This is a genomic window from Paenibacillus sp. LS-5, from assembly GCF_056121505.1.
The window spans coordinates 1-57,671 of record NZ_JBWAVA010000021.1; the positions used below are offsets into that span (position 1 = coordinate 1).

At 47.1% G+C, this 57,671-nt stretch carries 53 protein-coding genes (1 of these 53 running past the window's edge); 8 read left to right on the top strand and 45 right to left on the bottom strand.

Annotated features, from left to right (window positions below):
* The 11 genes from AC0MA3_RS22970 to AC0MA3_RS23020 all read right to left on the bottom strand — a co-directional run.
* A partial coding sequence (locus AC0MA3_RS22970) for a stalk domain-containing protein (protein WP_474657945.1) occupies positions 1–1,814 on the bottom strand: 1,814 nt, incomplete at its 3' end.
* A 586-nt stretch (positions 1,815–2,400) separates the two neighbouring features.
* On the bottom strand, positions 2,401–3,522 hold the full coding sequence (locus AC0MA3_RS22975; RefSeq protein WP_474657946.1) for a PTS transporter subunit EIIC: 1,122 nt from the start codon (positions 3,520–3,522) through the stop codon (positions 2,401–2,403).
* 118 nt (positions 3,523–3,640) lie between these two features.
* Positions 3,641–5,197 carry an ABC-F family ATP-binding cassette domain-containing protein gene (locus tag AC0MA3_RS22980; RefSeq protein WP_474657947.1) on the bottom strand — a complete coding sequence of 519 codons (1,557 nt, stop codon included), beginning with the start codon at positions 5,195–5,197 and terminating at the stop codon, positions 3,641–3,643.
* Between the two features lie 97 nt (positions 5,198–5,294).
* Positions 5,295–5,765 (bottom strand): NUDIX hydrolase, encoded by a 471-nt coding sequence (locus AC0MA3_RS22985; RefSeq protein WP_474657948.1) that lies wholly within the window; start codon positions 5,763–5,765, stop codon positions 5,295–5,297.
* A 116-nt stretch (positions 5,766–5,881) separates the two neighbouring features.
* On the bottom strand, positions 5,882–7,102 hold the full coding sequence (locus tag AC0MA3_RS22990; protein WP_474657949.1) for an NAD(P)/FAD-dependent oxidoreductase: 1,221 nt from the start codon (positions 7,100–7,102) through the stop codon (positions 5,882–5,884).
* A gap of 80 nt (positions 7,103–7,182) precedes the next feature.
* Entirely contained in the window at positions 7,183–7,692 is a 510-nt protein-coding gene (locus AC0MA3_RS22995; RefSeq protein WP_474657950.1) for a DNA topology modulation protein, read from the bottom strand.
* Between the two features lie 25 nt (positions 7,693–7,717).
* On the bottom strand, positions 7,718–9,196 hold the full coding sequence (locus AC0MA3_RS23000; protein ID WP_474657951.1) for a protein adenylyltransferase SelO: 1,479 nt from the start codon (positions 9,194–9,196) through the stop codon (positions 7,718–7,720).
* A gap of 114 nt (positions 9,197–9,310) precedes the next feature.
* The gene (locus AC0MA3_RS23005) at positions 9,311–9,814 is read right to left on the bottom strand and encodes a hypothetical protein (protein WP_474657952.1); all 504 of its coding nucleotides are present in this window, start codon (positions 9,812–9,814) and stop codon (positions 9,311–9,313) included.
* Between the two features lie 105 nt (positions 9,815–9,919).
* Positions 9,920–10,846, bottom strand: a complete 927-nt coding sequence (locus AC0MA3_RS23010) for an NAD(P)-dependent alcohol dehydrogenase (RefSeq protein WP_474657953.1) — start codon at positions 10,844–10,846, stop codon at positions 9,920–9,922.
* Positions 10,847–10,956: 110 nt separating this feature from the next.
* Positions 10,957–13,689: a winged helix-turn-helix domain-containing protein gene (locus tag AC0MA3_RS23015; RefSeq protein WP_474657954.1), complete on the bottom strand. Its 2,733-nt coding sequence runs from the start codon at positions 13,687–13,689 to the stop codon at positions 10,957–10,959.
* A 30-nt stretch (positions 13,690–13,719) separates the two neighbouring features.
* Entirely contained in the window at positions 13,720–14,022 is a 303-nt protein-coding gene (locus AC0MA3_RS23020) for a Dabb family protein (protein ID WP_474657955.1), read from the bottom strand.
* A gap of 170 nt (positions 14,023–14,192) precedes the next feature.
* On the opposite strand from AC0MA3_RS23020, the gene AC0MA3_RS23025 reads away from it, so the two are divergent.
* Positions 14,193–15,041 carry a helix-turn-helix transcriptional regulator gene (locus tag AC0MA3_RS23025; protein WP_474657956.1) on the top strand — a complete coding sequence of 283 codons (849 nt, stop codon included), beginning with the start codon at positions 14,193–14,195 and terminating at the stop codon, positions 15,039–15,041.
* On the opposite strand, the gene AC0MA3_RS23030 is transcribed toward AC0MA3_RS23025, so the two are convergent.
* The 3 genes from AC0MA3_RS23030 to AC0MA3_RS23040 form a co-directional block, all read right to left on the bottom strand.
* A complete protein-coding gene (locus AC0MA3_RS23030) occupies positions 15,034–15,903 on the bottom strand; it encodes an aldo/keto reductase (protein WP_474657957.1) in 870 nt (289 codons plus the stop codon). The genes AC0MA3_RS23025 and AC0MA3_RS23030 overlap by 8 nt on opposite strands.
* 96 nt (positions 15,904–15,999) lie before the next feature.
* Positions 16,000–16,416 carry an RrF2 family transcriptional regulator gene (locus AC0MA3_RS23035; RefSeq protein ID WP_474657958.1) on the bottom strand — a complete coding sequence of 139 codons (417 nt, stop codon included), beginning with the start codon at positions 16,414–16,416 and terminating at the stop codon, positions 16,000–16,002.
* 97 nt (positions 16,417–16,513) lie between these two features.
* Positions 16,514–17,071 carry an isochorismatase family protein gene (locus tag AC0MA3_RS23040; RefSeq protein WP_474657959.1) on the bottom strand — a complete coding sequence of 186 codons (558 nt, stop codon included), beginning with the start codon at positions 17,069–17,071 and terminating at the stop codon, positions 16,514–16,516.
* Positions 17,072–17,200: 129 nt separating this feature from the next.
* On the opposite strand from AC0MA3_RS23040, the gene AC0MA3_RS23045 reads away from it, so the two are divergent.
* Positions 17,201–17,641, top strand: coding sequence for a DUF6376 family protein (locus AC0MA3_RS23045; protein WP_474657960.1), 441 nt, complete (start codon positions 17,201–17,203; stop codon positions 17,639–17,641).
* Positions 17,642–17,732: 91 nt separating this feature from the next.
* On the opposite strand, the gene AC0MA3_RS23050 is transcribed toward AC0MA3_RS23045, so the two are convergent.
* Positions 17,733–18,368 (bottom strand): immunity protein Imm33 domain-containing protein, encoded by a 636-nt coding sequence (locus AC0MA3_RS23050; RefSeq protein WP_474657961.1) that lies wholly within the window; start codon positions 18,366–18,368, stop codon positions 17,733–17,735.
* Positions 18,369–18,560: 192 nt separating this feature from the next.
* On the opposite strand from AC0MA3_RS23050, the gene AC0MA3_RS23055 reads away from it, so the two are divergent.
* Positions 18,561–19,376 carry a lipase family protein gene (locus AC0MA3_RS23055; protein WP_474657962.1) on the top strand — a complete coding sequence of 272 codons (816 nt, stop codon included), beginning with the start codon at positions 18,561–18,563 and terminating at the stop codon, positions 19,374–19,376.
* Between the two features lie 29 nt (positions 19,377–19,405).
* Here the strand turns inward: AC0MA3_RS23055 and AC0MA3_RS23060 are convergent, their stop codons facing one another.
* The 13 genes from AC0MA3_RS23060 to AC0MA3_RS23120 all read right to left on the bottom strand — a co-directional run bounded on the left by AC0MA3_RS23060 (position 19,406) and on the right by AC0MA3_RS23120 (position 33,707).
* Positions 19,406–19,939: an SMI1/KNR4 family protein gene (locus AC0MA3_RS23060; RefSeq protein WP_474657963.1), complete on the bottom strand. Its 534-nt coding sequence runs from the start codon at positions 19,937–19,939 to the stop codon at positions 19,406–19,408.
* 366 nt (positions 19,940–20,305) lie between these two features.
* A complete protein-coding gene (locus AC0MA3_RS23065; protein WP_474657964.1) occupies positions 20,306–20,563 on the bottom strand; it encodes a hypothetical protein in 258 nt (85 codons plus the stop codon).
* A gap of 650 nt (positions 20,564–21,213) precedes the next feature.
* A complete protein-coding gene (locus AC0MA3_RS23070; RefSeq protein WP_474657965.1) occupies positions 21,214–21,831 on the bottom strand; it encodes a pentapeptide repeat-containing protein in 618 nt (205 codons plus the stop codon).
* 15 nt (positions 21,832–21,846) lie between these two features.
* Positions 21,847–22,227: a hypothetical protein gene (locus tag AC0MA3_RS23075; protein WP_474657966.1), complete on the bottom strand. Its 381-nt coding sequence runs from the start codon at positions 22,225–22,227 to the stop codon at positions 21,847–21,849.
* A 969-nt stretch (positions 22,228–23,196) separates the two neighbouring features.
* Complete coding sequence (locus tag AC0MA3_RS23080) at positions 23,197–23,670, bottom strand: SMI1/KNR4 family protein (RefSeq protein WP_474657967.1); 474 nt, start codon at positions 23,668–23,670, stop codon at positions 23,197–23,199.
* Positions 23,671–23,690: 20 nt separating this feature from the next.
* Complete coding sequence (locus AC0MA3_RS23085) at positions 23,691–23,930, bottom strand: HNH endonuclease signature motif containing protein (RefSeq protein ID WP_474657968.1); 240 nt, start codon at positions 23,928–23,930, stop codon at positions 23,691–23,693.
* Positions 23,924–24,271, bottom strand: a complete 348-nt coding sequence (locus tag AC0MA3_RS23090) for a hypothetical protein (RefSeq protein WP_474657969.1) — start codon at positions 24,269–24,271, stop codon at positions 23,924–23,926. The genes AC0MA3_RS23085 and AC0MA3_RS23090 overlap by 7 nt, the downstream gene beginning before the upstream one ends.
* Before the next feature lie 402 nt (positions 24,272–24,673).
* Entirely contained in the window at positions 24,674–25,069 is a 396-nt protein-coding gene (locus AC0MA3_RS23095) for a hypothetical protein (RefSeq protein WP_474657970.1), read from the bottom strand.
* Entirely contained in the window at positions 25,066–25,695 is a 630-nt protein-coding gene (locus tag AC0MA3_RS23100) for a hypothetical protein (RefSeq protein WP_474657971.1), read from the bottom strand. Before AC0MA3_RS23100 ends, AC0MA3_RS23095 begins: the two co-directional genes overlap by 4 nt.
* 12 nt (positions 25,696–25,707) lie before the next feature.
* Complete coding sequence (locus AC0MA3_RS23105) at positions 25,708–29,904, bottom strand: hypothetical protein (RefSeq protein WP_474657972.1); 4,197 nt, start codon at positions 29,902–29,904, stop codon at positions 25,708–25,710.
* Positions 29,905–30,057: 153 nt separating this feature from the next.
* A complete protein-coding gene (locus AC0MA3_RS23110; RefSeq protein ID WP_474657973.1) occupies positions 30,058–30,870 on the bottom strand; it encodes an ABC transporter permease in 813 nt (270 codons plus the stop codon).
* A complete protein-coding gene (locus AC0MA3_RS23115) occupies positions 30,867–31,892 on the bottom strand; it encodes an ATP-binding cassette domain-containing protein (protein ID WP_474657974.1) in 1,026 nt (341 codons plus the stop codon). Before AC0MA3_RS23115 ends, AC0MA3_RS23110 begins: the two co-directional genes overlap by 4 nt.
* 246 nt (positions 31,893–32,138) lie before the next feature.
* The gene (locus AC0MA3_RS23120) at positions 32,139–33,707 is read right to left on the bottom strand and encodes a DNA-binding protein (RefSeq protein WP_474657975.1); all 1,569 of its coding nucleotides are present in this window, start codon (positions 33,705–33,707) and stop codon (positions 32,139–32,141) included.
* Positions 33,708–33,947: 240 nt separating this feature from the next.
* On the opposite strand from AC0MA3_RS23120, the gene AC0MA3_RS23125 reads away from it, so the two are divergent.
* Together AC0MA3_RS23125 and AC0MA3_RS23130 are read left to right on the top strand one after the other, a co-directional pair.
* The gene (locus AC0MA3_RS23125) at positions 33,948–34,412 is read left to right on the top strand and encodes a MarR family winged helix-turn-helix transcriptional regulator (protein ID WP_474657976.1); all 465 of its coding nucleotides are present in this window, start codon (positions 33,948–33,950) and stop codon (positions 34,410–34,412) included.
* 6 nt (positions 34,413–34,418) lie between these two features.
* Positions 34,419–35,249: a DUF6544 family protein gene (locus tag AC0MA3_RS23130; protein WP_474657977.1), complete on the top strand. Its 831-nt coding sequence runs from the start codon at positions 34,419–34,421 to the stop codon at positions 35,247–35,249.
* A gap of 30 nt (positions 35,250–35,279) precedes the next feature.
* Here AC0MA3_RS23130 and AC0MA3_RS23135 read toward each other — a convergent pair whose 3' ends face one another.
* From AC0MA3_RS23135 to AC0MA3_RS23150, 4 genes are all read right to left on the bottom strand, one after another.
* Positions 35,280–37,208, bottom strand: a complete 1,929-nt coding sequence (locus tag AC0MA3_RS23135; protein ID WP_474657978.1) for an FtsX-like permease family protein — start codon at positions 37,206–37,208, stop codon at positions 35,280–35,282.
* On the bottom strand, positions 37,205–37,960 hold the full coding sequence (locus AC0MA3_RS23140) for an ABC transporter ATP-binding protein (RefSeq protein ID WP_379151019.1): 756 nt from the start codon (positions 37,958–37,960) through the stop codon (positions 37,205–37,207). The genes AC0MA3_RS23135 and AC0MA3_RS23140 overlap by 4 nt, the downstream gene beginning before the upstream one ends.
* A gap of 485 nt (positions 37,961–38,445) precedes the next feature.
* On the bottom strand, positions 38,446–39,450 hold the full coding sequence (locus AC0MA3_RS23145; RefSeq protein WP_474657979.1) for a sensor histidine kinase: 1,005 nt from the start codon (positions 39,448–39,450) through the stop codon (positions 38,446–38,448).
* A complete protein-coding gene (locus AC0MA3_RS23150; protein WP_379151012.1) occupies positions 39,447–40,136 on the bottom strand; it encodes a response regulator transcription factor in 690 nt (229 codons plus the stop codon). Before AC0MA3_RS23150 ends, AC0MA3_RS23145 begins: the two co-directional genes overlap by 4 nt.
* Positions 40,137–40,365: 229 nt before the next feature.
* On the opposite strand from AC0MA3_RS23150, the gene AC0MA3_RS23155 reads away from it, so the two are divergent.
* Positions 40,366–42,240 carry an LTA synthase family protein gene (locus AC0MA3_RS23155; protein ID WP_474657980.1) on the top strand — a complete coding sequence of 625 codons (1,875 nt, stop codon included), beginning with the start codon at positions 40,366–40,368 and terminating at the stop codon, positions 42,238–42,240.
* Positions 42,241–42,289: 49 nt separating this feature from the next.
* Here the strand turns inward: AC0MA3_RS23155 and AC0MA3_RS23160 are convergent, their stop codons facing one another.
* Positions 42,290–43,192 (bottom strand): WD40/YVTN/BNR-like repeat-containing protein, encoded by a 903-nt coding sequence (locus tag AC0MA3_RS23160; protein WP_474657981.1) that lies wholly within the window; start codon positions 43,190–43,192, stop codon positions 42,290–42,292.
* 236 nt (positions 43,193–43,428) lie between these two features.
* Here AC0MA3_RS23160 and AC0MA3_RS23165 point away from each other — a divergent pair, with 236 nt between their 5' ends.
* Positions 43,429–44,292, top strand: a complete 864-nt coding sequence (locus AC0MA3_RS23165) for a hypothetical protein (protein ID WP_474657982.1) — start codon at positions 43,429–43,431, stop codon at positions 44,290–44,292.
* Positions 44,293–44,309: 17 nt separating this feature from the next.
* Here AC0MA3_RS23165 and AC0MA3_RS23170 read toward each other — a convergent pair whose 3' ends face one another.
* The 7 genes from AC0MA3_RS23170 to AC0MA3_RS23200 form a co-directional block, all read right to left on the bottom strand.
* Entirely contained in the window at positions 44,310–44,651 is a 342-nt protein-coding gene (locus AC0MA3_RS23170; protein ID WP_474657983.1) for a hypothetical protein, read from the bottom strand.
* 128 nt (positions 44,652–44,779) lie between these two features.
* Positions 44,780–45,325, bottom strand: coding sequence for a hypothetical protein (locus tag AC0MA3_RS23175; protein ID WP_474657984.1), 546 nt, complete (start codon positions 45,323–45,325; stop codon positions 44,780–44,782).
* A gap of 304 nt (positions 45,326–45,629) precedes the next feature.
* A complete protein-coding gene (locus AC0MA3_RS23180) occupies positions 45,630–46,112 on the bottom strand; it encodes a DinB family protein (RefSeq protein ID WP_474657985.1) in 483 nt (160 codons plus the stop codon).
* Positions 46,113–46,124: 12 nt separating this feature from the next.
* Positions 46,125–47,006 (bottom strand): AraC family transcriptional regulator, encoded by an 882-nt coding sequence (locus AC0MA3_RS23185; protein ID WP_379150990.1) that lies wholly within the window; start codon positions 47,004–47,006, stop codon positions 46,125–46,127.
* Positions 47,007–47,281: 275 nt separating this feature from the next.
* On the bottom strand, positions 47,282–47,848 hold the full coding sequence (locus AC0MA3_RS23190) for a hypothetical protein (RefSeq protein ID WP_379150987.1): 567 nt from the start codon (positions 47,846–47,848) through the stop codon (positions 47,282–47,284).
* A 117-nt stretch (positions 47,849–47,965) separates the two neighbouring features.
* Positions 47,966–48,664 carry a polysaccharide deacetylase family protein gene (locus AC0MA3_RS23195; protein WP_379150984.1) on the bottom strand — a complete coding sequence of 233 codons (699 nt, stop codon included), beginning with the start codon at positions 48,662–48,664 and terminating at the stop codon, positions 47,966–47,968.
* Between the two features lie 38 nt (positions 48,665–48,702).
* Complete coding sequence (locus AC0MA3_RS23200) at positions 48,703–49,284, bottom strand: YkoP family protein (RefSeq protein ID WP_379154072.1); 582 nt, start codon at positions 49,282–49,284, stop codon at positions 48,703–48,705.
* A gap of 133 nt (positions 49,285–49,417) precedes the next feature.
* On the opposite strand from AC0MA3_RS23200, the gene AC0MA3_RS23205 reads away from it, so the two are divergent.
* The gene (locus AC0MA3_RS23205) at positions 49,418–49,615 is read left to right on the top strand and encodes a hypothetical protein (protein ID WP_379150981.1); all 198 of its coding nucleotides are present in this window, start codon (positions 49,418–49,420) and stop codon (positions 49,613–49,615) included.
* Between the two features lie 79 nt (positions 49,616–49,694).
* Here AC0MA3_RS23205 and AC0MA3_RS23210 read toward each other — a convergent pair whose 3' ends face one another.
* The 5 genes from AC0MA3_RS23210 to AC0MA3_RS23230 form a co-directional block, all read right to left on the bottom strand.
* Complete coding sequence (locus tag AC0MA3_RS23210) at positions 49,695–49,940, bottom strand: hypothetical protein (RefSeq protein WP_379150978.1); 246 nt, start codon at positions 49,938–49,940, stop codon at positions 49,695–49,697.
* A 112-nt stretch (positions 49,941–50,052) separates the two neighbouring features.
* Complete coding sequence (locus tag AC0MA3_RS23215; RefSeq protein WP_379150975.1) at positions 50,053–50,949, bottom strand: RCC1 domain-containing protein; 897 nt, start codon at positions 50,947–50,949, stop codon at positions 50,053–50,055.
* Positions 50,950–51,164: 215 nt separating this feature from the next.
* Positions 51,165–57,044, bottom strand: coding sequence for a tail fiber domain-containing protein (locus AC0MA3_RS23220; RefSeq protein WP_474657986.1), 5,880 nt, complete (start codon positions 57,042–57,044; stop codon positions 51,165–51,167).
* A gap of 38 nt (positions 57,045–57,082) precedes the next feature.
* Positions 57,083–57,265: a hypothetical protein gene (locus tag AC0MA3_RS23225; protein ID WP_379150969.1), complete on the bottom strand. Its 183-nt coding sequence runs from the start codon at positions 57,263–57,265 to the stop codon at positions 57,083–57,085.
* A gap of 19 nt (positions 57,266–57,284) precedes the next feature.
* A protein-coding gene (locus AC0MA3_RS23230; RefSeq protein ID WP_379150966.1) for a tail fiber domain-containing protein crosses the window boundary here: on the bottom strand, positions 57,285–57,671 show its final stretch. 2,466 nt of this gene lie beyond the right edge of the window; only the last 387 of its 2,853 coding nucleotides appear in the window; the start codon falls outside the window, past its right edge; the stop codon is at positions 57,285–57,287.

Sequence of the window (57,671 nt, forward strand, 5' to 3'; positions counted from 1 at the left end):
GCTTTCACCGTGTAGCTGTATGAAGTGGATGGAGCCAGGCCCATATCGCTGTACGTTGTATTTGCTGTTGTGCCGATCAAAGTGCCGTCACGGTAAACATCATATCCCGCCACACCAACGTTGTCCGTTGAAGCCGTCCAGCTGAGATTCACCTCGCTCATGGAAGAAGCCGTAGCGCTCAAGCCTGACGGTGCAGTCGGGGCTTGTGTGTCTGGCGAAGTCAACGTCGTTGCACTAGCCGCATTACTTGCTGCTGATGTATTCCCTGCTCCATCCTTGGCTTTCACCGTGTAGCTGTATGAAGTGGATGGAGTCAATCCCATATCGCTATACGAAGTTGATGCTGTTGTGCCAATCAAAGTGCCGTCACGGTAGATTTCATATCCCGTCACACCAACGTTATCCGTTGAAGCCGACCAGTTAAGATTCACCTCGCTGGTGGAGGAAGCCGTGGCCATCAAGCCTGCCGGTATGGTCGGAGCTTGGGTATCTATAATCACAGGTTCCGTAGACGGCGGCTGTACACCTTTATCAATCGTCGCAGGAAGGTCCGTGGATGGTGTTTGTGCAATTTGAGTCAAAATAGCCCCTGCTTGCTGCATAAGGAGGTATATATTTAATCTGGTGTTATATATTTGCTCCTTGATATATGCAATTTGATTGAGTTCTTGAATTGCACTTGCGGTGTTGTTACTTTCGATTGCACTGTCTACAGCTTCCCAGCCGGAGATCCGTTCTTCTTGCAGTGCATGCTCCTTGTCCCAAAGGATTCTCAGCTGTGCTTCCAGTGAAGCCACGGGTTCGAATGCTGACCGGATATGATTTTCGGTGTTATCGACCTGGGTAACTATGTCCTTTATTGAATTCTGATTGGCTTTCATCAAACCAATAATCGGAGATAACCGCGCTTTAACTTGTTCAATTTGCGCATAAGTCAGCTTATCCGAGTCATACCTCTCTTTTGACGTGAGGAAGTAATATTCCTGAAACAACGCGCTGTTTGTCTCATAAAGTACATGGTTTTGATCATGAACTGCCTTGATCCGCAGCAGATCCGTATAATTAACATTGCTAAATAAGGCATTCATCAGGCGCATATTTTGATTATTCTGCATGTTCATATTGTTGTACAAGATTTCTTCGTGCTGCTGCATATTTTGGAACCGGCTATACCAATCTTCAACAGTAAGGGAATCTGTACTCTCTGCGGGAATCTCAGCTGAAATGTTATTACTGATTGTAATAATTGCTGTTCCACTACCATTAGAAATGTAGTTCACTCTTTTGTGCATCTGCTCCGCGATAAACCGGAGAGGAACGAGTATATGCCCCTGGATATTCTTGGCAGGAACATCCATTTTGACAGGGATACCATTAACGACCGCTTTGTCAGAGTTCTGGTTAATAATAATTGTGGTATCAGGAAGGATGATTTTGACGAAAAATCTACTAGATTCCCTTTTCCAAGCGACTTGGGCACCCAGACTTTCGGACAATTTCCTTATCGGCAAAAGTGTATGCCCATCTAGAATCATAGGCTTAACCTCTTCTTTACCATTGTTGAAGCTCATTTTTCTGCCATTCATGAACACAAAAATCCCGGATTTGTTCATATCGTAGAGCATAATGAGCTCTTGATAGACATCCTTCTGCCCAGGCATCAATTGGATTGTTTTCTCCAGCATGTTAATCGCATCTTTCGGTTTGCCATTCATTTCGTATGCGATGCCCAACCTGTACATGTTATAAGCAGTAGGGGTGTTAGCCGCAGCAAGTTCGAGTTCGCTCAGATAACCGTCGGCTTCCGTTGTCAATTGTTCCTTAATATCATCTGCTGTAGGGAAAGTCTTGAATCCAAAGTTGAGGTTGAGAGCAGAGGACATATCTAAATTTGTGTAACTTTCATGTTGTCGAATGAACTGGATCATCGGAACTAAATCGCTGGCATCGCCAAAGGCAGGTGAGACATTGTATAAAAAAAACGAACAGGAAATAAGGGTTGACACGGTTTTTATAATCGGTTTTTTCAGAAAATTCAACTCCGTTTCAAAATGTAAAACAGAAATATATATGGATTATGTATGTATGTGAAAAGCATATTTGATCCTGATATCATATGGAAATATTCACACTCCATATTATCGGTGATATAGGAGAAGATTCTATAGGTCTTAATTTCCTAAAATTTCTCAATAAAAGTCCTCAAAAACACCCCAGTTATAGCTAAAAAGACTAGTGTTCTAAACCAACTGTTGAAATGAATGGCCTATTAGTATAATAAGTCTGTCAATCCTATATTTTTCTTCGAGGATTAGAGTGGAATCGATGGGAAAGACAAAAAAGATGACTCCCGAACAATCCAGAAGTCATCTCTTAGTATAATCTAGTTTCTTCTTCCCTTTACTTCACTTGTGCATCCACCACAGGCTCAGCCTCCAGCTTTACGAGCAGCGTCGCAATCAGAGCAATCAGAAATCCAGTTGTGCAGGCGATCAGGAAACCGCCGAACCCGTCACCCAAGTAAGCAGGTAAAGTCGCCAGTCCCGCAAAAGCAAATGAGATCGCCGACGCTCCAAACATCCCCGACAATCCGCCGCCGATGGCTCCAGCACAGCAAACAATGATCATCGGCTTGCGCAAGGGCAGATTCACACCGAACATCGCGGGCTCAGTCACTCCGAACAAGGCCGAAATGGATGCGGATAAGCTCAAGGTTTTGAACTTCTTGTCTTTAGCTTTGATGAAAACTGCGAGCGCCGCACCAGCCTGCGCGAAGGAGGCCGGACCCATCAGCGCCAAGAGGGTATCCGAACCATTGAGGGTGATATTATTGATTGCCAGCGGTACCAGACTCCAGTGCAGACCGAAGATGACCATCGGCTGAATGATTGCGCCAATCACTATTCCCGCCCCTATCGGACTGAGATTATACACAAACTTGTACCCTTGAGCGAGCGCGTCCCCAGCAAGTGTGCCCATCGGCCCGAACAACAGCAGCGCTGCGGATGAGACCACAATAATAGAAATCAAAGGTGTAAAGAATTCCCGGATGATCTCAGGCAACACTTTACCGCAAATTCGCTCCACATAGACCAGCAAACCTACTGCGAGAATGATTGGAATCGCGCTAGCCGGATAGTTGACTGGAGTAATGCCCACGCCGAGAAACCTTATCGTCTCATGGTCAGCAAACAATGTGGTCAGACTCGGGTACAACAGCACCCCGGCAATCACGACAGCAGTAAATGGGTTGGCCCCGAACTTACGGGCTGCTGTATACGCCAGAAGAATAGGAAGATAGTAGAACAGGCTGTCCGCCATCGCGTTCAGCACAATATACGTTCCTTCCGTTTTACTGAGAATGTCCAGTGCTGCCGCGCCAGCCAATAACCCTTTCATAATGCCCGCCGCGCTCAGAATATTGACAATCGGAAGAAAGATTCCCGAGATACCGTCCACAATGATATTGACTATACTCTTTTTGGGCTGCTTTACAGACGTTGACTGATTATGTACTTCCATACGTGCCCCTCCACATCCAATCCAGTAGAGCCCAATACAAATGACCCGCAAGAGTGTCACTTTTTTCAAAGCTTCCATCTTACGGGTCATCATTCAGACTCGTATTATTCCAGGCTGTTTAAAATACTTTCGTCGTCCACGATTCGCAGTTCCAAGTATCCGTCACGATATCGCGGTAAAATTCGGGTTCATGAGATATCAGTAAAATGCTGCCTTTATACGCTTTGAGTGCACGCTGCAGCTCGTCCTTCGCATCCACATCGAGATGGTTGGTCGGCTCATCCAGTACAAGCAGATTCGTCTCACGGTTGATCAGCTTGCACAAGCGGACTTTGGCTTTCTCGCCGCCGCTTAAGACTGCGATTTTGCTCTCAATATGATTGGTAGTCAGACCACATTTGGCAAGCGCTGCCCGGATTTCAAACTGGGTGTAAGACGGGAACTCGGTCCAAATCTCTTCAATACAGGTGTTGTAGTTCGTTCCCTTAATTTCTTGTTCGAAATAGCCGATTTCCAGCAGATCGCCAAGTCTGGCCGAACCTGAAATCGCCGGGATCTGGCCGAGAATGCTTCGCAGTAAGGTTGTCTTACCGATTCCGTTCGCTCCGACGAGGGCGATCTTCTGTCCCCGCTCCATTTGGAGGTTCAGAGGTCTCGACAACGGAGAATCGTACCCGATCACCAGTTCCTTGGTTTCGAATATCAGTTTGCCGGAAGTACGCGCATCCTTGAAGTTGAACTGCGGTTTCGGTTTTTCTCTGGCGAGTTCGATAACGTCCATCTTATCCAGCTTTTTCTGCCGGGACATCGCCATATTCCGTGTAGCCACACTGGCCTTGTTCCGCGCAACGAAGTCCTTCAGATCCGCAATCTCCTGCTGCTGACGTTTGAACGCAGATTCAAGCTGAGATTTTTTCGCCTCGTACACTTGCTGGAAATACTCGTAATCCCCCACATAACGTGTCAACGACTGATTTTCCATATGGTAGATCAGGTTGATTACACTATTCAGGAACGGAATGTCATGTGATATCAAAATAAAGGCATTCTCATATTCCTGCAAATACCGCTTCAGCCACACAATATGCTGCTCGTCCAGATAGTTCGTAGGCTCATCCAGCAGCAAAATGTCCGGTTTCTCCAGCAGCAGCTTGGCCAACAGCACCTTGGTCCGCTGTCCACCGCTGAGATCATGAACGTCCTTATCCAAACCGATATCCGTCAATCCCAGCCCGCGGGCGGTTTCGTCGATTTTGGCGTCGATCATATAGAAATCCTGGCTTGTCAGCGTGTCCTGAATCGTTCCGACATCCTCCAGCATTTGCTCCAGTTCCTCCGCAGACACCTCGCCCATTCTGCCGTACATGTCATTCATCTCTTGTTCCATATCGAAGAGATATTGAAAGGCCCCGCGTAAAACATCGCGAATCGATTGCCCCTTCGTCAGTACTGCGTGCTGGTCCAGATAGCCGGCCCGCATGCGTTTCGCCCATTCGACTTTCCCTTCGTCCGGCTGAAGCTTGCCTGTGATGATGTTCATGAAGGTGGATTTACCTTCACCATTGGCACCAATCAGACCAATATGTTCGCCTTTTAGCAGGCGGAAGGATACATCGGTAAAAATTGCGCGGTCGCCGAATCCGTGACTCAGCTTTTCTACATTTAATATGCTCATGTAATTAACACCTTTTCCTTTATACTGTACTCTTGTCATATTATAAAGGCTAAAGCGGCACAACTCCAGACAGGTTTTTAAAAATCATAATTTTTTATTATCTGAAATCCGGACCTTCAACAATATCCCTGCCAAATACTTTTTTCTTAAAATCCAGGTTATTATATTCAACTAGAAATGGCTCTTTATAATGTAGACAATATTCAATTTGTTCTCTGAAACTCTTCCAGGTTATCTTTTGGAGTGCCTCATCAATGGAATAATACCTAACCTCCAGGCTTTCATCCGATGTTCTAAACTCTCCTCCGACGGGCTTCCCTATAAATAAGTTATTACATACCGATTCCTTAACATTCTGAAAAAAACCACAAAATTTAATAATCTCGACATCTATACCCGTCTCTTCTTTCGTTTCCCGTACGGCTGCAGCAGACAGTGATTCTCCCTCTTCCACTCTACCACCTGGAATTTCCCACCCGCGTTCGGGTCCATATTTCAGCAGTATTTCGTTACGATCATTCATCACAACTACAGCAGCAGTCACTGTATGCTTCGGAGAACTCTCCATTTCATCACTCCTTATTCATCAATTTGTCCATATCACGAACACCCAATAATATTCAAACCAAAAAGCCTCTGCAAGGCGCTAGCAGAAGCTTCTAAATGCTTATTGATCTGTCAATTCTACATGAGGAGCGGCCGGTCCTGCAAATACAATTCCATATCAGGACTATGTCCTTTGACAATTTCGCTAACGATAATCTTCGCCAACAGTTGGCTGTACACCGTTCCGTTGTCACCGTAAGCAAGCAGGAAATAGCTGTTCGGGTAATCATCGTATTTTCCGACGATCGGCAGACCGTCCACAATCCCTCCGTAAAATGCTGTGGAATAGAAGGCAGGTTCAACCTTGATACTGGGAAACATCCGGTTAAAATCCTCAATCAGCTTATCCTTCTTATGCATCAGCTTGCTGTCCCGATCCTCCGGATACGTTGTATTGTCATCCAGACCACCGATAATAATCCGGTTATCTGCAGTGCTGCGGATGTATAAGTAGGGGCGCGCCGTCTCCCAGAGTAGGGTTCGGTTATACCAGGTAGAGAAATCCGCTACAGGCTCAGTGGTGACCGTATAGGTGCTCACGAAGGAAGCCTGCTTTTCTTTTCGGATATCCATATTCTCATAGCCAGCTGCAAAAATGACATAGCGGGCCCTAAGTTCATACCCGGTTTTCGTGTGTATGATCATACGCTGCTGTTCCCTATCGTAATGGTGGCCGTTCATCTCCGTATGCTCATACACAGCAACTCCCCGCTGCTTCGAATACTGAAATAATGCATGGGTGAACTTGTATGGATTCAGTTCGCCATCATTGTAGGAATAGATAGCGGCATCCCGGCTGAACGGATATTTCGCTTCAATGTCATTCTTCGTCCAAAAATCCAGTTCTATGCCATGCCGCTTGATAAAAGCGTATTCGCTGTGCAGACGATCTACATCCTCGGAACAGCTGGCAGCATAAAGTGTATCTCTCCGGAAGAATTCACAATCGATATCGGCACGCTGCGAAGCTAGTTCGATCTCGTCGATTGCCTCCTTAAGCAATTTCAGATGCCGTCCGATATACGCCTCACCAAAGGTGTGGGCCAGGGAAGTGAACATTTTTTCACCTGAATATTGAATGATAGCGGTGTTCGTACTGGTGCTCCCGCTGCCAATTATCCCTTTTTCCACAACTACTGCCGTAAGCCCGCTGTCAGCTAAGTAATACGCGCACTGCGCTGCGGAGCTTCCTCCGCCGATAATAGCCACGTCACAATTAATATTCTCCTTCAAGGAGGGGTAGGACAGAGCGTCCGGGAAAGTGGTCGGCCAATAATAAGATCCGGATTGTAAGTTCATGGAATTCCCCCTGGGATAAACAGAATAAAGCCTATTGTATCCCTGTTAGCTGGAATTCATGCGGTACCTCTGTGAATATACTATCTCTCCATCAACTTGACGAACTCATCTACTTGTTTTCTAGTTTTCAAAATAACAACTTCTTGGGGAGCTTTGATCTGTTCGAGCCTCTTAACCGTATTCATGCGGCTTCTTGACCGGTAATTCCAAACCCACTTCACAAAATCCCAATCTATTTTCTCCGGACATTCTTCGTTCATATCAGGTCTAGCCTTGTTGTTGTACATTACCCGACGTTTAAATATCCGGTACATACATAGCATCCTCGGCATATCCATAAAAATGATTAGATCTGCTCTCTTGATTCTGATATCCATCGTCCTTGAATAGTTGCCGTCTATGATCCATTGATCTTCGTTAGTAAATCGCTCCACGATCTTATCCCATTCCTCATTTTCTTTCGGGACCCAGTTAGCATTCCAAAAGTAAGTATCCAAATGGATAACCGGAAGCTTAAGAATGCTGCCAAGCTTTTGGGACAGTGTGGATTTCCCCGATCCACCTGAGCCGATAACCAGTACTCTTTCCATAGTTTCTCCCCTCATCACTTGCACATCAAGTCCCGCAAAAGGTCCGGTAAGGACGTTCAGATTCCTTAGGCAATGTCGCGTAATTCGTCTGTTCAGCAGAATAGGCATACGGGTCTGACAGCACTTGAAGGAGCTTCTCCAATACTCCGTAGTTACCTTGTTGCACCGCTGCTTCCAGCGCCTCTTCTACCCTATGGTTGCGCGGAATAATTGCCGGATTGCTGCTGCGCATCAGTTGCTGGGAAGAGGCTTGGGATTCCCTTTGTCTATCCAGTCTTGCCTGCCATAACTTATGCCACTGGTCAAATCCCTCCGTATTTAACAGGCCAGTTTCTTCGGGTTTACCCAGGGTTAAGGCACGAAAAGTATTTGTATAGTCCGCACGACTCCTTTGCATCATACCCAGCAGTTCATCAATAAGGTGGATGTCCTCTTGTTCTTCATTAAAGATTCCGAGCTTCGCCCTCATTCCCGTCAGCCAGTTACGATGCTGTTGCACTGAAAAATCTGCAATGGCATTCTCGGCCAGCTTGATGGCCTCCGACTGATCCTCATGGAGCAGCGGAAGAAGGGTTTCCGCAAATCTCGCCAGATTCCAAGCCGCAATACGGGGCTGATTGCCAAACGCATAACGGCCCTGAAGATCAATGGAACTAAATACGGTATTCGGGTCATACACATCCAGAAAGGCACAGGGGCCATAATCAATGGTTTCGCCGCTAAGGGCCATGTTGTCCGTGTTCATCACGCCATGAATAAAGCCGACAAGCTCCCACTTGGCAATCAAATCTGCCTGACGCCTGATCACTTCCTGAAGCAGGATAAGATAGCGGTTACCGCTACCGGTGTCAGCCTTTGGATAATGTCTTTGCAAAGTGTAATCAGCGAGCACCCGGAGATCTTCGGTATTGCCTCTAGCAGCAACATATTGAAAGGTCCCAACGCGTAAATGACTGGCCGCCACACGGGTCAGAATGGCTCCTGGCTGTTCCGTGTCCCGGATTAAGGACTCCCCGGTTGATACTACCGCCAGACTTCGGGTCGTAGGAATACCCAGCGCATGGATCGCTTCGCTGATAATGTATTCCCTCAGCATCGGTCCAAGCGCCGCCCGCCCATCTCCTCCTCTGGAATATGGCGTTCTGCCTGATCCCTTAAATTGAATGTCAAATCTCTCACCGAGCGGATTGATCTGTTCACCAATAAGCACTGCCCGTCCGTCTCCTAGTATGTTGAAATGCCCAAATTGATGTCCTGCGTAGGCTTGAGCAAGAGGTATAGCACCTTCAGGAACCTCATTACCAGCTAGAACCGCTATCCCTTCATCGGTGCGCAGATCCGGTCCGTTTAATCCTAAAGAAATTGCCAAAGGATCATTCAGAATAACCAGCTCCGGTAAGCGGACTGGTGTGGGCTTCTGTATAGTAAACAAAGATTTCGGCAGACTGGCGTAACTATTATCGAAGTTCCACCCTGGATTCGAACTTTCTTTTCTCTCCGTCATGTTGCCTCCTTGTTGTCCTGTTGTTATGCTGCGTTTTCCATTTATTGTACACGATTGCTCCATTATTATCCTCTCCAGACTCATGAGTTACACCACTTTTCTTATCTGGAGACCTTAATCTATGGCTCCAAGCGCCCACTTGTTGAGATCTGACAAGACGAAATAGTAGTAGGCATTGGGTTCATGGACCCCTGAATCATCTTTCACTTGACCTCTGACTTCTACAACTATCCTGCCTGCATTGTCCTTCAAAATGGTGCCAACCTTATCAAAGCGGTACTCCTTCCCCAATAAATACATAAATGCATTGGCTGTTTGTTGATCAACGAAAGCACTGCGAAAAAGTTGTTCATTTTTTTCTGCTAAGCCCTCAAGAGTACTTTGTAGCGAATGTTTGATTTCATCATTAAATAAGGGATTTTCCACCACATCTAAATCTATAAAAACCCCCGTTTCAAAAGCGTTCTTGGGACTTACTGTAGGTGAAATAGTGGCTAGAGGGGTAGAAGTGCTGTCCGCTGGAACATTGGGTGAAGTAGTATTGGGTTCATTGCTCGTACAGCCTGACAAGATTAAAGCAAGCCATACTATGGATACATAGGGTATAAGTCTTTTCATTTATTAGTCTCCGTTTTCCATATTTTTTTTATAGATAAAGCCGATCACCTCCAGATGAAGGGACCGGCTCTGATGTAGTCTTGTTTGAATAAAATGCTGTATGGTTTAGTGATCGCTGCCTTGCCTCACTCTGATGACAACACTGCCCTTCTTATGCCCTTGTTCCACATATCGGTGAGCCTCTGCCGTTTGTTCTAATGTATAGTACCTGTCGATCACCGATTTAATCTTCCCCGTTTCCATGAGTTCTTTGAGGAATTGCAGATCTTGAATGCGGACCTTAGCCATCCCCTGCCCGTCTACTGTAACGTATTCTCCGTTTGGCTTCAGTGCTTTTTTGCAGCTGGATTTGGGAAGTTTGCCGACGGCATCGAAGATGATATCGTACCTCTCGCCTTTAGTTGTAATATCTTCTTTCGTATAATCAATCACCTGATCCGCGCCCAAGGAATATACCCATTCCAGATTTGCGGTACTGCATACCCCGGCAACCTCTGCCCCAAAGTGCTTTGCAAGCTGTAACGCAAATGACCCTACAGTACCCGAAGCCCCATAGATCAGAACTTTTTGTCCTCTTTGAATGCCCGCTTTTCTAAGAAAATACAATGCGGTGGTTCCCCCATAAAGCGCTGCGGCAGCTTCCTCAAAGGTCATATTGGCCGGTTTGATGCTTACCATTCCATCTTCAGGCAGACAGGCATATTCTGCATGGGCGCCAAAGTGCATCCCCGTCAACGCAAAAACCTGGTCGCCTTGCTTAAACCGCTTCACTTCATGGCCTACCGCTTCCACTTCACCGGATAACTCTACACCCAAAACAGGTTTTCTGGGTTTGCTCAGACCTAAAACGAGCCGCATAGGCAGCCATAACAAGACAGGACTCTTAAAAGTCCGTACTCGAATGTCCCCTGCGGTTACAGTTGAAGCATGAACCTTGATCAGCAGCTCTTTGCCCTTGGGCACAGGCCTCTCCAACTCCATAAGGCGCAGTGTTTCTGGTGATCCGTATTTGGAACATACTACAGCTTTCATGAGCTTCCCCCCGGGTATCGATTTGCAATAAGTATAGCTTCGGCGGGGTGGAATCAGGTAGATACTTAAGTATGGTTTTAGCAAAAACTGCGGTAGTACTGTTGAAGTTATCACAATAAGCCTAGCGTGCGGGCCCGGGCAACTGCCTCTGTGCGACGTGAGACCTGAAGTTTGTCAAAGATATTCCGGTTATACCCCTTAACGGTACTAAGTGCCAGAAATAGCCGCTCACCTATCTCTTTATTCGAGAGACCTTGTTCTATGAGATGCAATATTTGGAGTTCACGCCCGCTCAGCGTCTCGACAATGGTTGGGGCAGGCTGAGCCAGATGCTGAATCGATTTCAAATGGCTATGTTGCAGTTTCTCTGCTTCAAATGCAGCCAGCAGCTTCCCCCGATAATCCAGCAGTTCCCCACGCACCTCAGCTTCACGCAGCAGCCTTTCGACCAGCGGCCCTTCGTCTACAAAAGCACGGATGAAGCCGCCAGGCTGGGCCATTGTCATAGATTCGATTAATGCTTGCATCGCAGCAGACTTATCTCCGCACTTGTAAAGGACTGCTGCATATAGAATCATTCCCCTGAGCTGTTCGTCCGGGCGACCCTTGACGGCTGCTTGCCTAAGCAGGGGCTCCAGCAACGCTAACACGGCAGAAGTATCACCGCGTGCCATGTTGACCTTAGCCTGCCAGAGTGGAATCCCGTGCTGCTCAGCAAGTAAAGCTGCTGCATCCAGACTCCCTTGATGAAGCATAACCGATACTTGCACAGCAGCAATCTGCGGAATCTGTATCCAAAAATGTTCCTGGCGGGCGAAAAGCTCTGCTTGCGCTAAAATAGTAGCCGCCGCGCCCACCTCTCCACGTGCAAGCTTCAGCTTCGCGAGCAGCACCTCCCCTGCCACACCCCGGTCCAAATCTTCAAACTGCTGCGCAAGCTTGACGCTTAATTGGGTGTGAAAGATGGCATCATCCCACTGATTCCATTCATAATAGATCCGCGCTAATCCCAGATGCGCTTCACATGCGGCCGGCAGTGGCGGTTCCCCTGCCCATTCCAGCACACCAAGATAACTCTCAGCCGCAGCCGGCAACAGGTTCTCTGCTTCCTGAATGTTTCCGAGACCAAGGGTTGCCATGATTGTGATCATCACATGCCCGATCCTCTTGCTGATCGATAAGGCTTCGGCATAAGCTGTAACGGCTAAACCGCGATCCCCTTGAAGCTGATAGGCATAACCCAGTGACCACGTTGCCGCTGCGCGCACCGGCAGATTGTCAGGATGCAGATATTCCAAAGCACGGCGCGATTCGTTCAATATGGGTTCAGCCTGGTGTTTGCTTACAGCGAGCGTAGCACGTATGGAGGCAATGTGTCCTGTAAGATCACGGGTCCTCTCGTTCTGTATAATATCTTGCAGCGCCTGTTCGGCAGCTTGAAGCATCTGTTCTATACCCGATATCCGACCCTTCATGAGGAGTGCTGAAGCATACATCACCCACAAGGAGGGCCTTGCGTCCAGAATCGCCCCCGGCAAGGATTGCAGCCAGTTCAGTACAGGAGTTACCGCTCCCCGGAAATGCAGCGGCATTCCCTCTCCTTCCATCAACCGGGCAGTGCGTTCCATATCCCCCGCAGCAGCTGAATGGTGGAAAGCTTCAAGTTCAAAACCATTGTCCTCATACCATCTGCTGGCCCGTATATGTAATTCAGTAGCGGTCATCTTCCCTTCCCCTGTTAACGGAGGAAAGCCTTGAGACAGCCGTTCCCGCAGCAAATCCGCAAAGAGATGGTGATAACGGTACCAGCGTCTTTCGTTGTCTAAAGGGACAAGGAACAAATTCGCATGTTCAAGATATTCCAAGGTACATTGTCCGGAGGAAAGCCGTGATCCTCCGCATTCTTCACCAAGAACAGCATCACACAGCGGACCGCACATCCGGCTCAGGACCGATGTGAACAGTAAAAAGGCTTGAATGCTCTCGGACTGTTGCTGCAGCACTTCATCTAACAGATAATCCAGAACAAACTTGTGGCGCCCTGAGAACGACTGGATGAAACCTGTGGCATCACTGCGTCCCTGTAAGGAGAGCGCGGCTAATTGCAGGCCAGCTATCCAGCCCTCTGTGCGGGATTCAAGGAGCATAACATCTTCAGCGGAAAGCGTCAGCCCCATGACCTGGTCCAGAAATTCAGCAGCTTCTGAGGCGTTAAAACGCAGGTCTGCAGCATGAAGTTCAGTCAATTGATGCCGCACACGTAGCCTGGAGAGCGGCAAAACCGGATCCTGGCGTGTGGAGATGACCAGATGCATCTGCGGCGGCAGGTGCTCAATTAGAAAAGCAACGGCTTCATTGACCGTCTTCGAATCAATCAGATGATAATCGTCAAGGACAAGAATGGAAGGTTCAGAGGTAGAAGTGATTTCATTCAGAAGTGTGGTCAGCAAGGATTCGATTGGCGGGGGATGAGGGGATTGAAGCGCAGCAAACACACCCTCTCCGATGTTCACGCCGATAGTCCGGCAAGCGGCACACAGATACGTGAGGAAGCTTGCAGGATCATTATCCCCAGCATCCAGCGACAGCCATCCAGCTCTGCGTCCGCAGACGGAGAGCCATGCACTGGCGAGTGTCGTTTTACCATAACCGGCAGAGGCGGAGAGAACAGTCAGCTTGCCTTGCAAACTCTCGTTAAGCCGCTCCAGCAGTCGCTGGCGGACAACAATTTTTGACCTGGTCGGGGTGATATACAGCTTGGTAGATACAATAGATATTGTCATAGCAAGATTATAATGATTATAATCCTGAAGCGTCAACAAAGCAGCTTGTTCCGGGATCAACTTGATAGTCTGCGAGGCCTCATCCTCCGTTCAATGGAACGGGTAATCCACAACAATAACACTTTCAATCGAACTGCCTGCGTTTTGCAGAAATTGCTGATGCAGCGGATGGTGTAAATAGTTCTGGCTTGCCTGCTTGTCTTCGAAAGTAATCCGGATCCCCACAGTAAATCCATTCTTATGCTCAACTTCCTCCGTTACATTGATGCCAGCGGTCAGTTCAATAATACCGGGAATCGAGGTTTTAAAAGAGTTCACGGTCTGGATGATTTCTTCTTGCTTCTCTTCAGTGCCGCTGTTATTGAATTTAAAAAGAACGATATGCTCGTACATGATGAACCCTCCATTAGAGTATTGGATATTATCTTGGTCTTCATTGCTTCTTCTCTATAGATGACATAAGCTATTGTATAAAGTACTCCCCGGGTTAGTAAGAGATTTGATTATCCTGGGATTGTCAGTCCCACTCTCCTTGTGAAATTCATGTGAAAGGGAAGAATGATATGTCTACACCCCAATTGGATCGATATCAGGAATTAGCCCGATTCTTGCGTATTCGCAGAGAACGGATTCGGCCTGATCAAGTCGGATTGCCATATAACGGACGCAGACGCACTCCCGGGCTTCGCCGTGGAGAAGTCGCAATGCTAGCGGAAGTAGGATTGGATTGGTACACCTATCTGGAACAGGGCCGGCACATTAATGCATCCCCTGAAGTGCTTGAGCGATTGTCCAACGTTCTCATGCTGGATGCCTCCGAACGCAAACATTTGTTTTCCCTGGCACGTAGGGAGCTGCCCCTTGAGCTACCTTTTGACGCCTCCCTTGTCAGCCCGTCGCTTCAAGGTTTCCTGGATAGTCTCGATACTTCTCCTGCCAGTATCATGGATACCCGAATGAACATCGTCGCATGGAATTCCGCATACTGTGCCATTAATGGTGACTTATCCTCCATGTCTGAACGGGAACGGAATTTCGTATGGATGACCTTTACCTCCCCGCAATTCCGGTACCTCAAAGGCGATCAATGGGAACTGCACGCCCGCCGAATCGCTGCTCAATTCCATGCCGGTTATGCCCGTTATGCAGACGATCCCTGGTGGTCTGAGCAGTACGAGGCTTTATCCAAGGCCAGTCCCGAGTTCCGGGAATTCTGGGAGACTCATGACATAAGGGATGCCATTGACAGCCACAAAGCGCTGAGATGTCCTAATCTCGGGATGCTGAATTTCGACTTGGTCTCTTTCCAGTCCCTGGATAATCCAAACCTGACTGTGTCCATTCACGTTCCGCAACAGGACGGCACCATTGCAAAAATGGAGCAGCTTATGAATAAAGGTAGCTTTATTTAAGAAATAGTTTCATCAGACGATTATAGATTGGGTTAATCATATACCCCGTTGGATTCATAGAATAGCGTTTGCCTGTATTCAGCTGGCTGATTATTTCCATATTGCCGCTGGTCAGGCTAAAGTCAAAGATCTCACTGTTTTCCATGATTCTTTTGGGATTGGAGGACTTGGGAATAAGGATTACTCCCCGTTCCAGGTGCCAGCGTAAAATGACCTGAGCCACCGTTTTATGATGCTGATCAGCGATCTTTTTTAATTCCGGATGTTGGAGAAGTGTCTGGTTGCCTTGTCCTAGCGGGGCCCAGGCCTCGTGCAGGATCTGATGCTCCTTAAGATAATTATGCAGCTCCAGTTGCGGAAACTCCGGATGGGTCTCAATCTGATTGATCATTGGCGGGATTGTGCTGTGTTTCATTAAACACTCCAGATGCTGAATCTCAAAATTTGCCACCCCAATGACTTTGATCTTCCCCGCTTCATATAATTCCTCCATCGCTTTCCACGTCTCTATATAGTTGGGTGATGCGAAATGGATTAGATACATATCCAGGTAATCTACACCCAGCTTTTGAATGGTTCGTTCAAAGGCCTTCCTGGTCTCTTTATACCCATGATCTGTGTTCCATACTTTGGAGGTGATGAAAAATTGCTCACGCGGCAGTTGTCTGTTCCGGATCGCTATGCCTAAAGCTTCCTCGTTCCCGTAAATTCTGGCGGTATCAAAATGCCGGTAGCCTATCCGAATAGCCTCGCTGATTGCTATCCTGAACTCATCCTCCTTCGTTATTTTATACACTCCAAACCCTAATTGCGGGATTGCGACGCCATTGCTTGCTCTCACTACTGTTGATTCTAAATTCATATGAATGCTCCTTTTCGCTAATTAACAATTATAATATACGTAATATTCTTTATATATTTTATATATAGTTAAATCAAAAAAAATAGGTTAACTTTATTAAGTTAATAAATCCGTTAACCTTACTTTTTTTAATTGATTCTGCATCGCTATCTCTGCAGCCTCCAGACTGTCTGAGATTTTTTGTTTCACTTCATCCACTTCTTTTCCTTGCAGGGTTACATCTGTGTGGAGTTTGAACAAGGCTTTTCCAGGCTCTACGGCCAGAAAAACATCCAATATCGTGATCTCGGATAACGGTCTTGCCAGCAGGATACCGCCTTTAGCCCCTTCTTTGGCAATCGTCAGTTTGGCATTATTCAGGTTGCGGATGACTTTCACCGTGGTTGGTACTGGAATATTGAGCTGCTCGGAAATCACTTTGGTGGATAAAAAATTAGCACAGTTTTCCTCCGATATACCATGTATATAGACTAATATGGAGATCCCTTGTGATAAGGCTGTCGAGTATGACAATTGTATTCACCCTAACTTTTGTTTTCTGAATATACTATATATCTTTTAGATTTAGATTTCAAGCAGCACTCTCAGAGTGCCGCCAGCATGTATACCCCTATCTGTACGAGTCATGTGTTGGACGAAACAGATCTTCTTCCGAGCCTCTGACCATCGAAAAGTGTTCCACATTGTAGTGCCCATGCAGTGTACGGTTATGATGCTTGATGATTTGCTCGGCATTCAGTACTTCGCTGTCTGTTGTAGAGTGTCCATCTCCGACCAGGGTGACATCCAGCTTATTGACGGTAGCCATCCGTACTGCCGTATCGATACAGTGCTGTGTCTTACAGCCCATAATCACTACATGCTCCACCTGTTGTTCTTGCAGATATGGCAGAAGTCCTGTCCCGTGAAAAGCATTCGTTGCCTGCTTATCAAACACTTTAGCATCTACAGGCATATGAATTTCATTGTGCACCTGAAAACCTGCGCCTTTTCCTTCAGCTACATCGAGATCCCTGACAAACACCGCTTCTACGCCAGTCTCTTTGGCCTTATTAATCATTTTATTGATCGTTAGAATAAGCTGATCTTTATTCCATACTGCACTTTCCTCCTGGTTCCCGTCCATTAATTCCTGCTGCGCATCGATGATCAACAACACTTGGTTCAATGAAATTACCCCTTTCTTTGCTAGGCTGGGAGACTCCTCCAAGTCGTCACGTTCGCAACCTGGAGTAATCCTTCCCGTATTACCTTCAGTATACTTGGCACATACAATAACTCAAGAGGAGTGAAGCAAATGCGGAAATACGGAATAAGTCTGCTGCTTTTCATTTTGCTGGTTGTTCCAGGTTGCGGGTTTGCAGAAAAGGTAGGGAACAGCGTCAATTTCGCCACCGATACAGCTTCATATATGCAGACCTTAACAGCGTTCGGGCAGGAAATGGATACGCTGGCCGCTGCCGCTGCCTCAGATCCGCAGGCGAAGCAGGCATTGACCGATAGACTCCTTGCGCTCAAGGAACAGATCGTCCAGTATGCTGATCTTCAGGTTCCCGAATATGCAGCAGACCTGCATCAATCTATTGTGGGGTATAACGAAACGCTACAGAAAGGTCTGGATCAGGCCATCACCAACCTCGAGGAAGGCAAGGCCGCCTTTGAATCAACAGACATTCCTGAGACCATTAACCAAATCAATGAGTTATTAGACCAGCTCACCCAGTTGATCCCGCAATAACCATACGAAACGAATAAGCGCTCAAAGCATAGCTCTTATGCTTTTGAGCGCTTATTCGTGAACAGCAGTGCATTTCCTTCACGAACCACTATTACATCTGTTTGCCCCTTGCCCAATCCTTAACCTCCACCCATTCGGCATCCTGGCTCTCCCGCTCAAACGCAGTGCCCGTCTCCCGCTTGAACGGCTCCAGTAGACTAGGGTCAAGATCCAGAATATAGTATACATTCATCAGACGAGTGTTATTGGGATTGCTGAGATATTCGCTATCTTCGTCACCGGCAAAAAGACGCCAGCCGCTGTCCTGCTCCCGTTCGGTGGTTTCCCGGTACATCCATAGTACCGCACTTCCAGGTTTAAGACATTTTTTGGAGACAAACGCCACTTTCTCGCCAACCTCTACCCATGAAGGGTCTCCTTTACGGAGAATGGTCTGCGCTATATGCCGGGTCTCGAATTCCAGAACATCCCCGGCTTGCAGTGTCTTTAGGCTTAACGGAGCATTAATCAATACTCCTGTATACGTATGGGTAACCGGATCTTGGCCAGTAATCTCAACCCACATCCGCTCTGTGCGAGGGTCTCCATCTGCCGGATTCGTCAATGTAAAATGCAGCCTTACTTTCCTTCCTATACCCTGTGCCCTGCGTTCTTGTTCGGAGGGGATAAAAAAGGATTGCGGGAATAATCGGCTCGTCTCTTCCACGTCTTCAAGGGTCCATTCCAATCTGCATTCCTCCTAAGGTTGTATTTGGGACTACAACCTTATTACCCCATACCTTTTAGACTGATACGTAGGGGAAAACCGCCTTAATCCTTAATTTCAATGGATTTGAACTTCACAGATTAGAAGCTTTTATTCCAGCGACAGGCACCTATCCTATGCTCCAATCATACACAGGTTATAAGGAGAGGCGGGATGCAGGTGGGCAATAATCAGGCTTTTGAAGAACGGGCTATCTTTCTGGCGGCTGTCTGTGGACAGACCTATGTCCAGTTTAATCATTCAGATAGAACGTTCACCGTTCCAGCAGGTTATTCAATCATTCATATCATTCAAGCGAAGTCTTTGGGCCGTGTATGGGAGCCGTTCGGATTCATCATAGAATCTCCGCAAGAGATTATTATTGCCTTCCGTGGTAGCAGTTCAACGGCCAATTGGATTTCTAACGCCAACGCCACGCAAAAAAGGTATAAATTCATCAAGGAAAACTACTGTCTTACACACCGTGGTTTCACTGACATCTATTCCTCTGCACGAAGCGATATTCACTCCGCACTCTCCCGGCTGTCCTCAAGCAAAAAACTATATATTACCGGTCACAGCCTTGGAGGAGCGCTGGCCACACTATGTGCCCCCGATGTTGCTGCCAATACAGCCTTTAATACTCCGCGCCTGTATACCTATGGTTCTCCTCGCGTCGGCGATCCGGTCTTCGCAAAGACTTGTTCCAAGTATGTATCGAACAGCTACCGTATCGGCAATCTTTTTGATGCTGCCACCTATGTTCCGCCCTCGATCTTCAAACTGCCCCGCAGCGACAAACGATATTATTACAGCCATGTCCAGACCTTGTACCCCCTTTCTTTTCAAAAAGGGTCCGTCAGCCTCAATCACGCCCTTAGCAGTTATTTCAGTGAACTCTCCAAGCTTCGTCCGGAATTCACTAAGCAGTTGTGCTCTTCAAGCCCTGGTTTTTGTTTCCCCCATCTCCACGAAATAAAAGAACCTTGAAAGGCACGAAGCCAATCAAGGTTAAGAAGTTAGCTAACATTTACTGAGATAAATACTGATTCATCACTTGGAAAATCATCAGGGAATGCGTCACACACTAATTCTCTAGTTATTATTTGATATAAAAAGTCTGCCATATTAAGTGAATAAGTATAATTCTCAGGTGATCTTGATTCGTACACTACAACTTTCCATTCGTCGGGTTTTCCATCAGTTAACCAGTACAGCTCGTCACCATTATCAGTATATGCCCAAGGAAGCAGCCCCCCGGTTGCAGGGTAAACGTCATGTCTAAAGTACTGTGGGAAACTTGCTTTGGATTGTAAATAAGAGTCGCACATTTCTTTTTGTCTACCCAGGAAGTTTATATTATGATCCTTCACAAATGGAGTTAATATCCACAAAAAGTTTCCAATACCACCCGTTCCATAAATTCCAATAAATCTCTTATAGTCTGAAGGTAGCTCTGTCCCAAGAGCATTGAAAACTTGTTGCCATTGTTCTTCATCCCCAGTATTATATGGATTTTCGGGGGGAGTGAGTATTTTAATCAAGTTATCCAACCAAGACACCTCCTACTTCTCTAAACCCTGAAAGGTAAAATAGCCATTCAAGAATATATAATGTTCAAATGTTCCAGTATTTCACATCAGGGTTTAGGTTTTCACCTATGATACCTTCCTTTTGAAAATCATAATCAAGGTAACCATCATCATCTAAGTAGTATACATGTTGCTTATAAAACTCAATTATTGTTTTTAGAAATTTTTCCGGTGAGCGATATAATAAATTTAGATTCCCCTCATCGTGCATAAATATATAAATTCCAAAATCACCTTCGAAATTTTCTACATAACAAAAGTAATCATTTGAATAGTTAACTAGTAACGGTAAAACAAGCGAACCTTTTTGCCAAGAACCTATGCTATCTAAGTTTTTTTCTCTTGGACAAATTCCTCAATGTGTATTAAACGAAACCCGGGAATGAAATCCATTAATTTCTGATCTTTCATATCCCTCTTTGTTCCCTGAACAGTACTGTATATTACTTCAAACAGTTCTGGTATTTTAGCAAGATCATTGAATACTTTCATCCACTCTACAGTAGGCTTACCTAAACTCTCTGGATATTCAGACCTCAGTCTCAAAGATAACTCTATGAAATCATTGAATAGTTCTTTTAACATTATGCACCTCACTTGTTCCCGCTCTAATTGAGTTCAAATTACAACTTTCTTGAAATGAACAACAATTATTATTTGATATTCTTTACATCAAAATCACCATTTTCACCTATGCCATTTTTTCTATAAAACTGTCCCAAATCCCTTCCAACCGGGAATGATGGGTTCATTCGGCACTCAGTGGGGTCTAATATCATATGACGCTATCGCTTTGAATCCAGATTCCTTAGCTGCATGAGCAATAGATGCTACGATGCAACCTCGCCATAGCTGTTCTCGTGTCCACTGGACTTCATAAATCCATTTCCCTTTCACTCACTCCTCTTAGTCATTCGATTACTCGGGCGATAATTCTCCACAAAATAAAAGAAGCTTGAAAGTCTCGAAGCCAATCAAGGTTACGAAGTTAGCTAACATTTACTGAGACAAATACTGATACATCACCTTGCTAACAAGTATCTTCAGGAACTGAACAACTTTGGCTAAGACTTGATTCCGATAAACGATATCATTGTGTTTGGACTTAGCAAGGTAATGTGCGAGGCAGAGCTCCACCTGCTCCTGTACTTGACGAAGATGCTGACAAGATCGTCCATATCATCTAAAAAAAGCCCGAGCAAGTTTTCCCGCTGCATCAGGGCTAGGGCTGTAGATTACTTAGAGTTATCTGTGGAATTGATTATGAGCCAATGTTTAGCATCTTCGCCTTTAAGAATGATAGGTTGTTCTGGAGTGCCGATATTGATACTCTTAATGAAAGACTCTTCTAATCCACGCATACCTTCTAGTTGTGCTGCTTGAAGCAATACTTCTTCAAATGTTGAGGTGCTTACATCAGTATTTTGGAGGTTCGCATTGCGGAAATCTACATGATCAAAAAGTGCCCCTACTAATTTCGCATTTCTCAAATCAGCTTTGTTAAATATAGTTTCAATACAATCACTTCTAGCAAATCGTGCGTTTTGCAAATTCGCATTCGTAAAATTTGCATAAGAGACGTCTACCTTATAAAAATCAGCACTTTCTAGATTTGCATTTTCAAAAGTAGAGGAACAAACCACTGAGGCATACATATCCTTTTTTACCAAGTTCATTCCATTAAATACACACGCAGTTATATAGGCTTGATCTAGAGGGTAATCTGCTAAATCTATATCTCGAAAATCCACTTCATCGACCGCTAACTTTTCCCCCTCTCGACCAACTGTTTCAATCCAGATTTTATGTGATTTTAAAGACTGAATTAGTTTCTCATCTCTATGATCTTTCATAGTGTGTTCCTCCTTTTAGGGATACCAAATTATCCTGACTGATATTCCCTCCTTTTGAATTGCATCTTTTAATTGTTCGACATGCTCTGGAGTCAGATTTCGCTTGTCAATTATTACGTTATGTCCTCGTTCAAATTCCTTGTATATTTTCTTCATTGCATTATTAACTGTAAAGGCACCCTCTTTAGGTGAAGTATGACCATTGGGATAAGATTCAAAACTCTTTATATCCCACTTTTGACCAGTGGTTTCATCAATAAATTCAGCCCCCTTATCTGCCTTTGGATCCCTTATAATTCTTCCTAACTTACCTTGACTTTCTAAATCCAACCCTATATCTTTCTCTTTTATGCCCTGAGCCTCAATTCTTCCCCCATGTGAAGGAACACCCGCCAAATCAACTAATTCCTTTTGAGTTCTTCCTCCAGTATAATCCGTCCCCTAAGTTATAATCTTAAACTGGGGAATAAAGAAGGTGGTAGCTGGTTCTTCCAATTACCACCATTATATCAGCTTGCTTGGCGTTCTGTTATGTGAGCCGCCGCCCGATACTCTGTCTTGTGCTTCATCATGCTGTTGATGATGTTGACGAGCCTTCTCATGATGAACATAAGGGCTTGCTTCTTAGTCTTACCTTCCGCTAGCTTCCGATGGTAATACTCTTTCCTTGGTTTTTGTCTGAATCTGCATCAGCCAATCTTTGAAATGTACCAATGACTCGGGGTACGCTTCGATTCGTAGAGTGTGCTTCCTAGACTTTATGGCAAAAGCCAATTGGTATGAGATATGCAAGAAGTCTTCTCCGGTATTGATATTGATGTGATAGATAAAGCCCTTTTCCTCCGTATACATCCTGACTCCGTAGAAGTGGCATATTCGGAGCGCATGAAGGGATTGAAGAAGTCCCAGTATACTCCTGTGAAGTCAATGACAATACGGTCTATGGATACAGTGACCCCTTTCATGTGCCGCCCCCTCTCCTTATTAGAGGGGCAGGTGGCTATTAACACATGACCTTCCCGTTGAGAAATGTTCTGTTAAGTCCTGATAATTTAGTTGTCGTACTATCTTGAAAATTAGTTGCGTTGCTCTCGACACTATATCCATCGGGGTATCTAATCATAAAGTTGCGTTTATTTTAAAAATCCGCAAGAAAGCGAAGACAACAAAAAACAAGTCAATCATGGTGGTATATGACCATAATCGACCTGTTCGATGTGACAAAAAACATTATTTAGTGTATGAAATTAAAGCATCAATAAGCGTACAACCAATATAAGGAGATGTTCACATCTATATTATATAGTTTATAGGTGTTCATGTATGAATGATGGGTTTATTCGGTACTGAGTAACCTTAATTCTTCTAATCAGTTAACATTGATACAAAATCTTCAAAACTATCCGCAACACGATAGCTTACTGGGTCGAATTCTCCAGAATTTGCATGATCCCACACACAAATGTTAGGATTACTTCTTGATTCACGAAAATCTAAGCATAAAAAATCACCAGCAAATAGAACAGCAATTGGTAATAATGCAACCCCTATCAAATCTTCATTATCAATTAGTCTCTCATCAAGCTGAGATTTAGTAGCGTCAATATCAAATATTCCAAATTCATTTTCTGTTGGTTCCTCAAGAATGCATAAAAATCTAGTAATTACATAGCTATGATCATTACAAATAAACGAACGAATTTCTGGAATTCCCCCATTATTTATTTTAATAAATTCTTTATACACTAATGGCAATTCTACTCTCCAAAAATCTTCTTCTTTTGATAACAGTTGATCAGACGGTAACGGATAAATTATTGACTCTTGTTTTATTTGCATACTTAATTCCTCCTTCTTGTTCATCTTGCCGCATCAGCCCACATTCCAGTAGACCTTCCTCCATTGTGAGTTGTAATGTTATGAATCCCATAAGGAACCAATTGCATTTTCCCTGGCACTTCAGAATGGTGCCATGTATACGTTCCGTTTTCCACCAGTTTCCTTATGTCTTTCGGAAGATTATTATTCAACCAATCAAACTGCTCTGTATCACCTTTTTTCCACAAATCTTTTGGGAGCTCGTCAGTATGCACTACCACCCCAGGACTTTCAAAATCACTTCAATTTTAGGTATGAGATTTAATTCCTCGGCTTTACTTTTTATCAACTTTCTTTGCTTAGCGGTTAGACTATCTCCTCCAACAATACTTTTCTCCCAAGACCACCCTTTAATGTTTATTACATCAACATAATGCTTAGCATAGTCATCAAGAACTTCATCAAACGGTTTTCTTCCCGATAAAAATTCGTCAATGTTTTTTAAGTGAGGTGCTCTTCTGCTACCATCACCCGTCCCCTCAGCATTCCCCCCGACTCTATCCAAATAGGGCTCAATCACTGACAATTCAGGGACTAATGTTTCAAGTTGCTTGCTTGTCACCTGTTCTTGTGCCGCCCCCTCCGAAATTTTTAATGAATTTCGGGCTTAATTAGAGGGCAGGTGGCTAGCCATTAACACATGACCTTCCCGTTGGTTGAAATGCTTAGTAGATATCTGACAATGTATACATCGCTTCATCCATTCGTACAGTTGCGATAATTTTTGAAAAATCCGCAAGATAACGAACATAATGAAAAACAGATCAGCAAAGGTGCTATCTGCACAAAAGTGACCTGTTTTCATGTAATGCTATTGCGTTATTGCGGTATACTTTTCGAACAACACGTGCGTACATCAGTTTTCAGAAAAATTTGGTATTGGTATTACATGGGTTATATGTGTTATTGGTTGAATGATGTGTTCATTCGGCACTGGGTAGCCCCTAATCTGATGAAGGGTATTTTATGCAAACATTTCAGTAATGTGGACCCAGTCAACAAACGATGAAAACTCATCGCCATTCAAATATGAGTTAAATAGAAGAATTACTTCCTCCAAATTTAAGATTTGATTGATTTGTAACGTAACAACTGTACCAGAGATTATTAATTGTGTTGCTCCTGAAAAAATTGAGTTCCTTTTACTCGCTCTACTGTGAATAAACTTTCCATTCTCAAGGTATTTTCTTATCTCAACTGTAAATTCTATAGGGCCCCCACCAACTTGAATGTAACTACCATCTTGCTTTTCTAAGAAGGCATAAGAATTTGTAGTGCCGTTAATTTTCATGAGGTAACTTTCCAGTTCTGTCGTTTTTATTTCTTCTTTCCGTATGCCATTTTGGGATTCAAATATCATTGTTCCCTCCACAGTTCATTTATTTTACTCAAAGTTCCCTCTATAAGTTCGACTGATGGTTTCCCGATATCCCAATTTCTTAAGGTGTGAATAGCCTTTTCGTACTCGTGTTTTAAACAATATGCAGCAATCAAATTCCAAATATACGTATTACCACTTATTGTAAGACGAGTATCGAAATTTTCGTAACCATTTATTAGGTTATCTAACGTTGAATAATCATCCCAAAATGGTTTCGCTATATTAACAATTTGGTCTTGTAGTAAATTGATTAACCCCTGAATATTACTCGTCAAAACAAGGGGGCATTCCAAATACTCTCTATTCTCTTGTAAATTCCCAATATTAGCCGCAACTGTAGGCCATCCTTTCTTATGGTTTTCATTTCTAAGAAAGGCTGTCATTTTTCCAATATCCTCAAAGATGATATTGGGGAAAAGCGCAATATAACCGGCTTCCTGACCTTTAATATGACGAAATTGAATATTTAGTTCTTGATTACATTCTTTCAGTTTTTTAACAAAAGACCTTTTTTTCTTTAGGTCAAAGCCCATTTCTTGAAGAGAAGGGCTAAGACCAATAATAAGACTATCAAGTGTAGATTCAATTGTTGATTGTAATGGCATTGATTTCATCACCTACTTCACTGTTATTAATTCGACAGAATCAATTCTCGTTACGCCCGCTTCTTTAGCCCTATTACCAGTGGTTGGTAAACCTCCATTTGCATTAAGTTCGTTGTCAATCCTTTTTTGTTGTGCCGTTCTTGTTGCCGAACCACTTTTCACTTCTATACCTGTTATTGTACCATCTGGCTTCCTTACTACAACATCATATCTTCTAAGTGTTCCATCAGAACTCTTTACAGATATCTCAGTACCAACAACTTCATACCCCCTATATTTAGGGTCCGTTTTTATTTGTTGAATTGCTTTATCCACACCAGGAGTACCTGGAACCGTACCGTTACTGCCTGCGAATCTACCTTTTGAGTCCCTAACACTTCCATCAGGATATGTTTTAGTTTCACCAGTCTCCTCAGCATCCCCACCTACATTTTCCAAATAGGGCTCAATCACTGACAAATCAGAGACTAATGTTTCAAGTTGCTTGCTTGTCACCTGTTCTGTTTTTTCGGATTGGATCTTCTGGTTTTTCTGCTGAAGCTGCTCCGTTGAATTTCCCAGTTTTTTCTTTTCTTCACCTTTCAATTTCTCCGCTATAGTTCTCGATTCCTTTATTACATCCGGGATTTCTTTTTCTTTACTAGCCATCTTCACGACATGACCGGTGCCGCTCTTTTCGACCCAGAGCTTGTGGCTTGCTTTGCCGATTTTGAAGTTGACCAGCAGGCCGGATATAGCATTCTTAAGTTTGCTGGCTCCAGCTACCACGAGGTTAACTCCTGACTTCAACAGCTGCTTGCCGAAAGCTAACAGCCGGGAGTGAATCCCCCCTTTGATGGTTCCGAGGAAATCACCGGAGGCTTCATTAGGGACAGCGCCTGCCTTGCCGCCGGCTTTTCGCCCATCTTGTTTGCCTGAATTGTCTTTGCTTCCCCCGCCTGTCGTACCGGACAGATTAGCCAGCAGCTTCGTGCCATTGCCGAAGACATTCACCGTCTGCGATTCGGCATCATCGACAAGGGCCGTCGCTCCTTCTGTAGCTTCGTCAATCATTCCGCCTACCTTTTCCACTGGCGCCTGAAGCGGCTGCAGCAGGCCCTGTACCGGACCGGACTCTGCGATTTTGTTGATCAGCTTGTCCGCAAACGGAATATGCTGGCGGATCAGTTCAACCAGGGATTGGCCGGAGGCGGCTTCAATTCCTTTGAATACCGCTTTGATGAGTGCTGATGGCGGGTTAGAAATGATAAAATTCAGCACCATATCCACGCCTTTGTTGGCCAAGATCGGCATGAGCTGAGCCGGTTTCCCGAGCAGCTGCACTTTCGCTTTGATCCCGCTGGCAGCCTCGGTTACCTTTTCCCGAATCCCCTTAAAAAAGCCTCCAGCCGCTGCTTTAAGCTTGCCCGCCCCCTCACTCAGCATCCCGGCAGGATTCTGTATGACTTCCAGGGCCTGAACAGCCCCAGCATAAGCGATACTGAACGGGTTAAACCATGATTTATTGGAAATATTGATTACCGGTAAAGCCTTGTTGATGGCTCCTGCAACCTTGCCGACGGTCTTTTGCAGAATTTCGAACACACTCTGAAGGAGCTGCAGGACTTTCATCAGTCCTTTTTCCTGGCCTCCGTTTTTCGGGGCCTTGCCAGCGTCTTTGTCCTTGTCATCGGCTTGGCCCGTCTGCAACGGCTTAAGTTCTCCGAACAGCCCCTTGACCAGAAAACCGCCCATTCCCGCCGGATTCAGGAACTGCTTCACATTCTGCACTTTGAAATTCCGCAATGTATTAACTACAGTCATGACCGTATTCGCCTGACGCAACAGCTTAGGAAGTGTCGAAGTCAGCCAAGTGATGATTTGAGCCAGGACACTGCCTCCCCCCGTTGCAAAAGCGGCAGCAATCTCAGCAGCGATCTGTGCAATCTCCAGAAACTTGCCGAAGTTCACTTTAAAATCGCCGTTCAGGAATTTCCCGATTCCCGACAATATTTTGTTATACAGTGACTGGACACCAGCGAACAGCTTATCCACTGTTTTCCCCATAAAATCCAGGGCAGCGCTAACCCCTTTCTTCAGGAGACTTGCGGCAGTATTGACGGCTTGAACCGCCTTGTTCACTGCACGGTCGATCCAGCCGTTGATCCGCTTGGCAATGCCCGGAAACCGGGCAAAAATTTTATTGGCTAATCCCTTAAGCAGCTTCCCGAATCCCTTAATAGCGCTGACTATCAGCTTCCGGCCCTGCTCTATCAGCCCCACTACAGCTTGCTTGGCTTTGTCAAAAATAAATTTGACGGCCTTACGCAACTGGGTGAAGAGGAAGTTCATGCCCTTTTTGATGGCGTCCCCTAATTGCTTTCCCTTTTCTTTGATCCATTCCCAAGGGTTTTTGGCTTTTTTCTTTTCTTGTTCACCTTCTTTTTGTTTCTCATCTGCCTGGTTTTTCGTGTTCTTATATTCCTTCCGGGATTCGGTTTCGGCTTCGGACAGCTTTTGCTTGACCTCGCCTTCCTTCTCATCCTTGATTCCGGTAATTTCCTTGTTCTTCTCTGCTGCTGCTGTGCCCGCTTCACGGTCAAACTCACCGCTGGTAGCCTTGATCTCTTCCTGCCACTGGCTCCGGTACCCTGAGACCTCTGCCTTGGCTGCAGTCTGCTCGCTTCGCTGCTTCTCTGAAGCTTCTGTTTTGAGCCGTTCTACTTCGGCCTTGGTGTCGCTTTTGGCAGTTGTGATTCCACTGTCAAAAGGTTCCTTCCCTTTCTGATACTCCCCTTGGCTATTCTCCATATAAGTCTGAAGTGAACTCTCCAGATGAGGGTTGAGGTAACCTGCAACATCTGGGGGGATGACACCGGTTGATCTCAGCTGAAAAGCAGGCGGGGTCACGGGGCGGATGCTGTGCCCGGACTTGAGAATGGCCGCATCCGGCTTGGGCAGAATCCGGTCCTCTCCGAAATCCTGCCGGGTCTGCTCAAGCTCGGAATGCTGCGCAGTCTGTACGTGCTGTGCAGCTTCTGTGCGAAAGCTCTCCACTTGGGAAGGGTCCGCTTCACCTGTCAGTCCAATCTCCGGCGGATTCGCAGCATATTGGCTGGCTTCCGCCATAATTTGGTCAGGATCTGCCTCCTCTGAGCCCTGAGGCAAGCTAGTCATTCTTGGGGAAGGATCTCCGCCTTGTTTCCCACTCTGAAAAGCTGGCAGCTCGGTTACCCGCACCGGATCTGCCGCTGCCCGCTTCGAGGGATTAGCAGCTTCAATATCTTTGCCGGGGGCGATTCCGGTTGGTGTCGGAATTTCAGGCAACGCCTTCTCAGCCTGCTGTCTTTGCTGCTCCAGCGCTCCTGCCGAGACATTCAATGCTTGAGTATACGCCCCGACGATTTCGGATGGAGCAATGCTGCCGAGCTGCTGAATCACACTGCCAGGATTACCGCCTTTAATATTTACAACAGGTGCTTTGGCAGGTGCCTTTCTGGCTTGCAGCGGCAGGCCAGCGGACAATGGACCTGAGGCAGCAGACTTTGGCGCTGGAAGAGCTGGCTTGGCTTCTGGCTTGGCTTCTGGCTTGACTGCTGACTTCCCTTCCGGCTTTGCTTCCGCTTTGCTGCCTGATTTCACATTTGGCTTAGCCTCCGCCTTCGCTTCAATTCTGTCTGCTGACTCTACCTCTGCTTTAGACTCCACTTTTCTTTCCCGTTTGGCTTCTACTTTGACCATCTTTGCTTTGTTCTCTGATTTGTTCTCTGATTTGTTCTCTGGTTTGTTCTCTGGTTTGTTTTCCGCTTCGTATCCAGGTTGAGACGTTTTCCTTGTAGCTTGAAATACCCGAACTCCGGCCGGTTTATCGGATGGAATCGTTGATGGGGACTCTTGAGGTACCGATGAGCTTGAAAGAGGGACAGATGAGTTCTGTGATGCTTTCGGGGTTGAATCTGGTACAGGTTTTGCTATTTCCTTGTTCCGCTTGCCTTTATCGAGCAGCATAAGAGCACTGCGGAGGCCAATGACTCCCGTGAGCATATTGAACTCACCGGATGTCACTGTTTCCGGGGCTGTTAAAAGGCGGTTGGTTAACCGTTTCAGCTCAAGCGGTGTTCGCAGCAGCGGCTTCAACGCCGCTTTGTCTGTAATCGGGGTTTGTGCAGAACTCTTTTTCGTCTCGGCCAGCGGCTCTGCCGGCTTGTGTACTGCGATCTTGCTTGGCATAGAGGGTCACTCCCTGAATGTTCATATACTAGTAATGGTAATTTCAGGGACCTTTTCACAGCCTTATTTGTAAATTTCTCAAAATTAAAAGCCCTATCCCCGAGGATAAGGCTCCATATTGTCTGACTTATGTCTTCCTAACGCTCCATCCCCTTACGTCCGCCGCATATAAGCACGCACCGTGATCGGTGCGAATATCGCTACGATGACCGCCGCACCGACAAGGGAGAACACGAGATCCGAGCCCACAGTTCCTGAGTTGACGAGCTCACGGACTGCAGTGACCAGATGGGAAATCGGGTTTATTTTGACGAACCACTGAAGCCAATCCGGCAGCGTATCCACCGGGACAAAAGCATTCGACAGGAACGTAAGCGGGAACAGCACGATCATAGAGATCCCCTGCACACTGGAAGCTGTCCGGGCAATGACTCCAAAGAAGGCAAATATCCAGCTGATAGCCCACGAGCACCCAATCACGAGCAGAGCCGCGATGGCCACATACCCGATACCGCCTTCAGGGCGAAACCCGAGCAGATATCCCATTGCAAAGGTAAGCACCGTTGCGATCGTGTACCGCACAGTGTCTGCAAGCAGCGCTCCGGCCAGCGGGGCAATCCGCGAGATCGGCAGCGATTTGAAGCGGTCAAAGACGCCTTTTTCCATATCCTCACGCAGCTGGACACCGGTAACAATCGAAGTGGTGATTACAGTCTGAACGAGAATGCCGGGGATGATGACCGGTAAATAATTCAGGACATCACCAGAGATTGCCCCGCCAAAAATATAGGTGAACATCAGAGTGAAAATGATTGGCTGCAGCGTGACGTCAAATAACTGCTCAGGGGTGCGTTTGATTTTTAACAGTCCCCGGTATGCCATGGTTAGTGAGTTGCGTACCGACTGTCTGAAGCTGGAGTGGTTTTTCAATTGGCGCTCAGCACCTGGCTTAATGAATGTACTCATACTGACTGTCCCTCCATTTGATTGGATGTACCTGATGCGGGAATGGATTTCTCCTCTACTCCATGGCCTGTGATGCTCAAAAAAACCTCGTCGAGCGTTGGCTTCTGTACACTCAGCTCCGCGAGTGAAATCCCAGCCGCACGGAGAGCAATCAGCAGATCCGTAACCAGATCGGCATTCGCCATCGGTGCAGTAATAAGCGCCGCTTCCGCTGATATGCTTGTAGGCACCTTCAGCACGCGTTCAACCGTCTGACGGGCAATGCCGTTGTCCTGCGGCTTCTGTACCCTTAATTGCAGGGAAGATGTGCCCACGGATGATTTCAGCTCATCTGCCGTTCCTTCCGCGACTACACGGCCATGATCAATAACAGCAATCCGGTCAGCCAATTGATCTGCTTCTTCCAGATATTGTGTGGTCAGAAGTACAGTTGAACCAGACTGAATCAAACGGCGGATCGTATCCCACATCTGATTGCGCGTGCGCGGGTCCAGACCCGTCGTGGGTTCATCCAGGAAAATAAGCGGCGGCTGCGCAATTAGGCTTGCCGCCAGATCGAGCCGCCGGCGCATCCCGCCGGAGAAATTCTTGAGCGGACGTTTGGCCGCTTCCGTCAAACCGAACTCCTCCAGTAGCTCAGCTGCCTTACGTCGTGCATCAACACGCCCCAGCCCGAGCAGCCGGGAGAATATCACCAGATTCTCGGTTGCACTCAGCGATTCATCCACGGAAGCATATTGTCCTGTTACTCCGATCAGCTGACGCACGATTTGCGGCTCCTTCACCACATCATGCCCAAAAATCCTGGCGGATCCTCCATCCGGTCTCAGCAGCGTAGCCAGCATCCGGATGGCGGTTGTCTTCCCCGCCCCATTAGGTCCCAGCACACCGTATATTGAGCCTGTTGCCACCTGCAGGTTCACGCCATCTACCGCCCGGTTATTTCCAAAAACCTTGACAAGCCCATCCGCTTCGATAGCCAAGTCCCTTCGTGGCGAAGCTGTTTTTTTTATTTGATTCATTTGCCGTTCCTCCTAGTCAACTAATATATTGGGATCATAAATGTCCAGTTTAAACTGAATATAAACTTGATATGTATTCCTCTGGTGCTGCTTCATTATACTCCCGGCGGATAAACCGCTTAACGGTCTCCAAGCGCATTTTTGCCTCAGTCTCTGGATGTAGCGAAACAGTATAACAATACACAAAAAGCCCGGGATAAGGCGTTAAGCCATCCCCCGAGCTTCAGTTCTACCATTTAGTTGGAATTACTCGACAGGAACGTCCGCGATTGTCACTGCCTCTGTGTATTTTGCAGTGCTGTTTAAGCGGAGCCGCATATTGCCTGCCCCGGTTGTGTTTGGATTGATGGTTACCGTTAAAATTCTGGATGCCACCCCGCTAGAGTCAGCCGTCAGGGCGAAGGTAGAGCTGTAGCCGTAGGATGAAGGCCATGAACCGTCACTATTCTTCACCTTCGCCACCTGCGTACCCGAGCTGGTATAGATTCCAAGGCTGTAACCGGTAGTGGTGGAGCCCGGTGTTAGTCCGGAGACCTTCACTTCTACTTCGAACTCATAATGGTTCGGAAGGGTCGCCTGATGGCCGAAAGTATAACCCGGTGTTGTAGGAACGGTAGAGCTTCCAGCACCGAAGGAACCGGTTTTGAAAGTAGAGGGATCATACCATTTATAGCCTGAAGCCGGTGCCGCCCAAGGTTCGGCCTGCGGTTCAGTGGAACTGGCAGGCGCTTCCCAACTGTATAACGAAGTAGCTGAATCCAGAGTAAGTCCGGATACGGCTGAGAGCGTTGTGTAACTCTCCGGTGTGGCAAGCCAGTTCACCATGTTGATCAGTAGAGTGGCATCATCCGCTTCTTTATAGCCGTCATAGGTCGTTTTGGTGCCCCCGGTCTCTTCTCTTTTATATTTAGGCGAAGCATCCTCAACCGGGGAGGAGTCACCAATAAATCCTGCTTTGCCGGCACTTACCTTGGATACAGCCACAAAGGGCCCCTCCGCGACTCCGCCGCCATTATACACACCGGCATCCACTGCACTGGACCAGGCGGGAGCTGTCGTTGGAACATATACGATTCCTTTTGCTTTTGCAGGATTGGTAATCGCAAGTGTTGAACCGGCATGAACAGCCACACTGGATACACCGCTTGTAATATTGAATGCTTGTGCAGGAGCCACAATGCTGCCTGCTGTCACATCGCCAAGAGCATTGTAACGGAACCTCACACCAAAGTTCGTGGACAGCCAGTCGGAGCTTGCTACCCCGGACATGGCTGGTGAAGCCGCTTCCTCTGTGCTCATTCCAGCAGCCGGATTCGACCAGCCCCCCCGGCGGTAACCGTTGAAAACTTCGGAAGCGTCCCAGCGGTTCTTGTTCCGGTCTGCGTTATAGTGATCACTAATGAAGAAAATGCTTCCCCCGCTTTGCACGTAGCTCAGCAGCGCGCTTTGTTCCGATGTCTTGTATGGAATGTTCGCCTCGGGAATGATGAATACGTCATAGCCAGACAGATCTGATAAGGTGATTGGCGTGCTCTTTCGCAGCTCTTTGACGTAGTAGCCTGCGGCTGCCAGCCCGTTCGCAAAATCCGAGAACCCGCCATCAATCACCCAGTCTGCCGCACCTGCAGTTTGTGCATGCGTATTGTCGAACAATACTTTCTTGCCGTTGGCCGAAGCTGGCGTGATGCTCGGTGCCGGATCGGAAGGTCCTTCAGCATACACCTCTAACGGCTGGATACCCACTGCCACTGCAAGTAAAGCGGCCATGGCCAGGCTCGTCCAGGTTTTGCGCAAACGCGGGAAGCTTAGAAACATTCTTCATTCCTCCACTCTCTTTAATAGAATTAGGCCTGAATAGCCGCTAATAGAATAACATAGTAAATTATGGAATAGTATATGTAATTGCTAATTTTTACATTTTGTAAACATATTTAATCAAGAGAGTACAAAGCGACGGGAAGATCATTCCATCATTCCATATAGACAAATAGGTAACCTATTACATATAATATTTATGTAACAGGTTACCTTATTAATTAGAGGAGCTGAATCGTATTGGACGAAAAGGAGCAGCAGGCTTACATTCTGGGTGCTGTACTGACACTTGCCAACCGTCTTCAGGTACTGGGGGATCAATTGGACGATCAAATAACCATGAAGCAGTGGCTGCTGATCGCAGTCATTCTGAAGAGTGGTTCATCCTCCCCCACCTTAAGTGATGTCGCCGGGATGATCGGCAGTTCGCGGCAAAATGTAAAAAAGATGGCCCTACTGCTCGAGAAGCAGGGGTTCATTACGCTCACCAAGGACAGCAAAGATGCACGTATCCTCAGGCTGCAGTTGACCGAGAAATGCGGAATCTATTTTGCGGGAAGAAATGAGCGGGAAGCAGGTTTCATGGACGCACTATTCCAGTCGTTCGACCACGGGCTAACCGAAGGTTTATACCGCGGATTAACCAGGCTTACCGAGAACATTACCCGAATGGAGACAACTTCATCGGGTGAAGAAAAGGAGTAGAAACATATGACCCTTATATTTATTCTGGCTGGCGCCGCAGCGGCCACGATTGTTTTTTTCAAGATTCCCTATTCCACAACCAAAGCAGAATTCCGGCGGATAGCAGACAGGAACCTCGCCAACCCTCCCATCCCGAATGATGCATTCACTAACGAGGACTGGAAGCTGCTTCCTCCCCCTGTCCGGTTGTATTTTGAGAGCAGCGGGTTTACCGGCAAGCCTAAGATGTCCTCGATGAAAGCCGTATTTAACAAAGTAGACTTCATCCTGTCCCCCAAAAAACCTGCTGTGTCCATAGATTATAAGCAGTACAATTTCGTACGGCCCCTCACCAGAATCGCCCTGATCGAGACGGCTCTATACGGCATCCCTTTTCAAGGACTTGATTCCTATATAGAGGGTACCGGCAGTATGAAAGGCGTCCTGGGCAAGACATTCACGCTCTTTAACCAGCTTGGCGTAGAGATGGATCAGGCGAGTCTGGTTACTTTTTTGTCGGAAACTCTCTGGCTGCCGAGTGCCGCCATACAGGGCTACATCACTTGGGTCCCCGTTGACAATCATCATGCCCAGGCGATCATTTCGTGCTATGGGATTACGGCTACTGGAATCTTCAGCTTTAATGACCAGGGAGAATGTCTGTCTTTCACTACGGACGACCGCACCGCCGTCGGAATGGATGGCTCCAAGCAGCATGTGCGATGGTCCGCGCTTATGAAGGATTACAAGTGGATTAACGGTATTAGACAACCTACACACCTGCAGGCGGTTTGGCATTATGACAGTGGGGATCTCGTGTATTTTGACAGCCATAATCTTCAGTTGGAGTATCGTTGAATGGAGTGAAGTGCCATTCTGTTCATTGGGTCACAACGACTCTCCAATCACTCTTTTATAATACAGCACCGACAGGAAGCCAAAAATAGAATATAGCGCCGTGTACAGGAGCATAACCAAGATCATGGGTGTGAGCATTTCCGTGCCGAAGAAGAACCAGCCGGATTTGACGGCAAAATAGCTATGGCTGAGACCAACGACCAGCGGGATGCCAAAGTTGAACAACTGCTTGAACTGGATACCGCGTAAGAGATCACCTTGGGTAAAACCTAGTTTCCGCAGAATGGTATAACCGGCTTTTTCCTCCTCCCCTTCATCCATTTGCTTGAAATATAGAATACAGCCGGAGGTAATCAGGAACGTCAACCCAAGGAATCCGACAATAAACATGATAAGCCCCATATTGCTCCGCTGGTTCAGTTCGTATTCATGCTGTGAAATGCTCGGCGCTTCGGGTTTCTGTTCCACATATATTTGATAGGCTGCGTCTACCTGCGAACGGCTCGCAAGTTCAACACCATAGTATTCTGACTTTTTCTTGTCTCTCTGCAGCTTGGGATTCAGGACCTCCGCCAGCTTCTGGTAGACCGTCTCGTCGACTACAAACACTCCGGCTCCTCCGCTGTAATAGAAAGGCAAAACCGATGCTTTGGATATTCCTATAAGCCGCTGCTTCATCGTTCCATTCAAGGTCTTAAAGCCAATCTCGCCGGTTTCACGCAGGGACACGAGACTTTCAATAGCATTGCTGTATCCCAAGATCATGGATTCACCGGGTTTTACATCTACACCCTCAACGCTGATGTCACTGATTACAGAAGTGGTAAGGATCGTGTCACTAGACCCCTTCTCCATAATTTGCGAGGCATCCACTTCCATCATGATTGGCTGCATATGGATTTCTCTATATTTAATTTGCGCACGGTCCAGTGCCTCCACAAATTTCTCTTTGACTTCTACCCCAGCAAACCCATAATCGTTCGGCGAACTTTCTTTGGCAGTGGCTTCAGCCGAATAATATGAAATATAGCTGAGAGACAACAGACCGATAGCCAGCGCGGATACCGTGGTGATAATTGTCAGGAGCAGCGCATTGGACTTCATCCGGAACATAATGGATGAGAGTGAGAGCACCTCATTGATGGAGAGGTAACCCTGCTTACTCTTGCGGATGGCGTTGAACACAAAGCTGACGGACCCTTTATAGAATAGATACGTGCCGATTATGACCAGACCCAGGATAAGGATCATCGAAATCATCAGTTCTGTCATGTCGTTTATTTCACCCATGAAGAGCAAGGATGATAAATAATACCCTGTTGCAATAAAACCAATGCCCAGCAGGCCCAGGATAATCTCCCATAGCGGTATCTTTCGGATACGCTCCTGTGCAGTGGAAGTAACTTTGAAGAGTGAGAGAATGCTCTGCCCTTTAATAAATATGTAATTCATCAGCATGATGAGCACATAAATCGCGGCAAAGACGACCACGGTATGCTGCAGCGCCTCATGTGAAAAACGTAGCTTCGCTACCGTCTCAATCGCCAAAATTTTGAATAAGATCATCAAAATCAGCCGCGATACCGCAAACCCGGCACCAATCCCCAGGATCATGGACCCGAAATACAGGATCAGATTCTCTGCACTTAACAGCTTGAAGATTTTGCCCTTTGTTAGTCCAATCAATTGAAACAGCCCGATCTCGCGGCTGCGGCGCTTAATGAAGATCGTATTTGCATACAGCAGAAAAATAGCGACAATAGCTACCAGCAGCACCGAAGATGTACCAATGGCTGCCCCTCCTTTAACTGTACCGGCAACTTCATCCATGGACGGGTCATACTGAAGCGTAACAAAAGAGAAATACAGCGCCACACCGAAGATCAGTGCGAAGACGTAAAGGTAATAGTTCCTAATGTTTTTTCGCAGATTGCGCAGGATGATGTAGTTCAGGCTCATTGCTGAACACCACCTAGTACACTCGTAGTCTTGATGATATCGTTGAAAAAGGACTGCCGTGCTTCTTCCCCTTTGTTCAGTTGAGTATAAATCTGCCCGTCACGTATGAACACTACCCGGCTGCAGTAACTTGCGGCAACAGCATCATGGGTAACCATTACAATGGTGGCCTGGCGCTTCGTATTCATATCGGCAAGCTTGTTCAGCAGATCTGAGGCAGATTTGGAATCAAGCGCACCTGTCGGCTCATCTGCAAAAATAATGCTCGGATCATGTATAAACGCCCGTGCTGCTGATGTCCGCTGCTTCTGTCCGCCGGAGATTTCCGCCGGGTATTTATCTTTCAATTCGTAGATCCCCAGTTCACCGGCCACCTGTTCAAACTTCTGATGGGCTTCTTTCTTCGAGATCCCGGTGATCGTGAGCGGAAGCATCACGTTTTCTTTGACCGTCAGGGTGTCGAGCAGGTTATATTCCTGAAAAATGAATCCCAGATGCTGCTTGCGGAATTCGGCCAGCTGTTTCTCCTTCATGCCCGTAAACTCCTTGCCCTCAATTTCAATCGTTCCTTGACTTACCCGGTCAATAGAGGAAAGGACATTCAGCAGTGTGGTTTTGCCAGAACCGGATGCCCCCATAATGCCGACGAATTCGCCTTTACTGACTTGAAGATCAATCCCTTTCAGCACTTCCTGTTTGTTGAATTTGTTACCGTATGTCTTATAAATTTTGTTCGCTTCCAATATCAGCACGTTCTTCGCACTCCTTAAAATAGAATTACATTCCGATCCCTAAATTATTTCGATCCCTGAATTATTTCGATCCCTCCCAAACCCTCCCTTAGCCAAGGGAGGGCCCCAAGGGCTCTGCCCTCTGGACACCCGTCTAAGTGCAATTAGCGTGGGTGTTCAGGCAGGCGGGACTTAGAGGTGTGGGGAGTAGGATCGCTTGCCGTCCCTGCGGGACACGCTTAACTGCGGCGTGACCTGGATACGAAGTAGAGATTAAGATCAAAAGATTTAAGATCAAAAGATTTAAGATCAAAAGATTTAAGATCAAAACCCCCCTTGATCTTCTGATGTTGTACTATGTCAGATCTCTTCAAATGATAAGATCAAAACTCCCTTGATCTTCTGATGTTGCACTATGTCTGATCTCTACATTTCTATCATAAGCGGGTTGCGTTCTGTTTTCCTGCGTTTTGACGAACAAAACAAAGAGGCATGTGACATTGTTGTCACATGCCCGCAATACTCAGAAAGTCATTTTTGCGCGGAAAGGTCAATGTAAAGGAAGTGCCCTCCCCGGGTTGGGATGCTGCCTGAATATCGATCAGCAGCGGTCCCGCTGCCTGTTTCGTCAAATAGAGGCCCATGCCTGTAGCCGCACCTTCTTGGCGTCCGGTCGTGGATGTGAAGCCTTTATCATAAATACGAGGCAAGTCTTTGGGGTCAATTCCTCTTCCATGATCCGTGATGGTCAGCACAACATGACCCTCCGTTTCCCTGCTCTGAATGAGGATATCAGAGAATTCGCTGTATTTCACAGCATTGGTCAGCAGCTGTCTAAGTATAAAACCAAGCCATTTGCTGTCAGTGAGCACTTCTTCCGCTGTAAGTTCAACGTCAAACCCTACTCCTTTGGGAATACACCAGGATTTCAGCGCCCGGATCTCCTTATGGAGGATCGGTTCAAGCCGGGTCATCTCGATATACAGATCATTATGCATGAACGGAATCCGTTTCTGATGAAGCTGCTGGTCGAGCAAATGATTGATTCTCAGCCATTCGTACATGATTTGCCGTTTCAGTGTTTCATCCGGCAGCCGTTCGATCATTAACTGCATGGCTGTAAGCGGAGTTTTGACCTCATGAATCCATGACAGCAGGTCGTCCTTCTCCTGTTCCAGCTGTTGGAAATTCGCTGAAGATTCCAGCCGGTAGCGTTCGGTTTGGGCATTCACGGCTTCCTCCACAATCCTTTCGAACGGACTGTCGGCTCCCTTGAAAGTGCTTAGATCATAAATCTCATCCCAGTCCCCAATCCGATGATAGAAGCGGGTCTCCTTAGAATATCTGAGAAACACAAAAATAGTACATACCATTACATTCAATCCGACGATGTACAATATGGGCATGAAGGGTATGGAAGAATCAACATAGGCCACGAATAAAAAGATAATCTGCAACCCGCCAAGCAGGAGCAGCCAGCTGAGCTTTTCTTTTATGTACTTCCTGATCATAAGGCCGCCTCTTCGGTTGCCATGTAGCCTTGTCCGACTTTGGTTTCAATATACGCATCCAGACCCAGAGGCTCCAGTTTTTTTCGCAGCCGGTTCACATTCACAGTAAGCGTATTGTCACTCACAAAATGCTCGTTGTCCCACAGGTTTTTTATGAGCTCCTCGCGCTTTACAATCCGGTCTTTGCACTCTATCAATATTTTGAGGATCAGCATTTCATTCTTCGTTAGCAGTGCTGAGTCTTGGTCTTTTGTGACAGTGTTCTTCACATATTCAATGGTTGCTCCGCGCCAAGTCTTAAGCTCGATCCGTTCCGTGTTGTAGTTGTACACCCGGCGCAAGGTGGCCTGGATTTTGGCGATAAGCACATCGAAATGGAACGGCTTCTGTATAAAGTCATCAGCTCCGAACTGCATCGACATCACCATATCACTCGGATGGTCGCGGGAGGACAGAAAAATAATAGGCACATTGGAATGGGCCCTTATGATCCGGCACCAGTGAAACCCGTCAAACTGCGGCAGCTGGATATCAATAATGACCAGTTCAGGCTGGACCTCCGTAAACTCCTGAATGACTTTTCCGAAATCGGAAATACCGTATACCTCATAAGACCACTGAGACAACCGCTCCTTAATCTCCCCGAAAAGAGTGATATCGTCTTCAATGAGCATTATTTTGAACAATAGAGACACCTCATTTCAAATCTGTGCAGGCTCATAGATAGAATCCAGGGTTATTTTAACATAGAACCTGTGGGTTGGGTTACGTCCACCATTCTCCGGTTGCTTCAGCCATTATTTTTATCGAATAATAGTCACATATTTTGTAAAACCAGGTTATCACTCTAGTTGATTTTGAAACCTGCTATGTAATAGAATGGACTAATTATATAGAAAAGGATGCGCATATGAAATGCGGTTGAAAGAGCCACGCACACTCAGCAAAAGATCAATTATATTTTTCTCACTGATCATGCTCGCCAAAAGCTATTTTGCCTGGTATTACTTATTCGAAGACGGACCCACCTGGACTACCTTATTTAAAGAACTTCCTTTTGTGCTGCTAATCTTCTGTTTGATCGAATGGTTCGCCACGAAACGGAAAATAGCTATCTACATGCTTGTGAATTTGTTGATTACGGTCTTATTCTTCTCTCTGATTATCTATCATAATCATTTTGGGATTATCGCTACCTCTAAGGTGTTCGGTCAGGCCAAGCAGGTTGGAGCTGTGAAAAAGAGTATTTTCTCAGTGATCCACCCGCAGTACATGCTTATTTTCCTGGATATCATTATCATCAGCCTGGTCATGTTCAGCCGCAAAAAAGCAGTAGCCTGGAAGACAGCCATGTCACGCCGGAGCAACCGCAAAGCTGTTGCCGCCTTGTTCTGTATTTCCTTCGCAATGTGTATGATGAATATTTTCCCGAATCAGGCCAGCATGAATGAAAACGTTCAAGCCGAGCAAATGGGAATTCTCAATTATGAAGCCTACGCGCTGCTGGGAGAGCATGAGGAAGAGCAGATTGAGCTATCCAAAATCACGCAATCCGCTATCAATGACACAAAAGGCATTCAAGAACCGGCAAAACCCGCCTTGTTCGGTGCCGCCAAAGGAAAGAACCTGATCATTCTTCAGATGGAATCTTTCCAGAATTTCCTGATTAACTTATCCATCGATGGACAAGAAATCACACCCAATATGAACAAGCTGGCTGCCGGGAACTTTTACTTCCCCCGCTTCTACCAGCAAGTCGGTCAAGGCAATACTTCTGATGCTGAATTCATAGTGAACACTTCTTTTTATGTTCCACCGGATGGAGCGGCTACCGACATATATGCTCCCAAGGAGCTCCCAAGCTTGCCCAAGCTGCTGCAGGCACAAGGGTACGATACGGCAACTTTTCATACCAATGAAGTTGACTTTTGGAACCGCGGGGAGCTGTACAAGGCAGTAGGATTTGACCGTTATTATGACAAAGCCTTCTTCGGTGAAGATGACACTGTCTTCTACGGGGCTTCTGATGAAGTTCTGTACAAGAAGACATCCGATGAATTGGCGAGAATGGACCAGAGCAGCCAGCCTTTCTATTCACATGTAATCTCCATGTCTTCTCATAATCCTTTTTCCATTCCAGAGAGCAAATACAAGATGACACTCCCGGAACGGTTCGAAGGAACACTCGTTGGAGATTATATCCGTGCCCAGAATTACGCGGACTATGCGCTTGGCCAGTTCATTGACGAACTCAAAGCCAATGGAGTTTGGGGTAACAGCTTAATTGTGTTGTATGGCGATCATCGGGGACTTCCTATTTTCTCATTGAAGGAAGCCGATCAAGCCTTGCTCGCCGAAATTCTCAATCACGAGTATACGGAACGAGATTTGATAAATATTCCGCTCATCATTGCATCGACAGGATTGACATCGCCCAGCGTGAAGGAGCAATTAGGCGGTCAGGTTGATATTTTGCCTACGGTATCCAATCTGTTAGGCGTATCACTAAGCAATCATATCCATTTTGGACAGGATCTCTTGAATCAATCCACCTATAATCTGCTTCCGCAGCGTTATTATTTACCGACAGGCTCCTTCGTTAATAATGAAGAACTCTTCCTCTCCGGCAGCGGGTTTGAGGACGGCCAGCATTATACTTTATCCGGTAATGGCCATCAGCCGCTGAAAGCCACAGAAGATGAATTCAATCGTGCACTTGAGCTGCTGCACCTGTCAGACAGCTATGTCACACAATTACCCGACCGGGAAGTTGTAGACGAGGATAAATAAAAGTGAACCCCGCTTCGTGAACTCGAGGCGGGGTTCTTTGGAGTGCTTTTTAACGAAATACGACTTTATTATACTTCCACGTCTTCCCATAATTTTGGCTAGTCAAATAGACCGTACCGACTACATTACTCGCTCCATCCTTACTGAGTTGTATAGGGAATTGTCCTGTTGCCCCATCGAATACTGGAGACAGCGGCGTCAAGCTATAATCTGCAAAACCATCGGGTAGCTTGATATGGAGCTTGGTCCAGCTTTCCCCTCCGTCCTGTGTCCAGCATATGGCCGGTTGGAAGTCTGTTTCATATCTGAACCCCATAAAACCGATCTTGTCATTGGCAAAGCCTGCTCCGGTTAATACTCTTGCGTATACAGTATTCGCGTTCCCTTTCACTTCACTCCAGGATTTCCCGCCATCCCGCGTCTTGTAGATATAATGATTTTCGCTGCCCATACCATTAAATCTGCTGAGAACTAACCAGCCTTCATTTTTGGTAAGGAATCCGATGTTTTTGGTTGTACCGATGAGTTCTCTGGTCACTGGATAGGTATTCCATGTTTTCCCCTGGTCATTGGAGATCAGCACCTGAACCGGAGTTCCTCTGGAACCTCCATAAGTAATAGCTGTCTTGTCGATGGAAATAAAAAAACCCGTTTCATCTTCGGACATTCCCGAGTCTTCACGATAGCCCGGAATCAGGGTCAGAGGGGCCTTTACCTTCGATTTCCCGTTGCTGTAAGAAATAATCACGTGACCGTCCTTATCGAGCGAATACGAATGACCAGCGTTATATGCAATGACCTGTTCCCCTGCCGAGTTCCGTGTATAAACCGTACCCGGTTTGAGCTTGGAACTGCTGCCCTCACTTATTCCAGCTACAGACATTACTGATAACAACAACATTATCAATAGCGCATACCAAGGCTCTTTTTTCAAAATAAGTCCTCGACGCATCGCTAATCCTCCTTATATGTTCCTGATACTCTTAACCATATACTATTCTCCTGCCTAAAAAGTGGCAAAAAGTTATCATTCTCAAAGCTATTTTGTAAAACATTCCTGTTCGTCTAAAGCAAATCTATGCTAAGTTGAACTTGAGATTTCCATATGGGGCTTAATCGTAACTACAGTTCATCTTATCCAGTAGTCAAAAAAGCAGACAAATATCCGCGCAGAGAGGACCTTGTTTAATGGACAAGAAAATACTTGCTGTACTTAAGAAACTCTATCATCATACGAATTCCGAATACGATGCGGAACGCGGGGTTAGCTTGTACCGAACGGATACCCTGGAGCCTGCTGAGCGCAAGCTGCTGGAGCAGTCCGGGTGGGAGACCAATGACATACATGAAATAACACATGAAGATATCAACCGGAAACTGATGGCTCTGCAATCAGACGAACGTGCAGACTGGTCGCGGATCGCGGGAGCTTTTATTGCGGGGGTTGGCGGGAGTTTCCCCAGAGGCATTTCTTCCCTCATGAGCTATCACCGGATGATCCATATGCAGGAGCATGAGTATGAACAAGCCCAACGCTTTGTGTGCTGCAAGTACTGCGGGTTCCATAAGGATCAATGGGAGAACCTGTCCCGGATCAGATACGCTATTCATTTGGGTAACACCTACGGCAGCAATGTAGGAGCCTATACGGATCTGACGGAATTAATTGATCTGCTTGAACGTGGATTCGGTGTCCCGACCCGCGAAGATATTCAGCTCTTCAACCAGCTCATACAAATGCTTGAAGCAGCGGCAGATGAACTAACGCCCGGCCAATTCGAGAAACATCTGACTTCGTCCAAGCTGCTCAAAGGAACCTCTGGCACACGCCGCGGCATTCTGCAGTCTCTTGCCATGGTCGGTGTGCTGCCGAACACTATCCTGCCGCTAGCCCCCAACCACTTTGCGAAGATTGAAGAGATCTTGAACGGTGAGCAGGAATTGAACAATACCAAAGGCCGTTCCGATATGGAAATGCCCTGGGCGGGCTGGCAAGGCAAGCTTGGCGTGAACAGGGCTATACTGGTTCAGCTGTTTGGAGAGTATATGTAGCGTTAACCGTAAAGAGCTTAAGCATTCCGTTTATACTCAATGAAACTGGCGGGAATGTGCCCCGCTCCTAGAATAATACTGAAGATGAGCAGATATCCTGAGTGAAGAATCACTGAAGCGAACAGGAAGTAGAGGACCGGACTTAGCGCCAGAGGCACAGGAACACCCATAAGCGGTGTGAACAGCAGGCTGTACGGTCTTCCATTCCTGAAATATCTTCCCCATCCCAAATAGTACATGCCCAGCGAGAACAGCATCACTATCAGCGCCAGGATCTCATATCCATTCTGCAAATGCAGGGAATAGAAAAGTGGAACGGCTATCACACCTATACGCCCAACGAATTCGGCATCGGACAAAAGTAAATTCCTGGGAGGGACACTAGGCATGTTCTGAGACCCAAATCTGATAAACAGCAGATTGGGCAACATTATCATCAGCGGTATTATAAGGCTTACAGGATGAAACAAAATAATCCCCCTAACCATTAATTATTAATGTTGAACATTTCACCATTCTCCCACACCAGGTGCCCTTCTTTTACTAGAGTCATATTCTCAATATCACTAGGAGCAGGGTATGTACGTAATACATCCATACTGGTTTTGCTCGTGTCGATTCCATGAATACGGTAAACTTCAATCTGCTTTTTCTTCAATTTGAGGATCAGATCATACTGGCGGAATGCCATATCGGCAGGTTTATTTGTAACAATATGCTCGGTGGAATTCTCCAGGTCCAGCCACGCAATAACCGAGCGGTGAAGACCTGAGCCAAAGGAATACGCATAGACTATATCCACTGTACCGTCTTTATTAACATCATATGGGACAGCGCTGGTTACCCCAAATCCGCCGAAACCCATACCGATCTGTACTGCACTCCCAGCTGAGACGGCAAAGGTATCCCAGCTCGAAGTCCCTTCTACATTTTTAAAAAGCTGACGCCCCGTCTGCTCCCAAATGTCAAGTGGAGTGATATCGATCAAATGTGAGGTCATTTCGCTTGTAGCAGATAACTTCTTATCCGCCAAAATCAATGCTTCCGCTTGCCCTGAAGTTAAAGGATTATCCGAATCACAAGAGATTGCAGTACAAGAAACACCAAACACAATGCCACTATCAGCATTTCTCTGGGCAATATCATTCTCATGGTCTTATCGCCACCTTTTTAAGCGATTTTTCCTTATTATAACATTTTGCGAATCATACTTATGTATATACGGACAAAATGACTCAATGATATTAATAAAAAACACTAACCCGTCAGGTTAATTATCCCTTCGGGTTAGTGTTTTCCGGGTGTACTCCACTCTCTGGCTGTTAATGTCTGCTCATCTATTCCCTGCACCGTCTCCAGCTCTTCTGCAGCTTGCGGATCAATACGATCTGCCCGATATGATAAGCATTATGGGTGGTTACATTTCCAATAACTTCCCACCACTGGCTGCCGGGGAATTCCTTTACGTCTTCTGCGAGCTGAGCATCGGTTAACAGGCTCTGCCAATTCAGCAACACCTCCAGTAAACTCGTTTGAAGCTGTTCAAAAGAGATACCCTGTGGAAGCTCAAATGTAAGATTGTTGCTCTCCACAGAGGGTACGGCATGAACACTGGCTTCCCGGTACCGGGACTGCCAGGTCTGATTCCAATACAGCAGATGCTGAACCAGCTCAGCAATGCTGTTGCTGTCTTCGTCCGGCTTCCATACAGCCTCTTCTTCACTCAAGCCTTGCACGGATTCTGTGAAGGTCACATACCAGCTTGGGTCATTTGCATTCGCGAGCAACTGGTTGCCCAGTATTTCCTTAACTTGAACCAATTTTATAACACCTCACTTTTCAATTGATACTTGAACAGGTATCCATATTTCACTTCTATACGTGGCCGAAGCCGTGTCTTTGCTCTCATTCCACAAGATTTCCGGCCCTTCCACCAGCTCGTAATTAGAAGAAGGGAACCATTCGGAATAAATCCGGCCCCATATATTCTGGAGGGTATCCGGGAACGGCCCAACCGCTTCAAATACTGCCCATGTGGAAGCCGGAACCTCTAGCTGAGCATAATGCTCCGGACCTTCCAGCGTCGTAGCAACCCCAATGTAATGATCCAGTTCTCCCTTTTCTTCCATGCGGCCCTCAGAGAAATTCACCGATGCACAGATGATCCCGGCTGGATCGGTGTTCGACAGCTGCTTCAGCTCGGTAATCATCTGCATGTTCAGACTCTGCCACATTTCGGCAATCTCCGGATTGACACCATTAAATTGAATGGTAATCCTCTTCTTCAGCCCGACGATACGAAAGGCCTTTTTTTCCTCCATACGGTAATTCATTTCACTGCCTCCTCTGATCGTCAACTGAAAAGTCATTCGGGGGAAGGACTTCAGCGATGAACCACCCGCTCGCGCTTCAGATGGAGTCACACCATGAAAAAGCTGGAACGCTTTCGTGAAAGCATCCGGTGAACTGTAACCAGCATTTATAGCCACGTCGATGATCCGCAGTTGGCTTTTCTGAAGCTCGAATGCGGCCAGTGTAAGGCGTCTGCGGCGAATATACTCCGAGAGTGATACCCCCGCAAGGAATGAAAACATCCGCTTGAAGTGATATTCGGAGCATAATGCCCTTCTGGCAACTTCTTTAAAATTAATCTCATCTGTAAGATGATCTTCAATGTAGGATAACGCATCATTCATGTTCTCCAGTAAGTTCATGCTTCTGCCTCCTTCCCTCAAACCCAGAATAACAGTATTTCAGGACCCGATTCCGACAGTTCGTGCACCATATTGACGGGTGTGTTCCCTTTAGAGCATTGCAATAAAATACTATAGGCATTGTATATGAAGGTGTATATTCATATGACTACTGTATACCCTATTATGGATACAAATAAGAACAAAAAAAAGCCTGTAGAACACGAACCCTGGTTAGGGCCGGTCTATAGGCTTTTCTATAGAACATTATGATAGCTATGACTTAAGAAATTCAATTATTTAACGGCTGTTTCGCCAGTTACTTTACCATCAAGGACAGCACTTGTTTTCAGATCATCGCTTTTAAAGTACAGGTTGCCGTCAATAGTTGCTGTTTTATCAAGAGTGAATCCTTTGGCTTCTACATAAACGTCACCTTTGATCGTTCCGCCTTGCACTTTGAAGTTTTCACTTTGAACAGTGACCTTAGGGGCAGTCAGCGTATAGCTGGCAGTGATTTTGTGGTCTGCATCCTGTGCATACAGAGCCAGTTTACGGTAGATTGCATTTTCGGCAGCGCCTTTATCGTGGAATTCACCGGCAACAACAACATCAGTGTCAACAGTCAGATCATTCAGAATAGCTACGATCCAGTTACCTTCTGAACTAACTGCTTTGGTAAAAGCATCTGCTTGGTTAACGATGGATGCCGTGCTTTTTGCATCAGTCTGTTCAGTTGCCGCTGCACTTGCAGCTGGTGATGCGCTAGCCGCTTCTTTTGCTGTATCGTTATTATTATTTCCACAACCCGACAACAATGCTGCCGCTACGCCTGCAACCAACAATCCTTTTACTATCTTCACAATAATTCCCCCTATTTATGATATATTCATATTATATATTAAAATTTTAATAAATACAACGTGATAAATTTCACAAATTTGTGTCTATCATTTTTTAACTATAGAAATTCAAATTATTCAAGCCATTTCATCCAGCCGCACACATGTCAGATTCCTGCTCTTCAATTGCAGCAGTACATCCTCCAGTGCCTGTATCATATAATGAGGAGCATTTCCGTCCGCCCCCAGTGTATCCCCGCTGTCATGCAGTAGAATAATCGATCCGTCCTTCATCCGGTCTAACAATGTGGAGCGCAGGGAGGTCTGACATCTCTGACGGCTCCAATCATGTCCCATTAGCGACCATAGCACAATCCGGTACTGCCTGAGCCGCAAGAAATCGAACACATTAATGAGTCCCCAAGGCGGACGGTAATGATTGGGCCGGGTTCCGATGATAGACTCCACAATATCTGCGGTCCGCTCCAGATGCCCACGCCGGATGGTTCCCGGCAGCATCAGCCAATTGGAAGTATGAATATAGTTATGAATACCAATCTGATGGCCCTCCGCATCCATTCTTCTGATCAGCTCGGGATATAGCTCCGCCTGTGCACCAAGCACGAAAAAAGTGGCTTTTACTTGATGGAGCTTGAGAAGATCCAGCAGCCTTGGCGTGTATTCCGGATGCGGACCGTCATCGAATGTAAAAGCGACCTGCTTGGGAGTCGTTCCTTGGCGCAGTACGCCGTATCCCGTCAGCCTTGTAATCAGACTAGGAGCTAACATGTACATTACTATAATGCTGACCATTCCAATTCCAAGATAAATGAGCATAGCTTCCTCCTTCATCCGAAATCTATTTAGACTGACAGTTACTCTCCGCGAGAGAAACGGTTTTTGAGGGATGAACGAGAATGAATCAGCAGCATAGGGACTAGCTTATCGGTGCGCCGACGGATTCTGTTCTTTCCATCCGGGTGCAGTGCAGAGAGAAGAAGACGCAGATAAATCGTAGTCATCCGTCTAAAAACTCCAGGCTGCATAACCTGCTGTTCGAAGCCCAGTCCATGTGTAAGTCCCCGGTGTAGCAGCGTAATTCCCAGTAAAGCCTTGACCTGTCTGAACTCTGACTGGGATTCAAAGGCTTCATTGATCTGGCTCATGGATTGACGCAGCAGCCTTGCCGTACGCAGCGCAGCACGGTCTGAGCCTTCCGACTGGATCAGCTTCAGGATGCTTCCATTATCAAGGTGGAGCTCACCTACCCATTCCCCATCGTGAATAACTGTAGAATCCGCACATACGATAGCCTGGCCTCTGTGTTTTTTGAGCATCACACTGCAGATACCAAAATGAGACGTCCCCGCTCCGCGAAAATGTGAACCCATCGCAAACACTTTTTCCCATATCATCCATAGCGATTGTACTGTTGTTTTACCTACGCGAAGTTCCAATCTGTTCACCCTTCCCTTAACAACTGTCTATAATAACATTTTCAATTGTCACTCCTTTGTTTGACGCTGGGTTATGGGTATTCACTGCATAGCAAAAAGCCCCGCATGATCAGAACCCGGCCGGGGGATGGAGGTGGAATTCAATCAGGGAGAGCATCTGCCGGAAGAGCTGATTGCCCGAATCGGCGGCACGATGGGACCGACATTTTTGAGTGGTGATGATATTGCGAGAGCGGTAGTCTACGCATTGCAGCAGCCGCAAAACGTGGTGGTCCGGGAGCTTTATCTAACTGCGCCGAATGTATATCTGGGCAACGACTTCTCGATGTAGATTACAGTAAAACAAGCCGCTTAGCCCAGGGAGAGTTTGGCGGCTTGTTTTATAGTATCAAAGTGTTAAAATCCCTCTGCTATTGTTGCTTACTCTTGATTTCAAAGCTGCGGACCTTCATCCATTTGCCGGCAACGAACTCATCGATGGTCCCGGTTTTGGTTCTGACGCAGAATTTATGCTGTGACTTATTGTCAAAACCCGTGGCTTCATAGAGCAAATCATCACCTGCCTGCCCCTTGTAGTAGACCTGCTTCAGACCTAACCTGCTCAACAGCTCCAGCTTAATACTCTCAATATACGTACGCGGATATTCTTTTGACATTCATGTTCCTCCTGCAGTGTTCATCTTCTGACTATTTTACACCTTATTTTGCGAAATCACAGTCCATGGGCAAATTCGCTCATGAGAAATTATATAGAAGATCTAGTTCAGACTAATTGCTGGTCTGCTGAATGCCGTGCCAGCCGCTTACATCGCACTGGCCATATTCATTATCACCCACAGCAATCACCGTACCGTCTGATTTCAGGCCGATGGTGTGAGCACAACCCGCCGCGACCGCCACAACATCACGCCATTCACTAACATTACATTGGCCATACTCATTCCAACCTACAGCTACCACCGTGCCGTCATGTTTAAGCCCGATGGTATGATTACTACCCGCCGCGACCGCTACAATACCGCTCCAGCCGCTCACCTCGCATTGATCATGTTTATTCATACCCGCGGCCATCACCGTACCGTCCGATTGAAGACCGATGGTATGCAGATAACCCGCCGCAACCGCCACCATATCGCCCCAGACGCCTACATCGCATTGGCGGAACCGATTATTACCTAAAGCCATCACCGTGCCATCTTGTTGAAGACCGATGGTGTGCCAGTCACCCGCCGCGGCCGCCACTATATCATGCCAGCCGCTTACATTGCATTCACCTTCATTATTTCGGCCCACAGCTACCACCGTGCCATCAAATTTAACCCCAAGGGTACGACACCATCCCGCCGCAACCGCTACAATATCACGCCAGCCGGTCACATCGCATTGGCCATGCCTGTTCCAACCTACAGCCGCCACAGTACCGTCTGATCTCAGACCGATAGTGTGAGCATTCCCCGTGTTCGTTGCCATATGTACATTACCTGCCGCTACAGCCACCATATCGCTCCAGCTGCTCACATTACATTGGCCATATTTATTATCCCCCACAGCCATGACCTTACCGTCAGATTGAAGCAGGACGGTATGACGGCGACCCGCCGTAATGGTATCTTGAGGGCGGTGATTCGCCTTTAACGTTGCTTCTTTCGGAGTAATGCCATCCACGTTATCCCTCCTTGTAAACTTTTGATACGAACAGAGTGGGCTGTAGCAGATTCTCATTTCACCATTTAGCCTTCGTACGCCCAATTCATGCACTTCTTCCGCTCAGTTGTACACTCTAATATGTTATCAAATTTTCGAGATTAATGAAAAAAACCAGCCCCCACAGCGCTATGACTGAAGGAGCTGGTCTATCTCTGATCTAAATACCTATCGCATCATGCACCTGCTAGGGCAGCAACCTGAACCTGAAGTTCATTAACTTGTTTCCGCATGTCCTGGGCTTCCTTTTGTTGCTTCTGCACAACAGTAGTAAGCACACCGATGATATCCATCAGAACTACTGACTTGTGATCAGCGGTAGAGAAAATCTGTGGTACGTCCTCAGCGATGAAGCCGATGTTCTGTTTCTTGGAATTCTCCGCTTTATAGTTGAAGGTAACGGGCTTCAGCTTATTCAGCAGCTCCAAAGCTTTTTTCACCGGAAGGCTGGTGATGTTCTCTTTGAAGGTTCTGGAAGAGGTCTGCGCGAAATTAGTCGCCCGCAAGTTTCCTTCCACATCCAGCTTATAATCATCGGTTGGGGTTTTACCGATCCCTATATTGTTTTTGGAGTCAAGCGTTACCGCACCGGCTAACTGGGTAAGCTCGTCATAAACGGCATCTTTGCAGACGAGGGTCTGCAGATTGTCTTCAATTCCTGCCTGCCATACATTGTTTGACGTGTCCCAGATAATCCGGGCTTTCTTATCCGTTCCGCGGGTGACTTCGATGCCTTGGCTAACTGTCAGACTTCCGCTGATCTCAGCATCTTTCACACTTAGCTTGCCTGTGAGTGAAGCGTCCTTCGCAGTCAGCTTCCCGCTTAGTTCGGCATCACTTGCCAAGAGCTTACCGGTAACTGCCACATTGCCGTTCACATCCAGCTTTGCAGTTGGTGCTGCAGTGCCGATTCCGATATTTCCGGAAGCGATCTTCAGCACACCCGTCAGATCTGTAAGCTCTTGATGCGTGTGACCGCTGTAAGAGAGCTGTTTCAGACTGCCGGCTATGCCCACCTGCCATTCATCCAGAGTTTCGTTCCATAGAATCTGGGCTTTCGCGTCTGTTTCACGGCCGACTTCAATGCCCTGGCTGAGCGTAAGGTTGCCGCTGACGGATGCATCCTTAGCGGATAGGATACCGCTAATGGCTGCGTCTTTGGCTGCTAAATTACCGGTAACCGATGCATTGGCTGTAGTGAATATGCCGCTGACTGTTGCATCCTTAACGGTCAAAGCGCCGCTAACCGTGGCATCTTTTGCGGTCAAAATGCCACTCACTGTCGCATCCTTAGTGGTTAATATACCGCTGATGCCGGCTTCAGCGACAGTCAATTTGCCGGAGACAGCCGCATTGCCATTCACATCCAGCTTGGCCGCTGGTGTTGCAGTACCAATCCCGAGATTTCCGGAGGCAATTTTGAGCACTCCAGTCAAATCCGTCAGCTCCTGATGGGTATGACCGCTGTATGAAAGCTGCTTCAAGCTGCCAGCTATCCCTATCTGCCATTCATCCAAAGCTTCGTTCCATAGAATCTGAGCTTTCGCATCTGTTCCCCGCCCGACTTCGATACCCTGGCTGAGCATAAGGCTGCCGCTGATTGAAGCATCCTTGGCGGTCAATGAACCACTGAGATTTGCATCCTTGGCAGTGAATCCGCCGCTTACCGTTACGTCTTTTAATGTAGCCGTTCCGGTCAGTGCTGCATCCTTGGCAGTTAAAATACCACTGACAGTAGAGTCCACAACGTTCAGTTTGCCGGAAACCGCCACATTGCCATTGACATCCAGCTTGGCCGCTGGTGTCGCAGTACCGATCCCGACATTACCGGAATCTACAGTAAATGCTCCCGATAAGTCGGAAAACTCCGGATGGGTATGACCTTTGAATTCAATAGCCTTCAGCGAATTGGAGAGACCGGCCAGCCACTGATCGGCAGTCTCATCCCACAGAAGCTGGGCAGGGAGCGCAGTTCCGCCGCGGAAGACCTCCAGACCGGCATTTGTCACAATCGGAGTGTTCTGCGGTGTATATTTGTTCACCCTGATTATATTGTCTTCCACTTCAAGCGTAGCAGTATTGAGGGTCACCGTATCCCCATTCACGGTTAGATTGCCTGTGACAGTCAAATCCTTGGAGATGACCGCATTTGCTGCAGTTAGATTTCCTGTAGTAAGAGTTCCTGTAGTAGTAAGGTTACCTGTAATCGCTGTGTCGCCTTGTACATCAAGCTTCACTTTGGGAGTATAGGTCCCGATTCCGACATTCCCGGATCCGGTTACACTGAAAGCTGTGTTCCCGCCCTTAATCTTGACATCCAGCAGTGCTAGCGGGGTGTTGGTTCCGATCCCCACCTTCCCTTCGGAATCCGCAAATAGGGCAATCGTATCACCAAGTGCGTTATAGAGCTTGTTCTGCCCGCCTTTGCCTGTGCCGAATTCAGAGAGCGTATCTCCGTCACCATAGAACCAGGCCTTCTGCACGTTATTCCAGACGATCCGCGCATTCGGCAAGGCTTTACCGTTGCTGTCCAGCCCGCGCGGGGCCTCAAAGCCGCCAGCCACAACGCTTCCGGCTACCACAGCGTTATTGCTTACTGCAACATCCACGGCACTGACTGCTTTGTTAAATGTAGCTTTACCTTCGAAGGTGGCTTCATTTTGTGCAGTGACTTTACCGGAAAAGGTTGCTGCTCCGGCAATTTCTGCTTCCGTGCGGAAGATGGCCTTGCCGGCCACGTCCAACACTTCAGTAGGATTATCCGTACCCACACCCATTTTTCCGCTGCGGGTCAGGCTGAGTACTGTCTTGCCTGCCGTCCCCAGCTTCCAGCGGTCCTTCGCCCATTTGATCTGTGCGCTGGTCTCCGTTCCCTGGAGGACTTCAAGCCCGTCACCTACGGTCACCGTTCCGGCAATAGCGGCACTGGCTGCGGTCAGGGTGCCCAGGATTTTGGCATTAGCTGCATTCAACCCGCCGGCTGCATTCACATTGCCGGATGTATCCACAACGAGTGCGGAGGGTTCTGTTGGAGTTGCAAGCTGCCACTGATCCTTATCCTCATTCCAGGAGATGGAGGCTACAGGCTCGTTCACGCCGCGATAGATCTCCAGTCCTCCTCCGGAAAGGGAAGAGACATTGTCACCATCCTGATTAATCGTGATCCATGGACTACCGATCTCCAGTTCATCCGTGTTAATACTGGCAGAAGTCCCCCGGATCTCCAGATCTCCGGCCACCGTAAGATTGCTGCCGACCGTCAGGTCATGATGAATATCCACATCGCCACCGGCACTTGCGCTAAGCGCCAAAATATCGGTCTGCGGATTGTACAGCTGACTGTGGATATGCAGGGAATCCGCACTTGCCATTTGCGTCAGCTTGTCCCATGAGCTGCCGCTTGCGATATTTTCCAGAGCACTGCCGGTGCCAACCTTCCATTTCCGCTCACTTTCATTCCAGATAATTCTGGCTGCGGGCTGGGATTCCCCCCGGTAGACCTCTATACCACTTTCGTTCGCAGGAGGGGTAGCCCCTTCGAACTTGTTAATCTCGATTACATTATTGGTAACGACCAAATCTTTACGCTCTACTGTTGTGGTGCTTCCTTTGACAATCAGGTTGCCGTCCACCGTAAGCAAGCCCTCCACCGCCAGGCCGCCGCTGATATCCGCACCGTTGTTGACAGTAAGTGTTCCTTGCACTTCCGCACTGTTCGCAATTTCAATATCGCCATCAGCGGTTGCCTGGATCGCAGTGTTCCCCTCGCTGTCACTGAGCGAATTGTGCCGGTGCAGGCCGTCCGCATCCGAACTCACACCTCCGGTCAGCGCATCCCAATTGCTGCCGTAAGCAATATTGGACAGCTCATCTCCGAGGCCCAGCTTCCATCTGCCGTCCGTCTCACTCCAGACCAGCTTGGCGCTCGGTTTCAGCTTGCCCCGGTAGACTTCAATGCTGCTCTGCTTCAAGGCGGAGCTGTTGCCTTCGAATTTGTTCAGCTCAATCCGGTTACTGACCACAACTATATCTTCTTTATTGACATAGGTAGTCTTCCCCTTTACCGTAAGGTTCCCCTCGATGGTAGCAGAACCGCCCACATTCAGGTCGGCATTCAGATTTGCACTGCCTTTGCTCAGCAGCGTACCCGCAATCTCCACATTTCCGGAAGCCGACAGCTTCCCCTGTTCATTCGCAGACAGTACAGTCCCGCCTGAAGGAGTGCTTAGGGAGCTGTGCTTGTGGGCAGTGTCGGCCAGAGAACCGTTTGTCAAGGAATCCCACTTGTTTCCATAAGGAATGTCAGACAGACTGCCTTCGATTCCGATCTTCCATTTACGGTCAGTCTCGTTCCATTCCATCCGGGCCTTCGGATTCTGGCTGCCCCGGTACACGTCCAGGCCGCCCTTGCTGCCGAGTGCCGTATCATTCTCTGCCTTATTCACAGTGAGGAAGCTGTCTGTCACTTCCTGCTCGACTTTTTTGATAACGACCTCTTCTTCTCTGACGATCAGCTTATTGACCGTAAGCGTCTCGCCAACCATTAACTCATGCGGGATATTCACATTCCCGTCCGCACCAATTTCCAGAGCCAACAGGCTCTTGTCCTCATTATGAAATTGTCTGTGGGTATGAAGAGCATCCGCATTGCTGTTGCCGCCAGTCAGCTCTTCCCACTGTTTCCCGTCAGGGATATTGGTCATATCCCCGTTAGCCGTTCCGATCTGCCAGGATTTGGCCGCCTCATTCCAGGCAATTTTGGCATTAGGCAGTGTTTCACCCCGGAACACTTCCAGTCCATCCTGTTTGGACACAAGACTTCCGGATACGGTCAAGGTCTGATCAATCTGGATATTCCCCGCCTTGTCGGTACGCAGAACCGGCTTTCCATCCGCCGAATTCAGCTGGCTGTGGGTATGCAGGCTATCCGCCATGGAGCCGTCATGCAGTTGCTCCCACTCTTCGCCATAAGCGACGCGATACATGCCGCTGGCCGGGTCCCCTTCTTTCTCGTCGGTACCCATCATCCATCCGTTGGTCTTTTCATCCCACAGCAGCTTGGCGCTGGGCTGATCCTTCCGGACGATTTCGATACCGCTGCTGTTTTTCTCACTGGCATTTTTGTTGATCGTCACCATATTGCCGCCGATCATGACCTGAGGCACATCCAGTACTGCCATGCCTCCGCTGACTTCAATTCCGCTTTTCGCGGACAAGGGCCCTGCGATAGCAACGGAACCCGTCATATCCACGTCCCCGGATTCGTTGACCTTGAACACTTGCTCACTGCCAGCAGTGACAGATAGCTCTCCAGTTACTCCCAGGGTCCCGTAGGTACTGATCGCACCTGTTCTCAGATTGCCCGTAAATTCAGTCAAACCTGCATGAACATTCAGCTTATTCCCCTCTGTACCATCCTCTGCCACCGAGTTGCTCAGGAATGGCTGGTTCGGGTCCTCCTTCGATCCGAGAATGATTTTGTTCGCCTTCAGTGTCTCGCCGCCCACGGCTCTGGTCACCAGCGGCGTTCCATCCACATCCGTCTCATAGATCTGGTCGATGCTAAGCGCTCCGTCCTGATTATGCTTCAGCGTCACACGTGCCAATAAGACGTCCTTGCGCACATCCTCAGGCTTCAGGGAGCTGGATTTGATATCCGCGATTTCCCACACATGAATCTCATGCCCGCCCCCCTTGAGCAGATCAGGGTCCGCCAGTTCTTCCTTATAGCTGACTGAAATATAGATCTGATCTGAGGTGCTGTATCCGGACAGATCCAGCACCCGTGCCGGATGGGTGTCACTGACCAGAATCTCTTGGCTGATCTCTTCATTGTTGTCAGGATCTGTGACTCGGTTCAGGGCCAGGCCCGGATCAATCTCAACTTTGGTCAGCTCTTTGGGGTTGACCTTCAGTCCTGTGACGACTCCCCAATTATGAAAATAACGGTTGTGCAGACCGCGTACACGCTTATGATAATTCTGATCCAGCGTTAAGTCCTCTTCCTTCAGCAGCAGCCCGTTGAAATAATTCATGCGTTTCATATCCTTTGGCACAATCCCACTCCTCCCGGCTTTCATAGTTACAGCTTGTTTCAGGCTTGAACGGCCTCTTCTTCCCCGGCTGCCAATTCCTCCAGCACCTGGATAGCCCCGCTAATCCGTGTCATAGCATAGCCCAGATTACTGCGTTTCTCGTCCAGCTCCTGCATCATCTGCCGGCCGGATTCGAGTTCTGCCTTCAATTCCTTCATGCGTGTTTCCAATTGTTCTTTCATCATTTCATCCTCCAATTTGTTAGGCACCCTGCAGGGTTGCGATTTGTTTTTGCATTCTTGCAATAGCTTTCTGCTGGTCTTTCATCACACTGGTCAGAACGGCCATAATATCCATTCCGCTGATAGCCCGCTGATCGGGGTCTGCCAGAACCGCTGGCACTTCTTCAGCAATAAAACCAAGGGTTCTTTCCTTCGTGCTGCCTTTGTATTTAAAAGAAACCGGGTTCAGCCCATCGAGCAGCTGCTTCGCTTCCTTGACAGGAATATCAGCGATATTGTCCTTCAGCTCGCGTGAAGACCACCAGTACATGCTGCCATTGGCGTAGACACCGCCGCTGGCATGCAGATAGATGCGGTCACCGGCGTCATTGGATACTCCGATATCCAGCACGCAGTTCTCCCCGCT

Coding starts and splice junctions, on each gene's coding strand:
- AC0MA3_RS23005 (WP_474657952.1), bottom strand. CDS start 9,814: ATGAAAAGACTTATACCCTATGTATCCATAGTATGGCTTGCTTTAATC.
- AC0MA3_RS23115 (WP_474657974.1), bottom strand. CDS start 31,892: ATGAATCAAATAAAAAAAACAGCTTCGCCACGAAGGGACTTGGCTATC.
- AC0MA3_RS23020 (WP_474657955.1), bottom strand. CDS start 14,022: ATGTACGAGCATATCGTTCTTTTTAAATTCAATAACAGCGGCACTGAA.
- AC0MA3_RS23080 (WP_474657967.1), bottom strand. CDS start 23,670: ATGCAAATAAAACAAGAGTCAATAATTTATCCGTTACCGTCTGATCAA.
- AC0MA3_RS23120 (WP_474657975.1), bottom strand. CDS start 33,707: ATGTTTCTAAGCTTCCCGCGTTTGCGCAAAACCTGGACGAGCCTGGCC.
- AC0MA3_RS22980 (WP_474657947.1), bottom strand. CDS start 5,197: ATGAGCATATTAAATGTAGAAAAGCTGAGTCACGGATTCGGCGACCGC.
- AC0MA3_RS23065 (WP_474657964.1), bottom strand. CDS start 20,563: ATGTTAAAAGAACTATTCAATGATTTCATAGAGTTATCTTTGAGACTG.
- AC0MA3_RS23110 (WP_474657973.1), bottom strand. CDS start 30,870: ATGAGTACATTCATTAAGCCAGGTGCTGAGCGCCAATTGAAAAACCAC.
- AC0MA3_RS23105 (WP_474657972.1), bottom strand. CDS start 29,904: ATGCCAAGCAAGATCGCAGTACACAAGCCGGCAGAGCCGCTGGCCGAG.
- AC0MA3_RS23055 (WP_474657962.1), top strand. CDS start 18,561: ATGCAGGTGGGCAATAATCAGGCTTTTGAAGAACGGGCTATCTTTCTG.
- AC0MA3_RS23025 (WP_474657956.1), top strand. CDS start 14,193: ATGTCTACACCCCAATTGGATCGATATCAGGAATTAGCCCGATTCTTG.
- AC0MA3_RS23160 (WP_474657981.1), bottom strand. CDS start 43,192: ATGCGTCGAGGACTTATTTTGAAAAAAGAGCCTTGGTATGCGCTATTG.
- AC0MA3_RS23030 (WP_474657957.1), bottom strand. CDS start 15,903: ATGAATTTAGAATCAACAGTAGTGAGAGCAAGCAATGGCGTCGCAATC.
- AC0MA3_RS23185 (WP_379150990.1), bottom strand. CDS start 47,006: ATGAACTTACTGGAGAACATGAATGATGCGTTATCCTACATTGAAGAT.
- AC0MA3_RS23095 (WP_474657970.1), bottom strand. CDS start 25,069: ATGATATTTGAATCCCAAAATGGCATACGGAAAGAAGAAATAAAAACG.
- AC0MA3_RS22975 (WP_474657946.1), bottom strand. CDS start 3,522: ATGGAAGTACATAATCAGTCAACGTCTGTAAAGCAGCCCAAAAAGAGT.
- AC0MA3_RS23225 (WP_379150969.1), bottom strand. CDS start 57,265: ATGAAAGAACAATTGGAAACACGCATGAAGGAATTGAAGGCAGAACTC.
- AC0MA3_RS23070 (WP_474657965.1), bottom strand. CDS start 21,831: ATGAAAGATCATAGAGATGAGAAACTAATTCAGTCTTTAAAATCACAT.
- AC0MA3_RS23195 (WP_379150984.1), bottom strand. CDS start 48,664: ATGCTCATTTATCTTGGAATTGGAATGGTCAGCATTATAGTAATGTAC.
- AC0MA3_RS23045 (WP_474657960.1), top strand. CDS start 17,201: ATGCGGAAATACGGAATAAGTCTGCTGCTTTTCATTTTGCTGGTTGTT.
- AC0MA3_RS22995 (WP_474657950.1), bottom strand. CDS start 7,692: ATGGAAAGAGTACTGGTTATCGGCTCAGGTGGATCGGGGAAATCCACA.
- AC0MA3_RS23210 (WP_379150978.1), bottom strand. CDS start 49,940: ATGTCAAAAGAATATCCGCGTACGTATATTGAGAGTATTAAGCTGGAG.
- AC0MA3_RS23135 (WP_474657978.1), bottom strand. CDS start 37,208: ATGAGCCTGAACTACATCATCCTGCGCAATCTGCGAAAAAACATTAGG.
- AC0MA3_RS22990 (WP_474657949.1), bottom strand. CDS start 7,102: ATGAACTTACAATCCGGATCTTATTATTGGCCGACCACTTTCCCGGAC.
- AC0MA3_RS23145 (WP_474657979.1), bottom strand. CDS start 39,450: ATGATCAGGAAGTACATAAAAGAAAAGCTCAGCTGGCTGCTCCTGCTT.
- AC0MA3_RS22985 (WP_474657948.1), bottom strand. CDS start 5,765: ATGGAGAGTTCTCCGAAGCATACAGTGACTGCTGCTGTAGTTGTGATG.
- AC0MA3_RS23165 (WP_474657982.1), top strand. CDS start 43,429: ATGGACAAGAAAATACTTGCTGTACTTAAGAAACTCTATCATCATACG.
- AC0MA3_RS23010 (WP_474657953.1), bottom strand. CDS start 10,846: ATGAAAGCTGTAGTATGTTCCAAATACGGATCACCAGAAACACTGCGC.
- AC0MA3_RS23100 (WP_474657971.1), bottom strand. CDS start 25,695: ATGCCATTACAATCAACAATTGAATCTACACTTGATAGTCTTATTATT.
- AC0MA3_RS23130 (WP_474657977.1), top strand. CDS start 34,419: ATGACCCTTATATTTATTCTGGCTGGCGCCGCAGCGGCCACGATTGTT.
- AC0MA3_RS23000 (WP_474657951.1), bottom strand. CDS start 9,196: ATGACGGAGAGAAAAGAAAGTTCGAATCCAGGGTGGAACTTCGATAAT.
- AC0MA3_RS23155 (WP_474657980.1), top strand. CDS start 40,366: ATGCGGTTGAAAGAGCCACGCACACTCAGCAAAAGATCAATTATATTT.